This is a genomic window from Thermovenabulum sp. (genome assembly GCF_049701175.1).
In the GTDB taxonomy this organism is placed as follows: domain Bacteria; phylum Bacillota; class Thermosediminibacteria; order Thermosediminibacterales; family Thermosediminibacteraceae; genus Thermovenabulum.
The window spans coordinates 1-57671 of record NZ_JBNATW010000012.1 but is presented as its reverse complement, the minus strand read 5'-3'; the positions used below and the strand labels follow the sequence as shown (position 1 = coordinate 57671).

Below are 57671 nucleotides of genomic sequence, written 5' to 3'. Positions count from 1 at the left end.
AATAGTTATGGTATTTAGCTCGAGCAGTGCATGGGCTTATTATGTTTATAAAGATAGCATGTATTTCTTAAAAAAACAGCTTCTTTGGTCTTTGTTTGGAATAATAGCCTTGGTTTACTTTTTGAATTTTGATTATAGAAGAATTAAAAAAATTGCTTTTCCTTTGCTTATAATAAGCTATGTTTTGTTAGTTTTAGTTTTGGTTCCAGGTATCGGAGTAAAAATAAATGATGCAAGAAGGTGGATTGGGGTAGGTTTTTTTTCAGTCCAGCCTTCAGAAGTATCTAAGTTAGCGTTAATTATATATTTTTCATATTTTTTGGAAAAACGGATAGACTCTATTGATAATTTTTTTAAAGGTATTCTGCCGGTTTTATTAATTATGGCTTCTACATGTGCACTGGTTCTTATTGAACCTCATCTTTCTGCAACGGTTGTCATAGCTATTTTAACATTAATGTTACTCTTTGTTGCCGGTATGAGATTTACACACATATTAGTTTTAATAGCAGGCGGTGCTGTATTGGCTGTTAAGTTGGCTTTAGGAAAAGAATATAGGGTAAGGAGGCTGACATCCTTCCTAAACCCGTGGGAAGATATAAGGGGAAAGGGTTATCATATAATACAATCCCTTTTTGCATTAAGTTCGGGAGGACTTTTAGGAGTAGGATTGGGTCATAGCAAGCAAAAATTTTTCTATCTTCCAGAACCGCAAACAGATTTTATTTTTGCTATAATAGGAGAGGAATTAGGTTTTATTGGTGCAGTTTTTGTTATAGTTGTTTTTGCGATTTTAATTTGGAGGGGTTTTAAAATTGCTATAAATTCGCCCGATGCTTTTGGAAAATTTTTAGCTACAGGTATTACCTGTCAGATTGCAATTCAATTTTTGATTCATGTGGCTGTAGTAACGGCATCATTGCCGGTTACTGGTATGCCACTGCCCTTTATAAGCTATGGTGGTTCTTCCCTTGTTATGACCCTTGCTGAGGCAGGAATTCTTTTAAATATCTCGAGGTTTACGGAGGCATAGTTATCATGAGCAAAAAGGTACTGTTTGCAGGAGGCGGAACAGGAGGACATATATATCCTGCTATTGCAATTGCAAAAGGTTTGAAAGAAAAGATGAGAGATGTTGAAATAGTTTTTGTAGGTACCGAAAGAGGAATGGAGATGGACCTTGTACCTAAAGCGGGATTTAGATTAGAAAAAATAAAGGTAAGAGGGTTCAAAAGAAAACTTTCTTTTGATACTTTTTTATCTTTTAAAGAAATGTTTGTTGGAGGTATTGACTCTATTAGAATTTTAAAGAAAGAAAAACCCCAACTGGTGATTGGTACGGGCGGTTATGTTGCTGGTCCCGTTGTTTTTTTTGCAACCCTTATGGGTATACCCACATTAATTCATGAACAAAATGTTAAACCAGGTATTACAAATAGAATTCTCGGAAGGTTTGTGGACAAGATAGCTATAAGTTTTATAGAATCGGTAAAATATTTTCCTTCAAGCAAATGTATTTTAACGGGTAATCCAGTCAGGCCTGAAATAATTTCTGCGGATAAAAAGGTGGCTTTAAAAAATTTAAATTTAAAACACGGCATCCCTGTGGTGCTTTCTTTTGGAGGAAGCCAGGGCGCAAAAAAACTCAATGAAGCGGTAATAGAACTTATAGAATTAATAAAAGACAGAGAAGATTTTCAACTACTTCATATCACTGGTCAGAAAAATTACGAAAGATTTTTAAAGGACATGGAATTAAGAGGAATAAATTGGGAGAGGTTAGGGTACATTAAAATAAAGCCATACCTTTATAACATGCATGATGCATTGGCATGTGCTGATTTGGTTGTATCTCGGGCAGGAGCCATAACAATTTCAGAAATAACTGCATGTGGCAAGCCTGCAATTTTAATTCCTTTGCCTACTGCTGCAGATAACCATCAAGATTTTAACGCAAGATATTTAGAAAAAAATAATGCAGCATTAGTGATAGAAGAAAGGCTTTTAAGCGGTAATATATTGTACGAATATATAATGCAAATTCTTAACGACAAAGAAAAATACAGGATTATGTCAGAGGCCAGCAAAAAATTAGGTAAACCCGATGCCTTAAACAAAATTGTTGATATTGCTGTAGGACTTTTGTCCTAAAAAAAGGTATTTTATTTCCTATACTTAAAAATGCTCTGTTATGGTAGTATAAATTAAAAAAATGTGCATTTTGGCAAGGTTTTTTAATGGTAACAAGAATAAAATTTGAAGCATATTATATTAAATATAAAGTTTATCAACTGAACAGCGGAAGGAGAGAAGGGTTTTGCTCGGCAATTATAAACGTATTCATTTTATAGGAATTGGCGGTTCTGGCATGAGTGCTATAGCAAAAATACTTCTAGAAATGGGGTATGAAGTATCAGGTTCTGACATTAAATATTCTGAAATCTTAAATAAACTTCAGAATCAAGGGGCAAAGGTTTTTATAGGGCATAATTCGGAAAATGTCATTGGCGCAGAATTAGTGGTAGTATCTTCTGCAATTCCTACCAATAATCCTGAATATATTGAAGCTATAAAACAAAATATTCCAATACTTCATAGAGCAGATATATTGAGTATACTTATGAATCATAAGAAAGGTATAGCCATTTCTGGAGCACATGGAAAGACAACTACAACATCAATGATTTCTTTAATGCTTGATAAAAATGGGTATCAACCAACTGTGCTCATCGGCGGTGAATTGAATGACATAGGCGGGAATGCTGTTTTAGGAAGCGGCGAGTATCTTGTCGCTGAAGCTGATGAAAGTGACGGTTCTTTCTTAAAGCTAAATCCTTTTATAGCCGTAGTTACAAATATCGAGAACGACCACTTAGACTATTATAAAAACATGGATAATATGAAAAAGGCTTTTGTAAAATTTATAGAGAATATTAAGGATGATGGTTTCGCTTTTTTGTGCGTCGACAATGAAAATGTAAGGGATATTATACCCAACATAAAAAAGAAAATTTTCACTTACGGAATAAAATACAATGCCGATTATATGCCGAAAGATATTGTACTTAAAGGCATTTCTTCAATATTTGCAGTTTATTATAAAGAAAAGTTTTTAGGAGATATAGAACTAAATGTTCCTGGGATTCATAATGTATATAATGCAACGGCAGCTGTTGGAATTGGCCATCAGCTTGGAATAGATATTAAAGATATTGCATCTGCTTTGAAAAATTTTAGAGGAGCTCAGAGAAGGTTCCAAAATATTGGGGAGGTTAATGGAGTAAAAATTTTTGATGATTATGCCCACCATCCTACAGAGATCAAAGTTGTGTTAAAAACTGCAAGGCTTTTAAACCCTAGAAAGATATATGCAATTTTTCAGCCTCATAGGTATACAAGGACTAAGTTATTAGCAGAAGAATTTGGCACTGCGTTTTTTGATGCTGATGAAGTTATCGTTACAAAACTTTATAGTGCAGGAGAAGAACCGATTCCCAATGTATCTTCCGAGCTGATTGTAAGTGCGTTAAATAAAAATAATGTAAATGTAAAGTATATTGAAAAAAAAGAAGAAGTGGTTGATTATTTGTTATATAAATTAGTTCCTGGCGACTTAGTTATAACGATTGGTGCAGGAGATATTAACAAGGTTTCTCATGAACTTTACAAAGCCATGAAAATGACCATACGGGATGTAAGTTAATTTTGGTTTCCGCTTATATGCGGAGGTGAAAATAAATGGGGGCCTTTTTGATAAACGGGGGCAACAGATTGGAAGGAAAACTAAAAGTTCAGGGTTCAAAAAATGCAAGTCTTCCTATTTTAGCTGCAACAATATTGAATTCTAATAAGAATGTTATAAAAAACGTACCTGATATAATAGATATTTCGGTAATGATGAGTATTTTGAGGATACTCGGTGCAAAGGTTTTAAGAATAAACGAAGGAGTGTTTGTAGATACATCGGGTGTAAACAACTGGGAAGTTCCGGAAGTCCTAATGAGGAAAATGCGTTCTTCTATTGTATTGATGGGTCCTCTTCTTGCAAAATTTGGCAAAGTAAAAGTATCCTATCCGGGAGGATGCGAAATAGGGCCAAGGCCTATAGATCTTCACTTAAAGGGTCTTGCTGCCCTGGGTGTTGAAATTCAAGAAGGTTATGGTTTTATTACCGCTGAAGCTAAAAAACTTAAGGGAAGCGATATTCATCTTGATTTTCCAAGTGTAGGAGCTACAGAAAATTTAATGATAGCAGCTGCTCTTGCTGAGGGTAGAACAGTTATTAGAAATGCAGCAAAAGAACCGGAAATTGTCGAATTACAGAATTTTCTAAATAGAATGGGTTGCCAGATAAGAGGGGCTGGAACAGATACGATAAAGATAGAAGGTTGTAAAATAGAAGATTTGAAACCTGTTGATGACTACACAGTCATACCTGATAGGATTGCTGCTGGGACATATCTTATAGCCTGCGCAGCTACAAAGGGGCATATACTATTAGAAAACGTTATTGTTGAACACATCGAACCCCTTTTGGCAAAAATGAAGGAGATGGGATGCAATATTAATGCTTATGAAGATAAGGTTGAAATTTTTATCGAAGGACCTCTTAAAGCTTTGGAAAATCTGCGGACCCTTCCTTATCCCGGATTTCCTACTGACTTGCAAGCTCCTATGATGGCTCTTTTGTCAATAGCTGAAGGCACTTCAGTAATTATTGAAACTATTTTTGAGAACAGGTTTAAGCATGCAGAGGAGTTAAGGAGAATGGGCGCTAATATAAAAATAAATGGAAATACAGCGATAATTACGGGGGTAAAAAAACTAACGGGGGCAGTGGTGGAAGCAAAAGATTTAAGGGCTGGAGCTGCTTTAGTAATCGCAGGCCTTTGTGCTGAGGGGAATACAATTGTGGAAGGCGTGAGCCATATTGAGAGGGGTTATGAAGCTTTTGACAGAAATTTGCAAAACTTAGGCGCAAAAATTACACGGATTGATTAAAATTTCACCCCTTTTTTGTAAAAGGAGGAAGGACAAGCCTTTTTATGGAAAGGATAGTTTACAATCTCAAAGGCAAAAAAAAGAAGAATAACCTTAAAAATCTATTGAGACTGATGGCCTTTTTTTGTATAATTACATTAATTTACTGGGTCTCTAATCTGTATTTGAAGGTAGAACAAATAGAAATTACAGGAAATCATAATATAAAAACCGAATTCATTGAAGAAAAGTTATCTTATCTCAAAGACAAAAATATTTTAACCATCAGGCCTAAATTAATTGAAAAATCGTTAATAAATTCCCTGCCTTTTAAAGAGGTAAAGGTTTCATTAAAACTTCCAAATACGGTTATTGTAAAAGTTACTGAAAGGGATGTAAAAGCAGCAATACCCTTTAACACTGATTTTTTGCTTTTGGATGCTTATGGCAATGTAATAAAAATAGACTCTGATATCAAAAACTATTCAGTACCCATCATAACAGGTATTGCAATAAAGCAAGCAGAAATTGGGAAGATGCCCATAATTCAAGATGAACAAACTGTGTATACTAATACCCTTTATGTATTAAACGAAATTTTACCTATATTGAATCAGATTGCCGAAATTCATGTTGAAAAAGGTAATGATGGCACTGATTTTTATATTTATACAATAGATGGTATAAAAATTTGTTTTAATCAAAATAGGTTAAAGCCCGAAAATTTAACAATGATTGCAAATATATTAGAAGACATTAGAAAAAACAATAGGGGGAAGGGAGAAATCGATTTAAACCAGGATATACCTGTTTTTAGACCCTATTAATTTCTTTTTTTTAAATCTTAAGGAGGAAGTAAAATGAGAGAAAAGTTAAAGGCAAATATTATGATTGCAATTATTTGTTTTATATTGGGTTTTATGCTGGTAACTCAGTTTAGAAGTACAGAAAAAAGCGGGAGTGCTATTACATCTCTTCAAAGAGTTCAGGAATTAACTGCCCAGCTGAAAACTTTAATGGACGAGAAAGAAAAATTACAAGGGGAAGTTCAAGAGTTAAGGAATCGTCTTGCAGAATATGAAAATTCTGCATCAAAAATTAGTGGTGTTACTGAAGCAATGAAAAAAGAACTTTTGAGAGCAAGAATGGTGGCAGGTCTTGTTGGAGGGTATGGACCGGGTATTAGTATAATTTTAGATGATAGCAATGTACCAAGACAGCCTGGAGAAGATCCAAATTTGTTTCTAATTCACGATGAGGATATTTTAAAGGTTGTAAATGAATTATTTGCAGCAGGGGCAGAAGCAGTATCAGTGAACGGACAGAGGATAATTGCTACAACTGAAATAAGATGTGTAGGGCCGACAATTATAATAAATTCAATAAGAATGGCACCTCCTTTTACAATAAATGCAATTGGCGATCCTGAATATCTCGAAAGTTCAATGAAAATGAGGGGAGGAATAATTGAATCCCTCCAAGTTTTTGGAATTCAGGTTACAATAAAAAAGCAGGAAAAGATCTATATGCCTGCTTATACCGGTCCTATTCAATTCAAGTATTTTGTACCTGAGAAAGCGGGTGAGTAAAAAATGTTATTGCCTCTAATTGGATTGATATTAGGAATTATAATAGGCCTTATATATCCCATTTATATCCCTGTGTATTATGCACCTTATGTTTCAATTGCGGTCCTTGCAGCGTTGGATTCGGTGTTTGGTGGCATAAAAGCTGTAGGGGAAAATAATTTTGATATTTATATTTTTATAACTGGATTTTTTACAAATGCTTTACTTGCCGGTTTTTTAGCTTATTTGGGAGATAGATTAGGTATTCCGATATATTTAGCTGCTATTTTTGTTTTTGGTGTTAGGATATTTCAAAATTTGGCAATTATTCGCAGGGAATTTTTAGATAAATTTTTTAAAAATCAAAAATAATTATTTTAAAAAAAGGAAAATACGTTTAAATGTGGAATTAATTTAATATGCCTACCCAAGAAGGGGAGGTGAAGGTTTGGCAAGAAATGAGATAATAACTGGGATTGATTTAGGAAGCTCAAAGGTTTGCTGTTTGGTTACAGAAATTACGGAGTCCGGTAATATAGATATTTTAGGTTATGGAATATCTCCATCTTCATACTTAAAAAAAGGCAATGTAATCAATATTGAAGGCTTAACCAGGTCAATTTCCGATGCGGTAAATCAAGCTGAAGTCATGTCGAATGTTAAAATAGAGGAAGTAATAGTAGGACTTTCCTTGATAAATGTGGATATTTTAAGAAATAAAGGTGTAGTTGCGATACCCAAAAGCACGAGAGAAATTACCGGGCAGGATGTGGATAGGGTTATACAAGCAGCTAAAATTCTTGCAATTTCCCCTGATAGAGATGTTGTTCAAGTGATTCCTCGTGAATTTATTGTCGATGGCTGTGAAGGTATAAATGATCCAATAGGAATGATTGGGACAAGACTTGAAGTGGATTCGTATATAGTAACTGCCCCTATAACTGTGCTGCAAAATATTCAAAGGTGTTTTCAAAGAGCAGACCTATCTATTCAAAGCATAATATTAAAACCTTTTGCACTTAAGAAAATTCTTTTATCACGGGATGAAATTGAAATGGGTGTTGCTTTGATAGATGTTGGTGCAACAATTACAGAAGTCACTGTTTTTAAGGGGAATGATATTTTAAAATACGCAACTATACCTATAGGAGGAGACTATATTACAAATGATATTGCTGTAGGTTTAAGGCTTCCCTTTAATTTAGCGGAGATGATAAAACGAAGGTATGCTTGCTCTCAGGAGAACTTAGCTTCTGAAAAACAAGATATAGAAATACAAAGTATCGGAGAAAGCACAACAAAAAAGATTAATCAGAAGGAGTTAGCCTCAATAGTAGAACCAAGGGTACATGAAATAATTAGCTTAATAAAAAAGGAATTGGATTTTGAAGATCAGAAAATAAAATTGGCTGCAGGCGGAGTAATATCAGGAAGTGGCTTGCTGCATATTAAAGGAGCAATCGACCTTGCCCAAAAGATTTTAGGAATACCGCTGAGAGGTGGTAAAACTGAAATGTACGGTTATGACCAAACCTTTAATGTTTGTCTCGGTTTAGTCAATAGTGTAGCTTCACAGAGACATTATGAAGGTAGAAATATAGAAAAAGCTAAGACAGGTATTTCTCTAATTGAAAGAGCAAAGAGGTTTTTAAGAGAATATTTTTAGCAACACAAGGGGGTAATAAAGTGCTAGAGTTTGATGTTCCTTTACACCAATTTGCAAATATTAAGGTTATCGGGATAGGTGGTGGAGGGAATAATGCGGTAAATAGAATGATTGATGCGGGCCTTAAGGGTGTAGAATTTATTGCAATTAATACGGACGCTCAAGCTCTTTATTTGTCTAAGGCTGATAAAAAAATACAAATAGGCGAAAAATTGACCAAAGGACTTGGTGCTGGTGCAAATCCCGATATTGGTAGAAAAGCGGCAGAAGAAAGTAAAGCCGAGATTGAAGAAGCAATTAAAGGAGCGGACATGATATTTATTACTGCAGGAATGGGTGGAGGTACCGGTACCGGAGCTGCACCTGTTGTTGCAGAAATTTCAAAAAACTTAGGAATATTGACAGTAGGTGTTGTGACAAAACCTTTTACTTTTGAAGGTAGACGTCGTATGGCCCATGCCGAGATGGGGATAAATAACTTAAAAGCGTGTGTAGATACACTCATCACAATACCGAACGATAGGCTTTTGTCCATTGCGGAGAAAAAGACATCTATATTAGAAGCCTTTCGAATTGCAGATGATGTTTTAAGACAAGGTGTACAGGGCATATCCGATCTTATTGCAGTTCCCGGCTTAATTAATCTGGATTTTGCTGATGTTAGAACTATAATGATGGATACGGGTCTTGCTCATATGGGAATAGGTAGAGGAACGGGAGAAAATAGGGCGATAGAAGCTGCAAAACAGGCTGTATCGAGCCCCTTACTTGAAACGTCAATTGAAGGAGCGAAGGGAGTATTATTAAATATTACAGGCAGTAGCAACTTGGGTATTTTAGAAGTAAATGAGGCAGCAGAATTTATATCGGCAGCTGCTGACCCTGATGCAAATATAATTTTCGGTGCAGTAATCGACGAAAAATTACAGGATGAGATAAGAATAACGGTTATTGCAACGGGTTTTGAACAAAAAGAAAAATTACAAAAATCAGAGGAAGTAGAAAATATTACTTTTGATGAGGGTGATCTTGAGATACCCGCTTTTTTGAGGCGGGGGAGAAAAAGATAAAAAAAGAGCGCTTTATGCGCTCTTTTTTGTTTTGGACAAAATTAAAACCGACAATTTTTTTTAAAGAATGTTGATAGAATTTATCATAAATTAAACCCACAGTGAATATAAATTTTTTATAGCCGGGTATGGTGAAAAAAATGATTGTTTACTTAGATATCATTTTTTTAATAAATTTATTTATGAATTTTATAATTTTATGGTCAACAGCAGTTCTTGTTCAAAAAAAAGTTGTTTTTTGGAAACTATTTTTTGGAGCTTTACTGGGAAACTTAGCTTTGATTGATATTTTTTTATCTACTAAATTCAAGTTTTTAAGTTTGATATTAAAAGTAATTTTACCTGTGGTTTTAATAATTGTTTGTTTTAATCCCGCAAGTTTTTCAGAGTATTTAAAATTTGTTTCAATTTTCCTTTTTATGTCCTTTTTAGCAGGAGCCATAACCTTAGCTTTTTACTATTTAATTAATGTCAAATTTTTATTAGATTACTCTCTAATAAATAATATTTCAATAAAATGGTGGTTATTACTGCTATCTTCGATTTTTCTCATCTTTTTTTTAAAAGAAGTTTGGCCAAAGTTTTTAAGAAAAGTAAACAGGGAAGAAATAATTGTAGATATAGAGTTTTGGGTGGACCAAAAAAGTATGAGGACAAAAGCTTTAATTGATACAGGCCATGAATTAACGGACCCTATTAATGGGTTTCCGGTAGTTATAGTTGAACTGCTGGTATTGAGAGAATTATTGGCTTATCAAGACTATATGTTGATAAAAAAAATTTATGACGATCGTGATAATAATAGTTTAATAAGCAAGTTAAGTGAAGATATTAAAAAAAGGATAAGAATAATCCCTTATAAAACCATAGGGAATTTAAATGGCATTATGTTAGGTATTAGAATAGATTTTTTAAAAGTTTATAAAGACGAAAAAACATCAATGTTAGATAATGCCATACTCGGTTTATTTGAAGGACGCCTTTCATCGGATGGGAGTTACCGGGCTTTAATAAATAGTGAATTTATATAAATAAAAAATAAAAGCTATGGGGGGTAGTTTATGTTTAAATACATAATAGATTTTTACAAAGGATTAGTGTATAGAATTAAAAAATTTATTAAAATGAAATTTAATAAATTTTATAAAAAACCGGTTTATTATATTACTGGTGCTGAAACTTTGCCTCCGCCTTTAACAGTAGAGGAGGAAGCTCAACTTTTAAAAAAATTAGAAGATGGCGACAATTCAGTAAGGAATGTGCTTATTGAAAGGAATTTAAGATTGGTGGTATATATTGCCAGAAAGTTTGAAAATACCTATTGTCCAATAGAAGATCTCATTTCCATAGGTACCATAGGGCTTATAAAAGCTATAAATACCTATGATCCTAAAAAAAGGATAAAACTTGCAACTTATGCTTCAAAATGCATAGAAAATGAAATATTAATGTATTTGAGGAGAAATAATAAAAATACGATTGAAGTTTCTATTGATGAACCGCTAAATACGGACTGGGATGGCAATGAGCTATTGTTATCAGACATTCTTGGCACTGATGGAGAACTAATATATAAAAGTATAGAAGAAGGTGTGGAAAGGGAATTGTTATGTATAGCTTTAAATAAACTTCCTAAAAGAGAGCGTTCGATTATGGAACTTCGCTATGGGCTAAACGGGGGTAAAGAAAAAACACAAAAGGAAGTGGCAGAGATCCTTGGAATTTCTCAATCTTACATTTCCAGGTTGGAAAAAAGGATTATAAAAAGGTTAAAAAGAGAGATTGTCAGGATGATGTAAATTTTTAAAATGTGCATAAAAACTTCCCCCTCTGGCAAGAATTAAAATAAGAGAGTAGAAAGATAGGGGGAAGTTTTATGAGTTTAAATAAAGTGGAAATATGCGGGGTGAATACTTCCAAACTGCCTGTTCTTTCAAACAGTAAGATGAAAGAACTTTTTATAAAGGCCAAGAATGGAGACAAGGAAGCACGCGAAAAATTAATATATGGCAATTTAAGATTGGTTTTAAGCGTTATACAGCGCTTTACCAATAGAGGAGAATATGTGGATGATTTATTCCAAGTTGGATGTATTGGCCTCATGAAGGCTATTGATAATTTTGACCTAAATCAAAATGTAAAATTTTCAACTTATGCTGTGCCTATGATTATCGGAGAAATTAGGAGGTACCTGAGGGACAATAATCCCATTAGAGTAAGCCGTTCATTAAGAGACGTAGCTTATAAAGCTTTACAGATAAGGGATAACCTTGTAAACAAAAATTCAAGGGAACCTTCAATTAATGAAATAGCAGAAGAAATGGAAATACCAAGGGAAGAAATAGTTTTGGCTTTGGATGCAATACAGGAGCCCGTTTCGTTATTTGAACCAATATATCATGATGGTGGAGATCCCATCTTTGTTATGGACCAAATAAGTGATGATAAGAATACGGATGAAAACTGGTTAAAAAGTATAGCCATTAGAGAAGCAATGCAAAAGTTAAATGAGAGGGAAAAGATGATTTTGATGATGCGCTTTTTTGAAGGCAAAACTCAAATGGAAGTTGCTCACGAAATAGGTATTTCTCAGGCACAGGTTTCAAGGCTTGAAAAATCTGCGCTTAAGCATATGAAAAAATATATTTAATCGGGAGTGATCAGAAATGGTAAAAAAATTAATAGCATTGTGCTTGATAATATTTATAATGGCAATATATTTTCTAACACCAAAAACTATGGTTGCGTATAATACTAAGAATTTAACGATTGATAACAATAGAACGAATACAAAAGTCGTAATGCAAACAAATTCAGAATAATAAGCCCTGAAATTAGGGGCTTTTTATTTTTTGCTCATTTTATGATGATAAGTTTAATAAATTATATATAGAATATTCAAGTGGGGTGAAATTATATGTTAAAAGCAACCGATTTAAGGCAAAAGGAAGTTATTAATGTTTGTGATGGTAAAAAAATGGGCTTTATAGTCGATATTGATATTGATACCGATGTAGGAAAAATCAAATCCTTGATTTTACCTGCAATTTCTAAAGGGTTTAATATTTTTCTGAGGAGTGATGACATTGAAATTCCTTGGGAAAAAGTAAAAAAAATAGGGCAGGATGTAATACTTGTGGAATATCAGGAAACATTAAAAAAAGGATATTAAAAGGCTCTAAAAGCCTTTTTATTTTTTTTGCTAAGGTTTATAATTTAAATGGAAACTAAAAGGGGGAATAATTTTGCGCTGGGAATTTAAAAAAAAGCTGCAGCAATTAAAAGATGAAGAAATACCTTTGATTCCAGTTAAGGAATTCGGGTCGACTGTAGTTAATGTAGCTTTGGTTTTTCCAAATAATTATAGTGTCGGGATGACAAATTTGGGTTTTCATTCTATTTACCGCGAAATAAATAAAAGAAGGGATTCTTTATGCCATAGAGCTTTTTATTACGGTAAAGGTATTGAGCCATTTACAATCGAAGCGCAAAAAGAGCTTTCTTCTTATGATTTAATAGGATTTTCGATTTCTTATGAGTTGGATTATTTAAATATTCTTGAGGTATTAAGTGCTGCTAAAATACCCCTTTTGGCAGAAAATAGAGATTTTCCTTTGATAATGGCAGGTGGGCCTGCTGTAACATTTAATCCCGAACCCCTATCTTTGTTTTTTGATTTTTTTGTGATAGGGGAAGGGGAGGAAGTTATTCATGAAATAATGGAAGTAATGGAACAGAATGTAGGAAAAAATAAGCAGGAAATATTAAAATTATTATCAGAGATAGAAGGGGTTTATGTTCCTTTACTTTACAAAAAGGAACAAGGCAAAATAAAGAAGCGCTATATTAAAAACCTGAATGATTTTTTAACCGAAACAGCGGTATTTACAAAAAATAACGAATTTAAAGACATGTTTTTGATAGAAATTTCCCGCGGATGCGGGAGAAATTGCAGATTCTGCATGGCGGGTTACTGCTATAGGGTCCCACGTGTTAGAAGTTTGGAAGTGGTTTTAGAAAGGGCAGAATTTGCAAAGAAAATTACGAACAAGATAGGCCTTGTAGGTGCTGCGGTGTCGGATTACCCCGATATTGAAAGGCTGTCAACGGAGTTAATAAGAAGAAATATAAAATTTTCGGTTTCTTCTTTGAGGGCAGATTCCTTGGTTTATCCTCTTCTCGAAGGGCTTTACTTCAGCAACCACAAAACCCTTACCATTGCCCCAGAAGCTGGTTCGGAAAGGCTTAGGAAAATTATCAATAAAGGAATCAGCGAAGAACATGTTTACAAAGCAGCGGAGGATGCCTTTAAATTCGGTATTCAAAACTTGAAACTCTATTATATGCTGGGTATGCCTACTGAAGAGGATTCCGATATAGATGAAATGATTAATTTTTTAATTAACCTAAAATCATTTATGGTGAAAATAGGCAATAAAATGGGAGACCTCACCATAAGTTTAAGTCCTTTTATACCAAAACCCTTTACACCCTTCCAATGGTTCGGCATGGAAAAGGAAGATATTGTAGGGGGAAGAATAAAAAAACTGAAAAGCGCTTTGAAACAATGGGGTATAAATGTATTGAATGAAAGCCCTCGATTATCAATATTGCAAGCAGCTCTTGCAAGAGGCGATAGAGAAAGTGCATTTTTAATATTAAAAGCTTATGAAAAAGGAGGAAAAACTTCGGATTTTAAAAACATCAGCATTAACGGGAAGGACATATATTGCTACGCATACAAAGTTTTCGATTTGGACGAAGAACTTCCATGGGATTTTATTAATATGGGTTTTGAAAAGGATTTGCTCAAAAGAGAATATAAAAAAGCATCGAAAATGGAAAGTACATTACCCTGTACCCCTAATAAATGTGCTGTATGTAAAATATGTGAAAAATAAATTCAACCGGGTGATGCAAAAATGCCTTTTGAATTAAAAGAAAAAAAGGGAATAAATTACTTTATTATACCTTCTTTTGAAGAAACAGGAATTGTAAGACACGGTTTTTCAACAAAGCCGTTAAACTTTGCTGTTAAAAAACTGGAGAAAAGAAATGAAGCTGTTTTAAGTTTTAAAATCTTTTGCGAAATTTTAGGAATAGATCCCGAAAACCTTGTGCTTTCTGACCAGATACATGGCGATGAAGTATATTTTGCAACTGAAGAAGACAGAGGCAAAGGAATTTTTAAAGAGTCGGATATTAAAGGGAAAGATGCCCTTATTACTGACAGAAAAAATGTTGCTCTTGTTACTTTTTATGCCGACTGTGTTCCTTTGTTTTTTCTTGACAAAGAAAGACCTGCTATAGGCCTTGCCCATTCGGGTTGGCGTGGAACAGTTAAGAGAATTGGGAAGAAAACGGTTCTAAAAATGATGGAGCATTTTAGAACAAAACCTCAAAACCTTCTTGTGGGAATAGGCCCCTGTATTGGGAAATGCTGTTTTGAAGTGGATGAGCCCGTTATAAAAGCTTTTGAAAGGGAAAGTTTCAACTGGGGTGATTTTTCTTATTATAAAGGCAAAGACAGGTGGATGATGGATCTTGTTTTAGCTAACAAAATCATCCTCTTTGAAGCAGGTGTAAAAGAAGAAAACATTGTGGGAAGCGGTTACTGTACTTATTGTGAAGAAAATCTTTTATTTTCTTATAGAAGGGAAAAAGAAAAGGCTGGGAGCCTCGTAGCTGTGCTTGAATTGCGATGATAGGGGGATTAATATGGCTAATGAAAAGATTTTAGTTGTCGATGATGAGCCTAATATATTGGAACTTATAAAATTTAATTTAGAAAATAACGGATTTAAAGTAATCACAGCTTGCAATGGGGAAAGAGTCCTTGAAATGATAAAAGCGGAAAATCTGGATCTAATTCTTTTGGATGTTATGCTGCCGGGAGTTGATGGATTTGAATTGTGTAAAATTATTAGGAGAAAAAACGAAACTTCTGATATACCAATAATTTTAATCACTGCAAAAAGCGAAGAGATAGATAAAATTCTTGGCTTAGAAATAGGTGCCGATGATTATATAACAAAGCCTTTTAGTGTTAGAGAATTGATTGCAAGGGTAAAAGCTGTGCTTCGTAGGGCTGACAAAAAGGATAAAAACGAAAAAATAATCAAAATCTCAGACATTATTATAGATGTGGATAAACATGAGGTAACCGTAAAAGGGAAGAAGATAGAACTTACACCAAAGGAATTTGAACTTTTAAAACTTTTTGCGTTAAATCCCGGCAGGGTTTTTTCGCGGGATTATCTCTTAGAAAAAATTTGGGGATATGATTACCTCGGAGATACGCGAACGGTAGATGTTCACATCAGGCATTTAAGGCAGAAAATTGAAGAAAATTCGGATGAGACAAATTATATTGAAACGGTTAGGGGGGTAGGATATAAATTTAAAGAAGAATAATATTTTAAGGAAGGGGCATTAAATGCTTTTAAAGGGGTCAAAATTGTTTTTTATAATAGAAGGTATAATTACGGTTGTCTTATTCTTAGGATTTATTTTCTTTGAATACCCTTTAATCAGAAATTTTTTAAAAAGTTACTATATCAGTAATAATAGATTATTTTTGCTCATTATTTTGCATTTTAGCTTGGTAATAATAAATATTTATTATTTAATTCGGATGTATTCTCAGTTTAAAGAAAAAGTTATATTTCCCATCAACAAGATTACAAATATTTTGCAAAAGTTTTCTTTGGGAAATTTTGAAAGGACTGTGCATTACCCATGGTCAAACGAGGTGGGAGATTTAAGTAATGCTGTCAATTTAATAGGAAAGAGATTTCGAGAACTTTTTGAAGAGCATTCTTTTCTCAAAGAAAATTTTTATGAGGTTATAAATTCCATTGATGAAGGGATTTTACTGCTATATAACGGTACAAAGATTTTTTATGTTAATAAAAAGGCATCAGAATTTTTAAGTGTTTCACAAGAAAATATTAAAGGGAAAAACCTTTTAAGTATCTTAAGAAATTATGAGCTTATAAAAGAAGTAGAATGCGCACTAAATTCGGGAGAAATAAAAGAGGTAAATTTAAATTTTATTCGAAAAGAAGGGTCATATAAGGTAATTATTATTCCGGTTAAAGAAAACCAAAGGGTTTTAAGCTGCATATTGTTGATTAAAGATTTGACTTTTATAAAGGGTTTGGAAAAAATAAAAACTGATTTAATCGCAAATATTTCCCATGAGCTAAAAACACCCATTACTTCTATTAAGGGTTTTACGGAGACTTTGCTAGAAGGCGCTTATAAAAATGAAGAACTTGCATTAAAGTTTTTAAATATCATAGATTTTGAAGTAGGGAGGCTTTACAGGCTAATCATTGACTTATTAAATCTTGCAGAAATAGAAGCAGGTAAATTGAAAATAAAAAAAGAAAAAGTAAGTTTAAAAGATGTTTTTGAAGAATTAGGTTTTCTCTTTAAAAAGCGCTTTGAAGAAAAAAAGCTAAAATTTTATTATAAAAGCTCTGTAGAAGAAATTTTTACTGATAAGGATAAATTTATGCAGATTCTCTTAAATCTAATAGATAACGCTGTTAAATACACTCCCGAAGGGGGAAGTGTCTGGATAGAAGCTGAAAATAAAGAAGGAGAAGTGTTAATAAAAGTCTGCGATACAGGGATAGGAATACCTGAGGAGGATATACCGAGGATTTTTGAAAGGTTTTACAGAGTAGATAAAGCCCGAACAAGAGAAAGCGGCGGGACGGGAATAGGCCTTGCCATTGTAAAGCACCTTTTGGAAGCTCTTGGCGCTGAAATAAAGGTCGAAAGCGAATTAAACAGGGGCAGCAAATTTATAATTTCATTTAAAAACTCATCACAAATAATTAACAATCAGTAAAATCTCAATTAACATACTTCAATTAAAATGTAATATATACTATTTAAAGGGAGGAGATTAAAATAGAAGACAAAATCAAGGTAGAAAATCTAAATTTTTATTATGGGAAGTTTCACGCCTTAAGAAATATCAATTTAACTATTAAACATAAAAAAGTAACTGCTTTTATAGGGCCGTCAGGATGCGGGAAATCAACTTTTTTGAGGACTTTAAATAGAATGAATGATTTAATAGAGGGGGCCAAGGTAGAGGGCAAGGTCTTACTGGATGATACAGATATTTATAATCCTAATGTGGATGTGATGGAGTTGAGAAAAAAGGTGGGCATGGTATTTCAAAAGCCCAATCCCTTTCCAATGTCTATATACGATAATGTAGCCTATGGACCTCGAGTTCACGGTATACGAGATAAAGCAAGACTTGATGAGATAGTAGAAAAAAGCCTGAAAGCAGCTGCTCTCTGGGATGAGGTGAAAGATAGACTTAAAATTTCAGCTTTAGGCCTTTCGGGCGGCCAGCAGCAGAGGCTTTGTATTGCTCGGGTTTTGGCCGTTGAACCTGAGGTACTTTTAATGGATGAACCCTGTTCGGCACTTGACCCTATTTCTACAATGAAAATTGAAGAATTGATAGAGGAATTAAAAGAAAATTATACTATTGTTATTGTAACCCATAATATGCAGCAAGCAGGAAGAGTTTCCGATTATACAGCTTTCTTTTTAAGTGGCGAACTTGTTGAATTCGGGCGAACAGAAGAGATTTTTTATAATCCAAAAAATAAAAAGACTGAGGACTACATTACGGGTCGTTTCGGATAAATACGATGGGAGGGAAATTATATGACGAATTTGAGGTCGGGATTTGATAAGGAATTGGAAGCCCTGCAACAGGATATTTTGAAAATGGGTAGCATGGTGGAGCAGCAAATTTATAATGCAGTAGAATCATTGGTTAGAAAGGACGAAAAATTGGCAAGAAAAGTAATTGAGGATGACGATATTGTTGATAACATGCAGCATTCAATAGAGGACAAATGTATCAAGTTAATTGCAAGGCAGCATCCGCTGGCAAAGGATTTGAGGGTTATTTTCACAGGGGTAAAAATAGTGACGGATTTAGAAAGAATGTCGGACAATGCTGTAGATATTGCAAGAACCACTATCAGATTATTAGCTGAAGAATATATAAAACCTTTAATAGATATTCCGCGTATGGCTCAACTTGCTAAGGATATGGTAAAAGATGCTTTAGATGCATATGTAAATGAAGATGTTGAGGCTGCAAAGAAGGTATGCGAAGCGGATGATGTAATTGATCATTTATATTCCCAAATATTCAGAGAATTATTATTAATAATGATGCAGGATCCAAAGACGATTTCCCAAGCTACATCCCTGCTTTTTGTAGGGAGATATTTAGAAAGAATTGCGGATCATGCGACTAATCTTGGAGAGTGGATAATTTTTATGGTTACAGGGGAAAAAAAGAGTTAAATAATTGATGCGCCGAAAAGGCGCTTTTTTTATTTGTATAAATTATTTTCCCTGTGGAAAGCTAAAAAAGAAAAATTTTTGTATATAGAGGTGATAAAATGCCTTTTGGAATTATTTTACTTGTTGCAATTGGGGTGCTAATTTACTTTGGAGTGCTTCACAGGGTCCTTGACAGAATGAAGTTGAACGACAAAACTGCATTACTGTTTTTAGCAATGATGGTTGTTGGTTTTTTCCTTCCAGCAATTCCTTTAAGCAGAAGTTTATCAATTAATATCGGCGGAGGAATAGTACCTATCGTATTAGCAGTGTATTTAATAGTAACTGCGGATGAAGCTGCGGAAAAAATAAGGTCGATTATTGCATCTATTATAAGCGGGATTGCGGTGTTCTTCACAGGTAGATTATTACCTGCAGAACCAGAAGTTATGATAATCGATCCCCTTTTTGCTTTTGCAATTATAGCTGGGGTAGTTGCCTATATTTTTGGCAGATCAAGGCGTGGAGCTTTTATTGCAGGTATTTTGGGAATATTAATAGGAGACCTTTTATATGCTTTTGGTGTTGCTGGTAGGCCTATTGGGACGGTAATAGGAGGAGCTGGTGTGTTTGATGCCACAGTAATTTCCGGTGTAATTGCGGTTTTGCTGTGTGAAATAGTTGGTGAAACCAGGGAAAGACTGCAAGGGGGAACGGCCAAAGCTGATTTAAGTGCCCGGAAGGAAAATAAAGTTTCCAATATAGAGGTAAAAGAAAATAATTCGTTAAGAGGGGATGAAAAGGATGAAACGTAAAATTACGAAGATATTTTTGATAAACTTTTTGATAATTTTTTTGGTTTTTTCATTTTTTTCAACAGTTTATGCTGAAGAAGAAAAAAAGGACGGATATTTTACGGTTTATGAGGAGGGTACCAACCATATAATTTTCAGAACAAGCATGTTTGTTTCAGTAGGAGATCAGTATTTGGATGAAGAAAACAGATTATATGAGGTTTCTGAAGTAAAAGGAGATATGGCTTATGCAAAATTTAAAGAAAAAGTAGATATTGAAAAGGCTTTGCAAGCAAATGAGAATGACAATATCCAAGAAGCATTCAAAGAAGCAGGACAGAGGGTTATAGCTATATACCACACCCATAGTGATGAATCTTACGTTCCAACAGATGGTAAACCCAGCATACCCTATAGAGGTGGAATATTTAAAGTGGGTGAAGCTTTAAAAAGGGCTTTAGAGCAAAAAGGGGTAAAAGTTATACAGTCAGAAAAGCCTCATGATCCCCATGATGCAGGTGCTTATCATCGATCAAGACGAACAGCAATGGAGCTTTTGAAACAGAGGCCAGATGTGCTTTTAGATATTCATAGGGATGCTGTACCTGCTGAAGAATATACTAGCAGTGTAAACGGAAGACCTATAGCTCAGGTTAGGCTTGTTGTAGGAAGGCAAAACCCACAAATCAAAATGATAAATAATTTTGCATGGCAGATAAAGGCAATGGCTGATAAAAAGTATCCCGGCCTTTTAAAAGGGATTTTTTACGGGAAGGGAAGTTATAATCAGGATTTGTATCCAAGAACTATATTAATCGAAGCAGGTACTTATACTAATCACAGAGAAAAAGCTGAAGAAGGAATTCAACATTTGGCAGATGTCATAATGGCTACTGTCTATGGAGCTGATTATCAAAAAGAACCTACGCCTATGGGCAGGGTAACACAAATACCTGGAGAAAAAAGGAGTTCAGGAGGAACTATATTTTGGATAATATTTATTGCCGTGTTAGGGATAATAGGGTATATGATAATAAGCACAGGAGGGTGGAATGAGTTTAAAAGTAAAATTAAAAAATTTGGAAGCTCCGAGTTTTCCAATTTCCTGGGAAATATTTCGATTTCAAAAAACAAGAAATCTACTTTCGAAGAGAAATCAGAAGATGGTAACGATGAAAATTTCGATGAAGGGTCAGGATGTACAGGGGAATCAGAAGAAAATAAAAAAGAGATTAGGTGAGATATATGAAAGTAATATATGCTGATTACTGGGGCAGCTACATTTCGGTAGTAGCTGCTTCCATTCATTTAGGGATTTTAGAGGAATATGATGAGGAGAAAATAAGGAGTATAAAAGGATTTGGAGAAAATAACTTTTCAAAATTAGGAGAGCTCATCTTTTTTGCGGAAGATCAAAAAAGGAGAAGAATATATATTTTAGGAGTCAAAAAATCAGGAAGAATAGCTGAAAGGGCATTAAATGGAATTTCTAAAATCTTTGGGCTTGGGAAAAATGATGTAGACTTTGTTGATTTATATATTTATGAAAACGTCTTTACAAAAATGGGAGGCTTTCTTTCGCAAAAATTATGTTTTAAAAGTGCAGGAGAAAAATTAGTTCTCATAGGTATTAAAAAGAATTTTAATAAATTAAAAAATCTTGTTCATAAAATGAAAGAGAAGCCTTTAAGATAAATTGGGGGATTAATATGAAAATTTTTTATTATTGTTATGGCAGTGCACATTCTTCTGTAATTGCTGCTGCTATTCATGTAGGGTATTTGCCGAAGGATAGAATTCCTAAGGATGAAGAGTTTTTAAAAATCCCATATTTCGACAAAACTGATAATTATGAAATAGGCACTCCTTTTTTAATGGGTAAGGATGAATACGGTAATGAGGTTTATATAATAGGCATGACTAATGAAAGGGAAATGATAAAAAAGACGATTATTTCTTTTTTAAAGGAGAGCGGAATAGATTTAAACCAGATACACATGGTAGATACTTTACATCTTGTGAACCTCAAAACAAAAATAGGGGGGTTACTTTCGAGAAGGTTTAAGCTGGTTAATGTAGGGAGGCCCCTTACAATAAGAGGTATTCAAGAAAAATATTTTGATTTTGTAAATCTTGTTATGAAAGTTAAAAGAAGAATGAGTGAAAATTAATTTTCTTGACTTGTTTTATATTTTGTTTAATAATAAAGTTTGTAAAGTTTTAAGATGGTATAAAGGAGTAAATAAATTGGGGAAGGCAAAGGTAATTTTCGTAAAGGAAAATAGTTTAGCTCAAAAGGCAGGTATAAAAAAAGGTGATGAAATTATTTCGATAAACGGGAAACCCATAGAAGATATTTTAGATTATAAATTTTATACTACTGATGAAAAATTAGAAATATTAATAAAAACAAAAGAAGGAGAAAAAAAAGTATACATTGAAAAGGATTTCGATGAGGATTTAGGATTGGAATTTAAAAGTCCTATTATCGATAGCATAAAGGTTTGCAAAAATAAATGTGTCTTTTGTTTTGTAGATCAAATGCCGAGGGGATTGCGCCCTTCATTATACGTCAAAGATGATGATTATCGTTTATCCTTCCTTAAAGGCACCTATATTACTCTCACAAACCTTACCGTAGAGGATAAGAAAAAAATATTTGAAATGCACTTAAGCCCTCTTTACATTTCAGTTCATGCTACTGATTTAAACATTAGAAATTTCATGTTAGGTGTTAACAATAGCCAAAATGTGCTTGATTGTTTAAAAGAATTTAAAGAAAAAGGTATTTCCTTTCACACCCAAATCGTACTTTGCCCTGGGATAAATGATGGTGAAGTGCTTAAAAAAACTATTTTAGATTTATTAGAGCTTTTTCCCTCTGTGCTATCTATAGCGGTCGTCCCTGTGGGACTTACCCGCTTCAGGGAAAATTTATTCCCACTAAGGGATTTTACAAAGGAAGAAGCCGTAAGTGTAATTGAATTAATTAAGTATTTCCAAGAAAACAATTTAAAGAAATTTGGTAAAAGGCTTGTTTTTGCAGCCGATGAGTTTTACGAAAAGGCGGGGATGAATTTTCCTTCTTATAAAACCTATGAAGATTTTGCCCAATGGGAAAATGGAGTGGGAATGGCTGCGCTTTTGAGCCATGAGATTCGTTTATATAAAAATAAGATACCTAAAAAATTGGATAAAAAAAGGCATATTGCTATTATAACGGGTTTATCTGCATTTAGATTGCTAAAAAAAGAACTTAATTTCTTAAAGGACGTAGAAAATTTAAAATTAGAAATTAAAGCAATAAAAAATGAATTTTTTGGTGAATCGGTTACGGTTGCAGGGCTCATAGTTGGTAGGGATATTATTTCTCAATTAAAAGGAAAGGTATTAGGGGATGTAGCACTAATTCCTTCTGTAATGGTAAATGAAGGAAAGCTTCTTGATGATATTACAGTTAAACAGCTTTCTGAAGAATTAAATACAGAGGTAAAGGTTGTCCCTGTAAACGGGAAAGCCCTCCTTCAAAGCATATTAAATATAAAATTGGGGGGAAGAAGATGGGATTTACAGTAGCGATAATTGGCAGACCAAATGTAGGAAAATCTACCCTTTTTAACAGAATAATTGGGAAACGAGTTTCAATTGTAGATGATAAGCCGGGGGTTACGAGGGATAGAATTTATGCTCAGGTTGAATGGAGAAACAAAAAATTCACTTTAGTAGATACAGGTGGAATTGAACCCGAAAGCGAGGATATTATTTTTTCGAAAGTTTTACGACAGGTAGAGGTAGCTATAGAAAATTCTGATGTCATTATATTCCTTTTAGATGCTAAAGAGGGTTTAACTCCTACTGATGAAGATGTTGCTCAAATTTTAAGGAAGAGCAAAAAACCTGTAATATTGGCAGTAAATAAAGTTGACAATTTTGAAGCTCAGTCGGAAGCGGCTTTTGAGTTTTTTAAATTGGGTTTCGGGGAGCCTGTATTGATATCAGCGGCTCACGGAATAAACATAGGTGACTTGCTTGACAGAATAGTTGATTTTATCCCCGAAGAAACAGAGCCTGAATACGACGAGGATGTAATCAAAGTAGCAGTTGTAGGTAGGCCTAATGTAGGAAAATCTTCCCTTGTAAATGCTATTTTAGGAGAGGAGAGAGTAATTGTCAGCGATATTCCTGGTACCACAAGGGATGCAATAGATACTTTATTTGAGTATCAGGGGAAAAAAATGGTGCTAATAGATACAGCCGGTTTAAGAAGAAAAAGCAGGGTAAAAGAGGATATAGAATTTTACAGCAATTTAAGGGCAATTGGCGCTATCGAAAGGTCAGATGTGGTATTAATGGTTATAGATGCCACTTCAAAAATAGCGGAACAGGATAAAAAAATTGCCGGACTTGCCCACGAAGAAGGCAAAGCAATGATTATAGTAGTTAACAAATGGGATGCGATAGAAAAGGATGATAAAACTATATATAAATTTACCGAAGAAATAAAAGAAGAGTTTAAATTTGCAGAGTATGCTCCTGTAGTTTTTGTCTCAGCGCTGACAAAAAAGAGAGTACCTAAAATTTTGGAACTTATAGAATTTGTTATGAATTATTACACCTTCAGGGTAGAAAAAAAGATGTTAAGGGACCTTTTGGAAGAAGCGACAACAATTGTACCGCCACCGGTTATTAAGGGAAAAAGGTTAAAAATATACGAAGCCGAGCAGGTTGCAGTAAAACCGCCAACTTTTAGTTTTGTTGTTAACGAACCGGAACTTTTACATTTTTCTTATCAAAGGTATTTAGAAAATAAGTTAAGGGAAAAGTTTGGTTTTGAAGGTACGCCTATATTTTTCAAAATAAAAAAGAAGGAAAAGAAGAAAGATTAGTGAAGGAGAATTTTTATGAAAATTGCTGTTTTAGGTGCGGGAAGTTGGGGAACGGCACTTTCCAATGTTATTTCTGACAATAATCACAGGGTTTTTTTATGGGCAAGAAGAAAAGAACTTGCTGAGGAAATTAATCAAATTAAGGAAAATAGAGAATACCTGCCGGGAGTTAAAATAAATCCGAGCATTTTTGTTACTCATGATATGGAATATGCGGTGAAAGATTCGGACATTATTATCCTTGCTACACCTTCACAGGCGCTTCGCTTTATTGTGAAAGATGCAAAAAAATATATTTTAAAAAAGGATGCAATAATAGTCAGTGCTTCTAAAGGAATTGAAAATGACAGTCTACTGAGAATGTCTGAGGTTATAAAGGAAGAAGTGCCCCATATATCACAAATTGCAGTTATATCCGGACCAAGCCATGCTGAAGAGGTTGTTAGGCGTTTTCCCACCGCTGTTGTTGTTGCCTCAAAAGATAAAAAAGTTTTAAAAATTCTACAAGATGTTTTTATTAACAATTATTTTAGAGTATATAGAAACAGTGATATAATAGGAGTTGAGTTGGGTGGAGCTTTAAAAAATGTAATAGCTATTTGCTCAGGAGTTTCGGAAGGATTGGGATATGGAGATAACACTAGGGCTGCTTTGATAACAAGGGGCATTATTGAGATAATGAGATTGGGGAAAAAACTTGGTGCAAAATCTTCAACTTTTTCAGGCCTTTCAGGGGTTGGAGATGTTATTGTTACATGCAACAGCATGCACAGCAGGAACAGAAGAGCAGGAATTGACATTGGCAAAGGTAAGAAAGTTGAAGATGTGATAAAATCAACAAATATGGTTATTGAAGGGATATATACAACCAAAGCCGCGAAAAGGCTTTCGGACCTTTATGAGGTGGAAATGCCAATAACTCAGGAAGCATATAAAGTCTTATTTGAAGGGAAGGATCCGAAGAAAGCCGTTGAGGATTTAATGTCAAGAAGCGGAAAAATAGAAATATATTAATTTTAAAAACGGTAGAGACATTCTCTACCGTTTTTTTTAAAACAAGTAATAATATTATTGACATAAGTTCATAATAATATTATAATAGAAGATGATGATAATGAACATATGTCAAAAATAATAAAGGAGAGATAAGAGTTGCCAAGGCCACCTAAATGGCGGAGAGTGCAGTTTTTGCCGGAGATAACGTATTTTAAACCTGCAGGAGTTCCTCTAAAGCAGCTTGATGAAGTAAAACTTACCGTAGAAGAATTGGAAGCCATTCGATTAAAAGACTTAGAAGGGTTGGAGCAGGAAGAATGCGCTGAAAAGATGGGAATTTCAAGGCCTACTTTCTTCAGGATTATAAATTCAGCGCGCAGTAAAATAGCGGACGCTCTGGTTAATGGAAAAGCCATACGCATTGAAGGAGGAAATTTTAAAATTTCACAGCTTGTAAGATGTTTAAAATGCGGCAATGTCTGGCAGGAAATCAGTATCGATGATAAAAAGGAAGATATTAAATGCCCAAGCTGTAATAATAAAGAGCTGATTTTAGATGACAATTACGGAAGATGGTGTCACAGACATAGGAGAAGAGGAGATTTTGACAAATCAGATTAATTTTTTTAGAGTGGAGAAGAGTAAATATGAAATCGGCAGCTGTTAAGAAACAAGAAAATCAAGATTTTAAGTGGACTCCTCAGCGAAAGGCTATTATTACAGCTATTAAAAACAGTAATAAAAAGCATCTTTCAGCTGAAGAAATATATCTAATTGCAAAAAAAATTTTACCTAAAATAGGTTTAGCAACAGTATACCGAGCATTAGAGCTTTTTTGCGAAAAAGGGATACTTCAGAAATTGAATCTGCCAAATCAACCAATAAAATATGAGATTTTAAAAGATGATAGTAACAGTCATTGTCATTACGTTTGTTTGGGATGCGGGAAGATTTATGAGGTCCCTATACAAAAAGAATTAACTTTATCTGAAAATGAAAATCTTAAAGATTTCGAAGTAGTTAACAGCTCATGCTGGTATTTTGGGTATTGTAAAAATTGTAAGGATAAGGTTAATAAAAAATATAAAGGAAAGGGTGTAACTAATGAAACAAAATGAATCGGATATCGAAAAAAACAATTCAGAAACTTTTACAGAAAAGGGTGTAGAAAAAATTCCAACCTATGAGTTAAACCGCATAAAAAACGTTGTAGCTGTCATGAGTGGAAAGGGCGGAGTAGGCAAATCCACTGTTACCGGACTTTTGGCAGTTAGTTTGCAAAGGGAAGGATATAAAGTAGGTATCCTCGATGCTGATATTACTGGCCCTAGTATACCTAAGATGTTTGGTGTAAAAAAACGTCCCGAAGATATAGGTTTTGGACTTATGCCACCGGAAAGCTCCTCAGGGATCCGTATCATGTCTTTAAATCTTCTGCTTGAAAATGAGGATGACCCTGTTATATGGAGGGGACCTCTTATTGCCAATGCTATAAAACAGTTCTGGACCGATGTGGTATGGGGAGATCTTGACTACCTTTTAATTGACCTTCCACCGGGTACCAGCGATGAGCCTCTTACAGTAATGCAGTCTTTACCAATAAACGGACTCATTATAGTTTCGTCGCCACAGGATCTTGTTCTAATGGTTGTAAAAAAGGCCATAAAAATGGCGGAGATGATGAATATCCCGGTATTGGGTATTGTGGAAAATTATAGTTACTTAGTTTGCCCCAAATGCGGAGAGAGGATAGAAGTCTTTGGTGAAAGCCGTGGAGCAGAAGTAGCAAGGCAAGCAGGGATTCCCTTTCTTGGGTCGTTGCCGGTAGATTATAAACTTGCACAGCTATGCGACAGAGGCGAGATAGAATCATATAAAAGTGATGAAATAAAAGGTATTAGTGAGTGGTTAAAACACACGGAAAGGAGGTGAAAAGTATGCCGAGAGGAGATGGAACGGGTCCCAACGGGCGCGGCCCCATGACCGGCAGAGCTGCGGGCTTTTGCGCAGGATTTCCCGTACCGGGCTTTATGAATCCCGTGGGAAGGAGGCACTTGCGCAGGGCTTTCGGTTCTGGTTTTGGGATTGGTAGTTTTGGATTTGGCAGGGGTTGGAGGCACTGGTACTATGCCACAGGTTTGCCCTTCTGGGCAAGGAAATTTTATCCTTTTGACTATAATGCAGTATATACTGCTGAAAATGAACAGAAGTATGAAGAAGAAATCCTTTCCCAGGAGGCCAAATATTTAAAAGAGCAGCTAAAAGCGATAGAAGAAAGGCTGGAAGAGCTTAAAAAGGCAAAAAAAGAAGGCCTTGATGAAGGAAAAGGCCAAGAATAATAAAAGGGATTGGGAAGCAGGGGCGGTTCTTTGTCCGTCCCTGCATAAAAAATGCTAACATTTACATTATATTTTATATTATACTATTAAATTCATATTTTAAAAGGTTAACTCTAATTAAAAACTAAGTGAGGGATGTATAATGAAGGTTGCGGTCACATCTACAGGCAATAATTTAGATTCCATGCTGGATGAGAGATTTGGGCGCTGCAGATATTTTATTTTTATCGATCCCAAAACTAAGGAATTCGAAGCCGTAGAAAATGAATATGCAAATAGCACCCACGGCACGGGTGTTCAAGTGGCCCAGTTTATAGTAGATAAGGGAGTTTCAGCCCTTATAACGGGAAATGTAGGTCCCAATGCAATGAGCGTATTAAAAGAATCAGGAATAGAGGTGTATTCTGTAAGTTCAATCAGCGTTAAAGAAGCGTTGGAAAATTACATTCAGGGGAAATTGACTAAGGTTTTTGGCCCAACAACAAAACCTAATCATATTTAAAAGGAGGGATTTTTTTATGAAGGTAGCTATAGCCACTGATGGAAATTTAGTTTCGGCTCATTTCGGGCATTGTCAGACTTATACTATATATGAAGTAGATGAAAGTAAAAAGAAGGTAATAAATAAAGAGGTAATTGAAAATCCTGGTCATCAGCCGGGATTCCTTCCTGGGTACCTTGCAAAATTAGGGGTAAATTGCATAATAGCTGGGGGAATGGGGCCAAGAGCTCAAGAACTGTTCGCCCAGAATAACATAATAACCATAACCGGCGTATCTGGCCGTGTGGACGATGTAATCCAGGAATATCTTAATGGGAATATTGCCGACAGAGGTAACCTTTGTGATCACGGTGAAGGAGAACACGGTGGACATTGCTCCCATTAAAGCTCAGAATATTATTTTCTTAATGGCGGTGAAAACATGATAATTGCCATTGCCAGCGGAAAAGGTGGGACCGGAAAAACCACGGTGGCGGTAAATCTTGCCCTTACACTAAAAGATAAGATGCCGATTACGTTATTGGACTGTGACGTGGAAGAGCCCAATGCCCACCTTTTTCTTATGCCTGAATTTACGGAAAAGGAATCGGTTACCCTACCGGTGCCTTCCATAGATTCTGATAAATGTACCCATTGTGGGATTTGCACCAAAATATGTGCATATCATGCCTTAGCCGACTTAGGCAAAAGGATACTGGTGTTTGAGGAACTATGTCACGGCTGTGGAGGGTGCAGTTTGCTATGCCCTGAAAAAGCCATAACGGAAATACATAGAGAAATAGGAATTGTAGAACAAGGCACAGCAGAGGGTATAGAATTTGTCCAAGGAACCTTAACCATCGGCTCAGTTCTTGCCCCAACCGTGATCAAAAGGGTGAAAAGCAAGATTAAAAGTGGTCTTGTGGTTATTATTGATTCGCCACCGGGCACATCATGTCCAATGGTTAATGCCGTAGCTGGGGCAGATTACTGCGTGTTGGTAACCGAACCTACACCCTTTGGTCTTAGCGATCTCAAACTGGCTGTAGAAGTGGTCAGAGAGCTTAAGATTCCCTTTGGTGTTGTAATAAATAGGGCAGGTATTGGTAATGATGAGGTTGAACAATATCTCAAAGAAGAAGGGATTTCCCTGCTTTTAAAAATACCTTTTGACCGAAGGTATGCATTCTGTTACGCTGATGGGCACCTGTTGATCGAAAAATTTCCTGAACTTAGGCAGTCTTTTATGAATTTATGGAAGGCTATAGAAAGGCGTGTCAAAGCATGAAAGAAATAGTTGTACTAAGCGGGAAAGGCGGGACAGGAAAAACCACAGTTACAGCTTCCCTTGCAGTTCTTGCAAAAAAAGCGGTCCTGGCTGACTGTGATGTGGATGCTGCTAATCTACACATTCTTTTAAAACCTGAGATAAAAGAAACCTTTGAATTTTGGGGGAGCCAAAAGGCGAAAATAAATGGCTATAAATGTAGAAGGTGCGGTCAATGCGAAAAAGTTTGCCGCTTCAATGCTATCAAAGATTTTAAAGTGAATTCTATTTTTTGTGAGGGATGCAGGGTTTGTTATAATATTTGTCCTGAAAAAGCTATTGAGATGATAGATACTCTTGCGGGCCACTGGTATATTTCTGATACAAAGTACGGGCCTATGGTTCATGCCAAGCTTGGAGCTGCAGAGGAAAATTCGGGCAAACTGGTTTCATTAGTTAAAAAAACTGCAAGAGAAATAGCAGAAAAAGAAGGATATAAATGTATAATAACAGATGGTCCACCGGGCATAGGGTGTCCAGTGATTTCTTCACTTTCTGGGGCTGATTCAGTATTGATTGTAACTGAACCTACTGCGTCAGGGTTTCATGATTTTGAAAGGTTATTAAATTTGGCAAATAATTTTAATGTAACTATCAAGGTAGTGATTAATAAGTTTGACATAGCGGAAAAAAAGGCTCGAGAAATAGAAAAATACTGTATTAATAAAGGAATTGAGGTCATAGGGAAAATTCCCTTTGACGAAGAAATAATAAAATCGATATCAGAAGGTATTCCACCTGTTCTATATTCTTCTGGACCTGCTGTCCAAGCTTTAAAAAATATAGCATTATCATTATTTAATGATTTTGAGAAATAGCGTTAAGGCCTTCTGCCAATTTTGACGGCAGAAGGCCTGTTTTATATTATTAATTATTTAATTATCTTTACGATTCTCTAAGTAATCTTCTATTGCAAGGTGCAGGGCACCTGCACCTAAATTGGAACAGTGAGTTTTTTCTTCCGGAAGCACTCCTATAGCCTCAAGAATATCATCATCGGTTATTTTTAGTGCTTCATCTATGGTTTTGCCTATGGCTAATTCTGTCATGATACTGCTGGTAGCAATAGCTGCGGGACAACCTTGAATGAGAAATTTAACATCTACTAAACGTCCATCTTTTACCTTTATATAAACCCTTAAAAAATCGCCACAAGAGGGGTCACCATATTGTCCTATACCATCAGCATCAGGGATTATACCTACATTTCTTGGATTTAAAAAATGGTCAATGACTTTTTCTGTATACATAATTTAACCTCCTGACTTTATTTCTAAAATATAAATGATTTCTATTTCAATGTTAATATTATAATGAACATATGTCAATAATATAGATTTTTTATTTAATAATTGCATACTAATTTGCTATAAATTCTCTGTTTTTTCAAGGAAAAGCTTTTTTCGGTAATATCCTTCTATCCTTAACCGCTAAGACTGTAACCGGTGCTTCGGAATACTTTATGAAAAGCGCATCATGTCCAACACATAGGCCTAAAATTATGTTTAAATCGGTTTTGGCTTTATTTAAAAAGAAGGTTTGACCAATAGGGTTGCACATTGGCTCATAAGTGTTCGGATGAACTTTTTCATTTTCTTTTATATTTATTTCTTCTTTAGGAATACTACAGTTTTTGCATATAACCGAATTAACCTCTTTAATATTTCGTCCTTATCATTTTCGAGGCATGGACAGTTTTTTGGTACTTTTGACATATCACCAGTCTTACATGAATGAATAACGCATTGTGCACAAAAATACATTTTTTCACTCCTTTAATGTTATATTTAGATTTATAAAAATTGAATCTGTAGAAATATGCAGAATTATTTTTGTATGGCGATTATTACGAAAAAATCTGTGAATAGTATTCAGAATAACCCCAACAAAATTTTTTTATAAACATGTATAACAAAAAAGATTCCCCATCTGCCAATTTTCTTTAAAAATTTCTCCGAACTGTGAAAGAAATTATTCTTAAACGAGGTAAAAACCTCCTAATTTTTTCAATAACTTTGAAGTTTTGCAATAATCTTTTGTAATATTCCCAAAAAGGTGTCCATATATATATTAGTGATAAATTAAAGGGAATTATTTACGGAAAGGAAATAAGGGCAAGGAGGGGAGATGATGGAAAATTTTGATCTTTTTAGGGATATTGCCGAACGAACAAAGGGAGATATTTACATCGGGGTAGTAGGACCGGTGAGGGCAGGAAAATCGACTTTTGTTAAAAAATTTATGGAGCTTATGGTATTACCCAATATTGACGACCCAAATGCAAGGCTCAGGGCAAAGGACGAACTGCCTCAGAGCGGTGCGGGAAGGACAATAACGACAGCAGAGCCGAAGTTTATTCCAAGTCAGGCAGTAGAAATCACGGTAAAGGATAACATCAAGTTAAGAGTAAGGCTTGTAGATAATGTTGGGTTTACTGTAAGAGGGGCCTTAGGTTATGAGGATGAAAACGGTCCAAGGATGGTAAGTACTCCATGGTATAAAAAGGAAATACCCTTTCAGGAGGCAGCAGAAATTGGAACCCGTAAGGTAATTGAAGAGCATTCTACAATAGGCATTGTGGTGACAACTGATGGTTCCATTACGGATATTCCAAGGGATAATTATGTTCAAGCAGAAGAAAGGGTTATAAAAGAATTGAAAAACATCGGCAAGCCTTTTGTTGTTGTATTAAATTCTTCTAAACCGGAAGACGAATTGACAAAGGAATTAAGGGAGATTCTGGAGGAAAAATACGATGTACCGGTGCTTTTGTACGACTGTCAAAATTTAAGACAGGAAGATGTATACGAAATCCTTGAAAGGACGCTGTATGAATTTCCTGTTATGGAAATCAACATTAAGATGCCGAGATGGGTGGATGCCCTCGAAAAAGAGCATTGGGTGAAAAAGAAGATTGAAGAAACAGTGAAAGAAAATGTTAAAAATGTCTACCGTTTGAGAGACGTGGGTAAAATGATAGAAACTTTTAAAACCTGCGACCTTATAGATAGTGTCAAGATAAAAGAACTCAATCCTGGAACAGGAAAAGCTGATATTGAAATGTCTACACCCGATAAACTTTTCTATAAGGTATTAAGCGAAATTTCTGGTGTAGAGATAGCGAGCGATGATAGTTTAATTAGTATAGTGCGAGAGTTTTCAAGGGCAAAAAAAGAGTACGACAAGGTTGCAAAGGCTTTAGAAGATGTAAAGAGGGTTGGATACGGCATAGTTCCACCTCAGCTCGATGAGTTGACTTTAGAAGAACCTGAAATAATTAGACAGGGATTCAGATTTGGAGTAAGATTAAGGGCGGTAGCACCATCAATTCATATGATAAGAGCAGATATCCAGACGGAAGTATCACCTTTAATCGGCACAGAAAAACAGAGTGAAGAACTGTTGAACTATTTAATGAGTGAATTTGAAAGAAACCCTGAAAAGATATGGCAAACCAATATTTTCGGTAAATCATTGCAGGAGCTTGTTCGGGAAGGTATACAAAATAAATTACAGCATATGCCCGAAGCAGCTCAGGTAAAGCTTCAAGAAACATTGCAGCGAATTGTCAATGAAGGAAGTGGGAGCCTCATATGTATAATTTTATAATTAAGACCCGGGGGATTATGATAGGTTGGTTGTAAGCCAACCTTATATTTTTATAGAGTTGTTTTATAAGGATTGACAAAAGATTTATTTGTATATTATATTAAAATAAAAAAAATATAAATAGTCATACATAAATTGCTTTTCTGTTTATATAAAAAATTAAATTCATGTATACAATATACTATATTCAATAATGCTACAGGAACTATAGTATAAACTGCAAAAGCGAACGAAATTTAAACAATTTAAAAGATGAATTAATAAAAACTATTTATAAGCAGAAAGGAGGCAATTATATGCAAAAAACTGTTGTTTTAGGTGTTATTGGAGCTGACTGCCATGCTGTAGGGAATAAGATTCTTGAAAGAGCACTTTCAGAAGCAGGATTTAATGTTGTAAACATAGGAGTTATGTGTTCACAAGAGGAATTTATTAATGCTGCTATTGAAACAAACGCGGATGCAATATTGGTTTCGTCCCTCTACGGCCATGGGGAAATAGACTGTAGAGGTTTAAGGGAAAAGTGCGATGAAGCAGGGCTTAAAAATATTTTACTTTATATAGGTGGCAATCTTGTGGTTGGAAAACAAGATTGGAGTGATGTTGAAAAAAGGTTTAAAGGGATGGGCTTTAACAGGGTTTATCCACCCGGAACATCTCCGGAGATAGGTATAAGAGATCTCAAAAGAGATTTAGGGATAGAGGATTAGGTGGTATCATGGATGCAGCACTTTTGATAGATTTTGGAAGCACGTACACAAAACTTACTGCAGTTGATTTAGAAAATGAGGAAATACTTGCAACGGCAAAGGACTTAACAACAGTTCAAACAGATATAATGATAGGATTTAAAAATGCCTTTGAAAAGTTAAAGGAAAAGATAAATTTAAATAAGGTAAACTTTGTGGAAAAATTGGCCTGTTCTTCTGCTGCAGGTGGACTAAAGATGGTAGCTATTGGATTAGTGCCTGAATTAACAGCTGAGGCTGCAAAAAGGGCTGCCCTTGGTGCCGGTGCGAGAATTCTTGGCGTATATAGCTTCGAACTTACAAAGTTTGAGATTGAGGAGATTATAGATAAAAAGCCAGATATAATTCTTCTCGCAGGTGGGACGGATGGTGGAAACAAGGACTGTATAATCCATAATGCAAAACTTATAGCAAAATATATAAAAAATGTTCCAATAGTTGTTGCTGGGAATAAAAATGCACAGGATGAGATAAGTGATATATTCAATAAATACAATATTTATTATAAGATTACCGAGAACGTTATGCCAAAGCTTAACCAAATAAACGTAGAACCTGCGAGGAAAGTTATAAGAGAAATTTTCATGGAAAAAATAGTCGAAGCCAAAGGGATGAAAAGGGCAGAAAAGTTTATTAACGGCATATTGATGCCAACTCCTGCAGCAGTATTAAAGGCTGCAAAGATACTCGCCGATGGAACAGATAAAGAAGAAGGGATAGGAGAGCTTATTGTTGTTGACATTGGAGGGGCAACTACAGACGTTCATTCTATAGCAAGTGGAGAGCCTTCAAAGGTCGGAGTAACTTTAAAAGGACTTCCAGAACCCTACGCAAAAAGAACGGTTGAAGGAGACCTTGGTATGAGGGTTAGCGCAGTATCCCTTTTGGAGACTGCAGGAATTAAAAGAATTAGTAAGTTCATACCTAATAGCAAATACGATATTGAAGAAAGATGTAAATTTCTTCAATCCAATATAAGTTTTGTCCCTAAGAATGAGGAAGATTTGGAATTTGATGAAAGTCTTGGAATGGTAGCAACAGAAATTGCTATGGAAAGGCATGTGGGAACAATCGAGTGCTTATATACTCCTTTGGGGACAATTTACTCTCAGGTAGGGAAGGATCTATTAAATGTGAAATATTTGATTGGAACAGGAGGAGTTATAGTCCATAGTAAGAACCCTAAAAAAATACTTTCAACAGGCAAATTTGACCCTGCAGCTCCAAATTATTTAAAACCGGTAAATCCTGAAATATTAGTAGATAAAGAGTATATATTGTCTGCCATGGGATTATTAGCTGAAAAGTATCCGGACAAAGCTTTAAGGATTATTAAAAAGTATATAGTAAAGGTTTAAGGGGGGAATAATGTGGAACTTAAAAATAAGAAGTGGACTGAAGATGAATTTTTTAGAGTAAGAGAAGAGGTATTAAACCAGTGGCCAACGGGAAAAGGAGTGAATTTAGAGGAGGCTGCAGAATATTTAAGGAAAGTGCCAGAACATAAAAGTTTTCCTTTTAAGCTAAAAAAGGCTAAGGAACAAGGAATAACTTTAGCACAGCCAAGGGCAGGTGTTGCATTGATAGAGGATCATATAAACCTCTTAAAATATCTTCAAGATGAAGGGGAAGCAGACCTATTGCCGACAACTATTGACAGCTACACGAGACAAAATAGATATAAAGAATGTGAAATAGGGCTTGAAGAGAGTAGAAAGGCCGGCCGTTCGATGCTAAATGGATTTCCTGCGGTAAACCACGGTGTTGAAGGATGTAGAAAGGTCTTTGAGGCGATTGACCTTCCACTTCAAGCAAGGCATGGAACACCGGACGCAAGGCTTTTATCTGAAATAATACATGCAGCAGGGTGGACTTCAAACGAAGGCGGTGCAATTTCATACAATATTCCTTATGCAAAGAACGTGAGCCTCGAAAAGTCAATACTTGATTGGCAGTACTGCGATAGATTAGTTGGACTTTATGAAGAGATGGGAATTTCTTTAAACAGAGAACCATTTGGTCCATTAACAGGAACTTTAGTTCCACCCAGTATATCAAATGCAGTTGCTATAATAGAAGGATTACTTGCTGCAGAACAGGGTGTTAAGAATATCACCTTAGGATATGGACAGTGTGGAAATTTAATTCAGGATGTCGCAGCAATGAAGGCTTTAGAGGAGCAGGCTAATGAATACTTTAAAGAATACGGATATGATGTAGAGCTTACAACTGTATTCCATCAATGGATGGGAGGATTCCCACAGGATGAGGCAAAGGCCTTTGGAGTTATTTCATGGGGTTCAGCAACAGCAGCCCTCGCAGGAGCTACAAAGGTTATAGTAAAGACTCCTCATGAAGCTGTTGGAATTCCAACCAAAGAAGCTAATGCAGCTGGAATTAAGGCAACAAAGCAGACGTTAAACTTATTAAGAGGTCAGAGGCTTCCTATGTCAAAGGAATTAGAGGAAGAAATCAAACTTATTAAAATGGAAACAAAGTGCATACTTGATAAGGTGTTTGAGGTTGGGAAAGGCGATCTTGCTGTAGGGGTTGTAAAGGCCTTTGAAATGGGAATTTTAGACATTCCCTTTGCGCCAAGCAAGTTCAATGCAGGTAAAGTACTTCCTGCAAGGGACAACAATGGTGCAGTTAGAATACTTGAATTTGGAAACCTCCCATTTACAAAGGAAATCAAGGATTTTCATAGAAGCCTTTTAGAGGAAAGGGCAAGGTATGAAAAGAGGAAAATAGGATTCCAAATGGTGGTGGATGATATTAATGCTGTCGGGAAGGGATTCTTAGTAGGAAGGCCAAATTATTAATTAAACATTGTAGGAGAGGTTGGGGATTTTTATGAAAATTGTAGATGTGTTAATATCAGCAGGAAGGACGGGATTTTTCTTTGATGACCAAAGGGCTATAAAAAAGGGTGCTCCACATGATGGATTTGTTTACATAGGAGAGCCTGTAACTGAAGGATTTAAGACCATAAGAATGGCTGGAGAGTCTATTTCTGTTATGCTTATATTAGAAGATGGTCAAATTGCCTTTGGTGATTGTGCAGCTGTTCAATACTCAGGTGCAGGTGGAAGAGACCCTCTGTTTTTAGCTGAAGAGTTTATTCCAGTTATTGAAAAATACATTTCACCAAAGCTTACAGGAAGGGAAATAACAACCTTTAAAGAAATGGCCCAAGAAATAGACAATATGGAAATAGCGGGGAAAAGGCTCCATACTGCAATAAGATACGGAGTAACTCAGGCTATATTAGATGCAGTTGCAAAGGCAAGAAAGGTTACTATGGCGGAAGTAATAAGAGATGAATATAATACAGGCGTTGAATTTAAAAAGATTCCTATTTTTACACAATCCGGCGATGATAGATACATTAATGTTGATAAGATGATTCTAAAGGGTGCAGATGTATTGCCGCATGGCCTTATAAACAACGTAAAGGAAAAGCTTGGGGAAAAGGGAGAGCTTTTAAAAGGATATGTAGCTTGGCTTAAAGATAGGATTCTAAAATTAAGAACTTCAGAGGATTATAATCCAATTCTTCATATAGATGTTTACGGAACCATTGGAATAGCTTTTAACATGGACTATGAAAAAATGGCAAATTATTTGGGCGAACTTGAGGAAATAGCAAAGCCATTTAAATTAAGGATAGAAGGGCCTGTGGATGTTGAAAATAGGGAAGGGCAGCTTGAAGCACTTAAAAAACTTAGAAACCTTTTAAAGCAAAAGGGAATTCGAGTTGAAATCGTTGCGGATGAATGGTGCAATACCTTGGAAGATATTAAACTATTTGTTGATGAAGGTGCTGCTGATATGATTCAGATAAAGACTCCAGATCTTGGGGGAATAAACAATGTTGCGGAGGCAATACTTTACTGCAAAAAGCATGGAATAGGAGCGTACTGCGGAGGAACTTGCAATGAAACCGATAGATCAGCACAGGTTTTAACAAATATAGCTATAGCATGTGATGCAGACCAGTGCCTTGCAAAACCAGGAATGGGTGTTGATGAAGGATTTATGATAGTCTACAATGAAATGCAAAGGGTATTAACATTATCAAAAAATAGGGAAAGAATAAACAAAAAAACGGGAGGGGTGCTATGAAAATAACTAAGCCTGCTAAGGCAGGTACGATGGAATCAAACGATATCTACATCATGGTATATCCAAACGAAAAAGGAAATGAAATTCAGCTTGATAGCATAGTTTTAAAGCAGTTTGGAAAGCAGATTGAAAAGGTTATTATGGATACTTTAAAAGAGCTTGAGGTTGAAAACGCCCTTGTGGTGGCAAAGGATAGGGGTGCTCTTGATTATACAATAAGAGCGAGGGTAGAAACAGCGATAAAAAGAGCAATAAAATAGCGTCAAAAAGTCAAAGTGGATGGCACTTGTGGAGGTGGTACCTTATGAGAAGGAGTATGCTTTTTATTCCTGGGAATAATCCGTCTATGATTCAAAATGCGCCTATACTTGGTGCGGATAGTATAATCTTAGACCTTGAGGATGCGGTTAGCATAGATGAAAAGGATTCGGCAAGGTTTTTGGTCAGAAATGCCCTTTTAGAGCTTGACTTTAATGGGTGTGAAAAAGTTGTGAGAATAAATTTTATAAATACTGAGCTTGGATATGAGGATATCGATGTTATTGCAAGGGTAAAGCCCGATGCCCTTTTGGTTCCAAAGGCAACGGAAGATGCAATCAAGGAGATAGATGAGCTTATTTCGACTATTGAAAGGGAAGAAGGCTTTAAATTAGGAAGTATAAAGCTTATTCCCCTTATAGAAACTGCCTTTGGGGTTGAGGATGTATTCAACATTGTTAAATCCTCTAAAAGGGTAGCTGCGGTTTTGCTTGGTGCTGAGGATTTAACAGCTGATATGGAAATAAAAAGGACAAAGGAAGGAGAGGAAATTTTTTATGCAAGAAGCAGGATCGTTTCTGCATGTAAAGCTCTAAAAGTTGATGCAATAGATACTCCCTTTACGGATATAAATGACTTTGAAGGATTAAAAAGGGATTGCCAAAGAGCAAAACTTATAGGCATGACCGGAAAGGCTGCTGTAAATCCAAGGCAGATAGATATAATAAACGAAGTTTTCTCACCAAGCATGGAGGATATAGAGTGGGCAAAAAGGGTTATTGCAGCCTATGATGAGGCACAAAGGGAAGGAAAGGGAGTATTTTCCCTTGATGGTAAAATGGTAGATGCTCCTGTACTTGCAAGGGCTAAGAATGTCTTAGAGAAGGCAAAGGCCATTGGCCTTATAAAGGAGTGATATCATGATAAATGCAGTAAAGAGGGAACTTCCTGAATACATAGAAGGCTACGGAAAGGTTAAACCCTTTATAGGAGCTTATGAAAATATTGGTGAAGTTAAAAAAACTTCAGTAAAAATAAAAAGCGTAAAGCCTGGTGGAAATAAAGTTCTACCTTCATTAAGGGATGCACTTTTAAAGTGCGGCATAGAGGATGGAAAGACTTTATCCTTTCATCATCATTTAAGAAACGGGGATTATGTTTTAAACATGGTTTTAGAGGAAGTTGCAAAGCTGGGGATAAAAGATATAAAGGTTGCGGCAAGCTCAATATTCCCATGCCACGCCCCGTTAGTTGAACATATTAAAAATGGAGTTGTAACTCAAATTTATACAAATTATATGTCGGGACCTGTCGCTGAGGCTGTATCTTGTGGACTCTTAAAATATCCTGCTATTATGCACACCCACGGAGGAAGGGCAAGAGCTATAGAAAGCGGAGACCTACGTATAGATATTGCATTTATTGCAGCGCCAACCTGTGATACTTACGGAAACATAAACGGAGTTGAAGGAAAGTCAGCCTGCGGAAGTTTAGGCTATGCTATTCCCGATGCGATGTATGCTGAAAGGGTTGTTGCTATAACAGATAATCTTGTTGATTATCCAGCATGCCCTATTGAAATAAGTCAGGAATATGTTGATTATATTGTGAAGGTTGATGCAATTGGGGATCCTAAGGGTATTGTTTCTGGAACTACGAGGATAACAAAGGATCCTGTAGGACTTAAAATTGCAAAACTTGCTGCACAGCTTATTGATGAATCAGGTTTGTTAAAAGATGGTTTTTCCTTCCAAACAGGTGCGGGAGGAACTTCCCTTGCTGTTGCAGCCTATGTAAAGGACATTATGAAAAGAAAAAATATTAAGGGGAGTTTTGCAGCAGGTGGAATTACGGGATATATAGTGGAGATGTTTGAGGAAGGATTGTTTAAAACCTTATTTGATGTTCAGTGCTTTGACCTTAAAGCAGTAGAGTCTTACAAAAACAACAAGGCCCATCAGGGAATGTCAGCATCAATGTATGGCAATCCCCACAATAAAGGTGCAGTTGTAAATAACCTCGACGTTATGATACTCGGTGCAACGGAAATAGATACCGATTTTAACGTTAATGTTACAACAGGATCAAATGGAATTATAATGGGAGGATCTGGAGGTCATTCGGATACTGCAGCAGGAGCTAAGCTTGCAATTGTTGTAACTCAGCTTACAAAGGCAAGGCTTCCTATAATCGTGGATAGGGTAACTACAGTTACAACCCCAGGTGAAACCATTGATGCCGTTGTTACCGAAAGGGGAATTGCAATAAACCCAAAACGAAAGGACCTTTTAGAAAGACTAAAGGATTCAAATCTTCCGATATTCACAATAGAAGAGCTTAAAAACATGGCAGAAAGATTAACAGGTGTTCCTGAAAAGGTAGAGTTTGATGAAAGAATAGTTGCAGTTGTTGAGTATAGGGATGGGACTGTTATTGATGTTGTAAGGCAGGTTAGGTGATTTTATGGAAATTTTTGAAACAAAGGATTTAGAAGAGGTAAGAAGCTTTTTAAAGGAGTTTGACCTCACGTTAGAGGAAGATGTTGAAATAACCTTAGTTGCGAAGGAAGATAGTAAAGTAGTTGGAACTTGTTCTGCAGCAGGGGATATAATAAAGGATTTTGCTGTTTCAAAAGAATTCCAAAACGAAGGAATTGCAGCAAAGCTTTTAACAAGTATTCAAAATAAGCTTTTTGACAAGGGTATATATGAAACTTTTATTTTTACAAAACCTGAAAATAAAGCTATCTTTGAAGGATTGGGCTATAGGTTTGTTGAAGGAAATGAAGATGTTGTTCTTCTTGAGGGAGGGGCTGCAAATATACAAAAATATGTAAAGAATAGTTTTTTAAAAAGTGGATTAAGTTCAAATGAAAAGGCAGCCCTTGTTGTGAACTGCAATCCCTTTACATTAGGCCATAGATACCTTATAGAAACCGCATCGAGGGAAAATTATGAGGTTGTAGTTTTCGTAGTTGAAGAAAATAAATCCTTATTCCCTTTTGAGGTTAGATTAAAACTTGTAAAGGAAGGGGTTAAGGATTTAAAGAATGTAAAGGTTTTGCCTGGAGGAAAATATATAATCTCTTCAGCCACCTTCCCAAGCTATTTTTTAAGGAGGGAAGATGAAAGATTAACAGCTTTTGCAAGGCTTGATGCAGCAATATTTGGAAGGTATATAGCAAAGGAATTTAATATAAAAAGAAGATATGTAGGAACAGAACCTTACTGCAAGGTAACAAATGCATACAATAATGCCCTTAAGGAGATTTTACCCTCCTTTGGAGTTGAGGTAAAATTAATTGAAAGATTGAAAATAAAAGATGCTCCTGTTAGCGCATCCTTTGTAAGAAGTCTTATAAAGCAGGGAAGAATTGAAGAAACAAAAATTTATCTTCCTGAGACAACATATAGTTTTTTAGTGTCAGAAGAAGCAAAAGGAATAATAGAAAAAATAAAAAGGAGCGATAGTCCCCATTGATAAGAATACTTGAAGATAGGGAAAAAAGGTTTTTAAAAATATTAAAGCTTTATGAAGAATATAACCTTCCTGTTCTTTGCGGAAAGATAAATTACCCTGGGAATAACAAAAACACATTAGAGGCAAACCTTGCCTTTAATGTGTTGTATTCTCTACTCATTAAAGAATTTAAAAAGTTTATAATCCATAGGGAGACAGATGAAGGTTATGATGGAAAAAGCTTATTGCTCGTATTAAATATGGACAAGTTTGAGGCAAAAAAGTTAGCTGTTGAAATAGAAGAAAGTCACCCGTTAGGAAGGATTTTTGATATAGACATATACGAAGGGGAAGTTCCTGTGTCAAGGAGAGAACTTGGATTTGACGAGAGAAAATGCGTCTTTTGCGGCAAAAACGTTAGGGAATGTTCAAGGGAAAAGAGGCACAAAGTAGAAGAAGTTGTCAGGGCTATTAATTTAAAAATACAAAATTTTGTAAGTAAAGAATAATAATTTCAATAAAATAGCATTAATTTAAAATTAGTAAAGGAAGATGCGGTTTGTTACAAAGTCTTTTAACAGATGAGTTTTCAAAAAATGTTGGCAGGATTTTGACCGAAGGGATGCTTGTTGAAGTTAATTCCCATCCATCCCCGGGATTAGTTTCACCCTTTTCAAAGGGAAGCCATAGGGATATGGATTACAATACCTTTTTAAGAAGTACAGCTGCCCTTTCTAAATATATGCCCTATTTTGTTCAGATAGGGCTTGAATACGATGATGATATTTTAAAAAGAATAAGAAAAATAGGCTTATTAGCTGAAAAGGATATGTTTAGTGTGACCTCTGGAGTGAATACGCAAAAGGGACTTATTTTCCTTTGTGGGCTTATAGGGGCAAGTGTGGGAAGGTGCAGAAAATTAAATCTTTCTATTGATAGAAAAAATATATCAAATATTATCAAAGATATAACAAAAGGAATAGTTGAAAGGGAGCTAAAGAATATTGATGTGAATAAATACCTTACAAATGGAGAAAGGCTTTATTTAAGGTATGGGATTGAGGGTATAAGAGGAGAGGTGGAAAGGGGTCTTCCCACGGTTCTTGAATATGGACTTCCTGCTTTTGAGGAAGGATTAAAAATTGGACTTAATTTAAACGATTCGTCAGTCCACTCTTTAATTCATATAATGGCTGAGGTCGAAGATACAACTGTGATAAACAGAAAAGGCCTTAAAGGCTTATATCTTATGAAAGACCATGCAAAAAATGCAATTTACTTAGGTGGAATGTCAACCAAACAGGGACGATTATATATAGAGAAAATGGATAAGTATTTTATAAGGGAAAATATAAGTCCGGGCGGAGCTGCGGACCTTTTGGCAGTTACTTATATTATTTACAAACTTGAAAAAATGGAAAATAATGATGAAATTTAACTTCTTTTTTACGCCTATTATTAGAAAAATTAGGCGTTTTTTTATTTTAATTGAGAAAAATTGCTGTAATTTGTCTTTTGTTAAAATTTAGTATAAAAATTATAAATTGATAAAAGAAACATTATGTGATATAATGTCTATCAATTATAGATAAATGTATATATACTGTAGACAGGGGGTGTAGCTTTGACCGATACTAAAGGCCTTTACATTATAAAAGAAGAAATCCTACCGGAAGTGTTAAAAAAAACTGTTAAAGCAAAGGAACTATTAAAAACAAAAGCAGTTAAAACTGTAAACGAAGCCTGTGAAAGGGTGGGGATTAGCAGGAGCGCTTTTTATAAATATAAAGATTATATTTTCCCTTTTTACGAAGCAAGCTTAGGCAAGATTATTACCCTTTCTTTTATTTTGGAGCATAAGCCAGGTGTTCTATCAGGTATTTTGGAAGAAATAGCTAAAGCAAGAGGGAATGTTCTTACAATAAACCAAAATATTCCCATCCAGGGTTCTGCGAGTGTTACAATTTCCTTCGACACAAAGGAACTATCAAAAAATATTGAGGAACTTCTTGAAATATTGGAACAAAAGCCTGGAGTTCAAAAGATCGAAATATTAGCCCAGGAATAAAAATAAGGAGAAGGGGGATAAAATTGGCTAAAATAGGAATTTTAGGCCTCGGAACAGTTGGAAGCGGAGTAGTAGAATTAATTTTAAAAAACAGAGACATTATTGAAAGAAAGTGCGGCTTTCCGATAAATATCAAAAAAATATTGGTAAGGGACGAATCAAAAAAGCGCCCTGATTATTTGAAAGAAATAATAACTTATAAACCTGAAGAAATTATTAACGAACCCGAAATCGACCTTGTGGTGGAAGTAATGGGAGGAGAAGAACCAGCTTTAACTTATATAAAACAGGCTTTAAATAATAAAAAGCATGTAGTTACAGCAAATAAAGAGGTGATATCAAAATACGGCAAGGAATTACTGGAACTTGCTCAACAAAACAAGGTAAACCTGCTGTTTGAAGCAAGTGTTGCAGGCGGAATTCCAATAATTATACCCTTAAAAGAAAGCCTTATTGCAAATGAAATCAATAATATTATGGGGATTTTAAACGGCACCACAAATTTTATTTTAACCCAAATGGAAGAAAATAAAATGGAGTTTTCAGAAGCTTTAGATTTAGCTAAAAAGCTGGGTTATGCTGAAAGCGATCCTTCTGCTGATATTAAAGGCTTTGACGCTGCAAGAAAAATAGCAATATTATCATCGATTGCATTTAATGTGAGGGTGACACCGGATAAGGTGTATACTGAAGGGATAGATGGGATTTCCTACACGGATATAAAGTATGCCCAAGAAATGGGCTTTACCATAAAACTTGTTGCAGAAGGACAGAGGACTGATGATGGAATTTTTGTGCTTGTTGCACCAGTTCTTTTAAGGAAAGAGCATCCTTTAAGTTCGGTAAAAGATGTCTACAATGCCGTAATAGTTGAAGGCGATGCAGTAGGAAGGCTTATGTTTTATGGAAGAGGTGCAGGGAAAATGCCAACAGCCAGTGCGGTGGTTTCCGATATAATAAAGGCATTAAAAACTGATGAAAAAAACAGGTTAAATTGTACCTGCTTTAGAGAAGAGGAAGTTTTGCCCATAAAACTTTTCCGCTCAGCATATTATTTTAGAATCAAAGCGTTGGATAAGCCTGGCGTTCTTTCTAAGATTTCGGGAGTATTTGGACAAAATAATATAAACCTCTATATGGTAATACAGAAAAATTCTGTAGACAATATCGCGGAAATAGTGATTATAACTTATGAAACCTCGTTTAAAAATATTCAAAGAGCTGTAGATGAAATAAAATCCTTAGATGAGGTGTCGGAGGTATCAAGTGTAATTAGAGTGAAGGAGGAGGTATAAATCTTATGGCAGGGATAATTGAAAGGTATTTTGATTACCTACCGGTAAAGGATAAAAAAAATATTGTTACTTTAAATGAAGGCAACACTCCACTTATAAGGGCGTATAATTTAGAAGAGCATTTAAAAACCCAATGCGAGATTTACCTAAAATACGAAGGTTTAAATCCTACAGGCTCTTTCAAAGACAGGGGAATGACGGTTGCCATATCAAAAGCTAAAGAAAATGGCAAAAAAGCAGTTATATGCGCATCTACAGGGAATACTTCTGCTTCAGCAGCTGCTTATTCTGCAAAGGCAAAAATAAGCTGCACTGTTTTGGTGCCTCATAATGCGGTAGCCTTGGGGAAATTGTCTCAGGCGGTAGCTTACGGTGCAAAGATAATAGCTGTTGAAGGCAATTTCGATATGGCATTGAAGATGGTAAGAGAAATTTCTGAGAAGTATCCTATTACATTGGTTAATTCAGTAAATCCGGACAGGATTGAAGGGCAAAAAACAGCAGCCTTTGAAATATGTGATGAATTAAAAGATGCACCCGATTACTTGGCAATTCCTGTAGGTAATGCAGGGAATATAACAGCTTATTGGAAGGGCTTTAAGGAATATTATTCTTTTAAAAAAGTAGAAAAACTTCCTAAATTGCTTGGATTTCAAGCAGCAGGAGCAGCACCTATTGTTGAGGGGCGAGTAATAGAAAATCCCACAACAATTGCTACAGCCATAAGGATTGGGAATCCAGCGAGCTGGGAAAAAGCAGTTAAAGCAAAGGAAGAATCGAAGGGCATTATTGATAAGGTTACCGATGAAGAAATCCTGGAAGCTTATTCGATTTTAGCCAAAGAAGAAGGCATTTTTGCAGAACCAGCATCCTGTGCATCTGTTGCAGGAGTTATGAAGCTATGTAAAGAGGGTTATTTCAAACCAAAAGAAAAAGTAGTTTGTGTGTTGACAGGTAATGGTTTAAAGGATCCGGAGACAGCTTTGAAATTAGGCAAGGATATCACTGTATCACCTCCTGAAATAGAAAGATTAGTGAAAATTATATTTGAATAAACGATTTTTGAATAATTTTGTCTGCTTTTAAATTATTCAACTTGATTTAAATGAATTTTGTTTAAAGGATGGGTGATGATGGTAAAAGTTAAAGTTCCTGCGACAATAGCAAATGTTGGGCCTGGTTTTGATACCTTAGGCGTTGCGGTTTCGTTACATAATATTATAGAAATAGATTTTTCGGAGGAATTAAATATAGAAATATTTAATGAAGGACAAGGTTTTTTACCAAATAATGAAACAAATTTGGTTTACCAATCAGCTAAAAAGGTTTTAGAGCGTTTTGATGTTAAGAAGCAATTACACATCAAACTAATAAACAACATACCGCTTGCAAGAGGGCTTGGAAGCAGTGCAGCAGCAATTGTTGGAGGTATTGTTGGAGCAAATGCACTTTTAGACAACCCTCTTTCAGAAGAAGAAATAATATCTTTGGCTACAAAAATTGAAGGTCATCCCGATAATGTGGTTCCTGCATTTTCTGGAGGTTTCACTGTTTCCCTTCAGGAAGGTGGGAAAATATATTATAAAAAATTTGATTTACCTGAAGAAATTTGTTTTGTAATTGCCGTCCCGGAATTTCACCTTAAAACTTCGGAAGCAAGAAAAGTGCTACCAGAAAAAATATCCTTAAAAGATGCAGTTTATAACCTCAGCAGGGCGGCACTTCTAGTTGCATGTATTGCCCAAAAGGATTTTTCCTTTTTGAATGAGCTTTGCAAAGATAAGATGCATCAGCCTTATAGGAGTAATCTTATTCCAGGGATGGAGGAAATCCTTGAAAAAGGCGTAGAAAATGGACTTATGAGTGTATTTTTAAGCGGTTCGGGGCCTTCTATAGCTGGGATTTGTGATGAAAAAGATGCAGAAGAAGCTGGAGATTTTATGGTAAAAACCTTTGAGAAATATAAAATTAAAGCCCATTTCAAAGTGTTATCGCCTTGCAACGAAGGGGTAAAAGTGGAGTAAAGAATAATTTTTAATAAAAAATTAAAGGCAGGTTTTAAAACCTGCCTTTAAATATATCTAAAAATTTCTTCCAAAAAAAATGGTCGGGCTGGCGGGACTTGAACCCACGACCCCTACCACCCCAAGGTAGTGCGCTCCCAAGCTGCGCCACAGCCCGTTTCAACCACAGGTATTATTATAATAGATAACTTAAATTTTTGCAAGGGAAAAACAAAACTTTTTTTATAAATTTGTTCCTTTTCTGAACTTATACTTAGGTCATTTCAAGTTAAATTAAAGACTTATGAAAACGAGTTTATAATTGTTTTTTTAAAAAGGAGTTTTATTTGTTTTGTAGAAATTAAATATTGTATTTTTGCAAAAAAACAAGAAGTTATAATCTTTTTTGTTGGGAGGAAATACCTTTGCAAGGGTTGTCGCTTAGAAAGTCTTTGAAGGATTTCTTAAAAATCGTTTTTAAATTGGATGAATCTACTTACCCCATTTTAAAATCGATTTGGAATCTTGCATGGCCTGTCGTTTTGGAACAGACCCTTGCAATGGTTTCACAGGTTGTTGATATGGCAATGGTGGGGCGTTTGGGCGCTGCTGCGGTTACTTCTGTTGGACTTTCAATGCAGCCATTTATGCTAATTATTTCTATTATAATGGGCCTTTCGGTAGGTACCACCACCTTTTGTGCACGAGCTAAAGGTGCAAAAAATGAGGATGAAGTTGGTTTGGTATTAGTTGAATCTATTATTTTTTCATTGGCTATTGGATTGTTGTTAGTTATTTTTGGATTTATTTATGCAGATAAAATTTTGGATTTCATGAAAGCTGAAAAGGATGTAAAAAAAATTGGAGTAGTATATGTAAGGGCAATGATGCCGGGCATGTTATTTTTCTTTTTTTTCACCATTGTTACTGCGGCATTAAGAGGAGTAGGGGATACGAAAACCCCTATGGTGGTAAACCTTGAGTTAAATATTATTCATATAGTGTTAAACTATGCTTTGATATTTGGGAAATTTGGTTTTCCTGCTTTAGGGGTTTTAGGAGCGGGCATTTCTACTTCAATCTCAAGGTTTTTAGGTGCATTTATAATTTTTAATAAAATTGTAAAACCCGGTGGTTCTATTTTTGTCGATTTTAGGAAAGTAATAAAAAGGTTAAATTTTAATTTGTTTAAAAGAATTATTAATATCAGCATCCCTGCAGCTATGGAAAGGATTATAAGTTCTGCCGGGCAGATGCAGTATGCAAGGCAGGTAGCTTCCTTAGGTACTGTTTTATATGCAGCTCATTCAATAAGTATAAATGTTGAATCTCTTTCATATATGCCGGGAATTGGTTTTGCAACAGCGGCCACAGCCCTGACAGGGTTAAAACTTGGAGCAAATGATTTAGAAGGGGCAAAGGTCAGTATCTCAATCTCAAATAGAATGGCAGTTTTTACAATGGGAGCAATGGGGCTGTTGTTTTTTCTTTTCCCGAAGTTATTTTTAGCAATATTTACTAATGATCGGCAAATTATAGATAATGCGGTCATACTTTTACGCATTGTAGCTTTTACCCAACTGCCCGAGGCTATAAGTTTTGTTGTTTCAGGTGCTTTAAGGGGTGCAGGAGATACCCGATTTGTGCTTTATGTAAATATAGTGGGTATGTGGATTGTAAGGTTAGGTTTTACCTTTATATTGATGAAGTATTTTAATTTAGGGATAATAGGTGCATGGATTGCAATGTTTTTAGATTGGTTTACAAGAGCTATATTTTACATTTATAGGATAAGAAGTGGAAAATGGCAATTTGTAAAAATATAGATTCAGGGTGAGTTAAAATGGTCGCAAATAAAAAAGGTAAAGTAATATTACTTACAAAAAGAAAAAAGTCAAAAAATAAATTTTTGGTAGTTTTTTTCGTGTCCGTGTTGCTGTTATTTTCTCTTATTTCTGTGATATATTCCAATAGATATGTTATTGCGGGAGTAAATAAAATCAATGATTTTATTGAAACGGAAGGTATTATTGTGAGAAATGAACAGGTAATAACTTCTCCATATAAGGGTAAAATTGAATACCTTGTGAAGTCAGGCGAACGCGTGAGGGTAGGTACTCCACTTTTTAAAGTTATAACTGATTTTGAGGCAAAAAAGAAAATTGAAGAAGATATCCTTCTTTTAAAAAAACAATTGGAAGATGAAAAAAACTCTTCAATTCCTGTAATCGAAGCAATAAATAAATCCATTATTGAATTAGAAAAAAATCTTTATAACAATAATGGAAAAGCAGAGAGTAAGTCGAAACTGAAGACAAAATTAAAGGCCTTGTATGATGAAAAAGAAAAAATGTTAAAGGAAAGGCAAAAAAATATCGAAATTATAGAGGGAAAAATTCTTGAATTAGAGAAGAAATTAAATGTTATAGAACCATTAATAACCTCGCCTGTTGCGGGTACTGTAAGTTTTTCTATCGATGGTTTGGAAGAAATATTGAGGATTGAGAATAAAAAAGCCATAGAAAATTTTGATATTTTTTCATTAAACATAAATAATAACCCAGAGCAAAAGGGATTCGTTGAAGAAAATGACAAGGTATTAAAAATAATAGATAATTTTAATATGTATATATTAGCTGATTGTAAAGGCGCAAAATTAAAAATAGGGAAGTTATATAAAATAGAACTTTCTTCGGGTAAAAATTTTGAAGCAAGATTAGAGAGCGTTTTTGATAATGGAAGGGCTATTTTTTACATAAACCAAGATTTACCGGAACTTTACGATCAAAGGAAGGAAAAAATAAAAATAATTTTAAAAAATTATGAGGGGATAACCTTGCCAAAATCTGCTATAATAAGATTGGGGGATAAAGATGGAGTATATGTTAAAGAAAAAAATAGGATTAATTTTAAGCCGGTGGATGTAATATGTGAAGAAGGCGGAAATGTTATTGTAGACGGTTTAAAACCGGGTGATATAATACTTGTTAAGAGGGGATTTTTATGGAATTTCAGGCAGCTTTTGATGAACTTGTTATGATAGAGGAAAATATAAAAAAGATCAGGTATAAAATAGAAGAGGCTGCAGTTAAATCAAACAGAAATCCTGAAGATATAATTTTGATTGCAGTGACTAAGACTGTTCCTCCAGAGAAAATAGATAAAGCTATAGAATGTGGTGTAAAGATAATTGGAGAAAACAGGGTGCAAGAAGCAAGAGAAAAAAAAGACAAAGTGAAAAATCAAGCTTTGTGGCATATGATAGGACACTTGCAAAAAAACAAGGTAAAATACGCGGTGGATTTATTTGCGATGATACAGTCTGTGGATGATTTAGAACTTGCACAGGAAATCGATAAAAGAGCAAGGGCAAAAAATAAAATAATGGATGTATTGATTCAGGTAAACATAGGGGATGAGAAAACAAAATCAGGAGTAACATACGAAAAGGCAGAGCAACTGATCGAAAACATTTCTACCTTAAACAACGTTGAAGTAAAGGGATTAATGGCAATACCGCCTTTTTTTGAGAATACTGAAAAGGTAAGGCCATATTTCAAAAAAATGTACGAGCTTTTTTTAAAATTAAAAGAAAAAAACATACCTAAGGTAGAAATGAAATATCTTTCAATGGGCATGACCCATGATTTTGATGTTGCTATTGAAGAAGGTGCAAATATGGTGAGGATAGGCACTGGAATTTTCGGGGAAAGGATGAGGTGAAAAAAATGGGGAATACAGGGTTTTTCAAAAAAATCCTCTATTTTTTGGGTTTTGATGATGAATCAACTGAAGAAAAAGTTGAAGAATTAGTTTCGCCTAACACAAGATTAGAAAAAAATAAGATAATTAATATTCATCAGATTCCCAAAAATAAAATGATGGTTTTTAAACCGTCAAGTTTTGAAGATGTGGAAGAAATTGCCGATGAACTTAAAAGCAAAAGGGCAGCAATAGTAAATTTAGAAGGTATAGATAAAGAGAATGCGAAAAGGATAATTGATTTTTTGAGCGGATGTGTGTATGCATTAGATGGTACTGTTAAAAAAGTTGGAAGTGGGACTTTTGTTTTTACCCCTAATAATATTGATATTTCTGGTATTGATATCGATAATATTGTAAAAGAAGAAGAAAAGGAATTTTTGCCTTTTAATAAAAAAAATGATTTTAAGGAGAGCTGATTTATGAATCTTACACCTCTTGATATACAAAAAAAGGAGTTTAAGAGATCTTTTAGGGGATTTGATGAAGCGGAAGTGAAGGATTTTTTAGAAAAGGTTTCTGAGGTTTATGAAAAAATTTATAAAGAAAATCAACAATTAAAAGAAGAAATAAAGGCTTTGTACGAGAAGTTAAAAGGTTATGAAGAATTGGAAGCAACTTTGAAGAAAGCTATAGTTTTAGCGGAAAAGACTGCTGAAGAAGTTAGAATGAATGCAGAAAAGGAAAGGGAATTATTAATAAAAGAAGCTAATAATAAAGCGAAGGAGATTATTGCAGAAGCAGAGCAAAAGAAAAGACATATTATAATGCAGCAGGAGGAATTGGAAAGACAGTTTATAATTTTTAAAACTCGTTTTGTAAATTTTTTGAAAGCTCAATTAGAAATGGTTGAATCTATAGAAATCCACGGAATGTTTAAAAACTCAAATGAGCCTGAGTTTATTGGGGAAAATAATCAATTAAAAGAAGCCGCTGTTTCCTTTGATGGGGAAAAGGAAAATAATGAAGAATCACTGTAATCTTTTATGGTTTTGAGGTGGGTATATGGAGAGCGAAAAAAGAATATCCGTGATAGGAGTTGTAGTGTTTGATAGGGAAAAAGCTGCAGAAAAAGTAAATTCTATACTTTCACAATATGCCCATCTAATAGTTGGAAGGATGGGTATCCCCTATAGGGAAAGGGGAATTTCGGTAATTGCCCTTATAGTTGATGCTACCACCGATGAGTTAGGCGCTTTGACGGGGAAATTAGGCAAGATCACAGGTGTGAAGGTAAAGTCTGCTGTTACAGTGTAGATTTAAATTTTAAAGGAAAGGATGAGGGATTATTGTTGGAATTATAGGAGCAATGGATAGAGAAATAAAGTTATTATGCGATAGGATGAGTGATGTTTCTAAAATTAGTAAATTACATTTGGATTTTTACATAGGGAAAATTAAAGGCAAAAGGGCGGTAGTTGTAAAAAGCGGTGTTGGGAAGGTTAATGCTGCTGTTTGCACCCAATTGTTAATAGATCACTTTTCGCCCAAATATATAATATGTACTGGTGTTGCGGGTGGACTTTTGGATTCTTTAAAAACCGGTGATGTGGTTGTATCCAAGGATTTGATACAGTATGATGTGGATGCCTCACCTTTTGGACATGAAATAGGTGAAATCCCCAATATGGGGGTAAAAATATTTAATGCAGATGAAGAACTTGTTGAAAAAGCGTTTTATATAGGTAAAAAAATTCTAAAAGAAAATAAAATAATTAAAGGAAGGGTTTTAACGGGAGATAAATTTGTTAACAGCGAAGAAATGGTTAAATATCTAAGAAATTATTTTGACGGCGCATGTGTAGAGATGGAAGGTGGAGCTATTGCTCATGTTTGCTTTCTAAATAAAATGCCCTTTGTGGTAATTAGGTCTATTTCTGATAAAGCGGACGGCAAAGCCTTAACTGATTATAAAAATTTTGTAGAACTTGCTTCTAAAACCTCTGCAGAGATTGTAGAAGGTATAATTAGTTGAAGTTTTGTAAATCCTAATAAGGAGAATTATCATGTCAAAGGAAAATAAAGATGATCTAATATTTGATAAAGTTTCCAAGAAAATGGAAGAATTGAGTGAGAGGATTGAAAAATTAAATTTAGCCGAGTATTTAGAGCTTTATCGAAAACCTATGAGGCTAATATACCTTAATTTTTTAGCTGGTGTGGCAAGAGGGTTTGGAATGGCAATTGGTTTTACACTTTTAGGTGCCTTTGTGATTTATATTTTACAGAAAATGGTTATATTAAAACTTCCCGTTATTGGCGACTTTATTGCAGATATTATTAGGATTGTTCAGAATGAACTATCTGCTAAATAAGGTGGTAGCATGAAAGATAAAAACTATTATAAGAAAAAGCTTTTAGATTTAAAAAAAGAATTGGAATCACAAATAGATACTTTACAAAAAAGGGGATCTAATGCTTTAAAAGAATCTGTAGGTGAGTTGTCCGCTTACGACAATCATCCTTCAGATTTAGGAAATGAAACTTTTGAAAGGGAAAAGGATTTAGGGTTAAGGGATAATGCAAGGATAATGCTTATAAAAGTAGACAAGGCTTTAGAGTATTTAGAAGAAGGGAAATACGGTATATGTGAAAGATGTGGTAAAGAAATAGAGAAAGAAAGGTTGGAAGTAATCCCTTATACCAGCTTGTGTGCCGAATGCAATAAAAAGGAAGAAAAAGCTTTATCAAGAAGGTCGAGGCCAATAGAGGAAGAAGTTTTAAATTTCCCTTTTGGGAGGAGCTTTCTTGACGATTCGGAATATGCTGCCTATGATGGCGAGGATGCTTGGCAGGATGTAGCGCGATACGGGACAGCAAATACACCGCAAGATGAACCGGGAAGTAAAGATTATACTGATGTGTATATCGATAGCAATGAAAAAAGAGGCATTGTTGAAATGAGTGATGAAATATTAAAAAGTGACGATATGGATGAGGATGAAAAAAATGAGCTTGGAAGATAAAATCCCGCAATGATGCGGGATTTTTTAATACAATAGGGTATGTAAAAAAGGGTTAATTCTATAGTATAATAAAAATTAGTTCATATTTGATAAAAAAGCTGTAATTTAAAGATATTGGAGGAGTTTCGTGTGATTTTTATATTTCTTTCTTTTTTAGTAATTCTTTTGGATCAGCTGACAAAATACATTGTCAAAACCCAAATGAAACCTTACGAATCTTTTCCTGTATTAAAGCCAATACTTTATATAACCTATGTTAAAAATCGTGGAGCAGCATTCAGTCTTTTTGAGGGGAAGATAATTTTTTTTACAGTAATATCCCTTCTAGTTATATCAATTATTTTATTTTACCTAATAAAAGGGCCGAAGGATTTATATATAACAAAATTTTCCTTAGCTTTAATACTTGGAGGCACTGTAGGGAATTTATTAGATCGTATAAGATTAGGTTATGTAATTGATTTTATTGATTTAAGGATATGGCCTGTTTTCAATATGGCTGATACTTTTATTGTCGTGGGGGTTCTGTTGCTTTCCTATATTTTAATTTTTGAAAAGGAAAATGTAAAAATTTTTTGAGTCCTTTGGGAGGGTTTTTTTTGAATAAATACTATGAATTTGTTGTTGAAGAACTGGACGCAAAAAAAAGACTTGATGTATATCTAACTGAAAAACTAAAGGAAACTTCAAGGAGTTACATTCAAAAAGGCATAGAAGAGGGATGGATTAAGGTAAATGGAAAACAGTCTAAACCAAATTACAAGGTAAAGAAAGGCGATATGGTCATTGCAGAAATCCCCGAACCTAAAAAGTACAGCATTGAGCCCGAACCTATTCCCCTTGATATAATTTATGAAGATAAGGATATTATCATTATAAATAAACCCAGGGGAATGGTAGTATATCCGGCTCCGGGAAACTATTCTGGGACGCTGGTAAACGCCCTCTTATACCATACAAAAGATTTGTCCGGAATAAATGGCATTTTAAGGCCAGGAATTGTCCATAGGCTTGATAAGGATACTTCTGGGGTAATGGTTGTTGCTAAAAATGATAGGGCTCATAGGAATTTAGTTGTGCAGTTTAAAGAAAAGAAAGTGAAAAAAACTTACCTTGCGTTGGTTTTTGGAGTAATCGTTGAAGAAAAGGCTACTATTGATGCCCCTATAGGGAGACACCCAATTAAGAGAACGGAAATGGCCGTTATCGAAGATGGGAAAAAAGCAGTCACTCATTTTAAAGTGCTGGAAAGATTTAAAGATTACACCTTTTTAGAACTTAATTTGGAAACGGGAAGGACCCATCAAATTAGGGTGCATATGAGCTTTATAGGTCATCCAATAGTAGGGGACCCTATATATTCTAAAAAGAAGAATCCCTTCAATATAAAAGGCCAAGCTCTCCATTCTTTTAGGCTGGGGCTTTGGCATCCATCAACAGAAAAATTTATGGTATTCGAAGCACCACTCCCTGAGGATTTAAAACAAATTTTAGAATTTTTAAGAAAGGGGTAGTAGAATGCAGGAAAAAGCGAAGATAATGGATCAAAAATTGATGGATAGGGCGATCACCAGGATAAGCCACGAAATCTTAGAGAAAAATAAAGGGGCTGTAGACATCGCTTTAATTGGGATAAAAAGAAGAGGAGTTCCCCTTGCAGAAAGGATTGCAAATAAAATATACCAAATCGAAGGTATAAAGGTTCCAGTAGGTGTTTTAGATATTACTCTTTACAGGGATGATCTTTCAGAACTTTCCGAAAGGCCTTTTGTTAATACTACTAATGTGCCTTTTGATGTTAAAGGGAAAATAATTATATTGGTGGATGATGTAATTTATACGGGGAGGACAGTAAGGGCAGCCCTTGATGCTGTTATAGACCTCGGCAGGCCCAAGGCAATTCAGCTTGCAGTATTAATTGATAGAGGGCACAGAGAGCTGCCCATTAGGCCCGATTATGTGGGGAAAAATGTACCTACTTCTAAAGAAGAAATAATAAAGGTAAAACTTGAAGAAATTGATGGCGAAGATTGTGTATTAATCCTTCAAAAATAATTTATTAATTTTTTCGGGGTCGGGTGTAACAAATAAGGTTTTGAAGTTGTCGTATATTACATACCCGGGTTTTGCTCCCTGAGGTTTTCTTACAAATTTTTTAAGTGTATAATCAACGGCGACCTTGCTTCCATATCTTGCTTTGCTGAAATAAGCAGCCAACATGCATGCTTCTAAAAGGGTGCTGTCTTTAACATTTTTGCCTTCAGTCAAAACTACCACATGGGAACCGGGAAAATTCTTAACGTGTGCCCAAATGTCTTCAGGATTTGCTTTCTTAAAGGTTATATAATCATTTTGTCTGTTATTTTTGCCAACAAGAATGGTAAAACCTTCGGAAGATATAAACTTCATTGGTTCCGAGGGTTTTATTTTTTCCTTATTGTTTTGAGATGTTTTTATAATCCCTTCTTTTTCCAATTCGCTTTCAATTTCCAAAAGTTCCAAAAGATTTTCAGCGTTTTCAACTGAGAAAATTGTATTTTCAATGTAGTCAATTTCCTGTTTTATTTTCTCTATTTGTTCCATGAGGACTTTTTCTTTGGTGGAAAGTTTTTTATAAAGGTTAAAGTATTTTTGCGCATTTTGTGATGGGTTTAATTTTTCATCAAGAGGGATTATCATTTCATTGCCATCATAAAAATTTAATAATTTTACTTCTCTTTCTCCCTGTTTTATTCTATAAGAATTTGCTAAAATAAGCTCTCCGTATATTTTGTATTTATCTTTGTTTTTAGTGTCGGCAAGGTTTTCTTGTTTTTGAGATAGTATTTTGCTTTGCTTTTTTAAATATTCTTGGAGCTGTTTTATTAAATTATTTTTAATTGAAGTGAATTTTTCAAAGGCTTCTTTTTCGTTATAGAAAATTTCTATCACATCATTTGCAGTCTCAACTTTTTTTTCTGAGTAATTGCTTTTAAAGCGAGAAAGGGGGAAGATCCAAAAATCTAAAGGTTTTTTACTTTGTTTTTCGTAATAAATAACAGGAGAAATATGGTGGTTGATTAAATTATTTTTTAGTTCTATAAGTGTTTGTGAAATTTCTTTACCTTCAGTTTTAGATCTGAATATTATTTCTGAAGCTGCTAACTTGCTGAAACCAGAAAAATTTTCAACTATCCATTTTTCCCAATCGAAATTAGGGTCAATTTCATTCCTTTTTAAATTCATTAGCAATGATAGGTTTTCTTCACTATCTTCAATAAAATTAACCCTTTCTGTCAATGGCGGATAAATATACTTTTCACCGGGCACGATTTCTCTTACCCTATTTACATCAGAACCGATTTTTTTTATTGAATCCAATATTGTTCCTTCTTCATCGAGAAGGATGATGTTGCTGTGTTTACCCATGAGCTCAACAATTAAATAATAATTTTTAATCTTGCCGTATTCATTCAAGTTTTCGATTTTAATCGTAACAATCCTTTCTAAACTTAATTGAGATATTTTAACTATCCTGCCCCCATTAAGCAATTTTCTGAGGAGCATACAAAAAGGTGGAGGGACAGCGGGGTTTTCTTTAACCTCCTTTTTAAGGAGGGATATTCTGAAATTAAGAGGGTGACAAGATAATAAAAGCCTGACCTCATGACGCCCTCTTCTTAAAAAAAACAATATTTCATAGAAAGTAGGTTGGTATATTTTATCTATTTTTGCTTCGATAACTTGGTTTTGCATTTCGGAAACTAAAGCGTAAAGGGTTATTCCATCAACGGGCATAATCTTTCACCTCGATAAGTTTTGATAAAAAATCTCACATAAGTGTTTATCTTTATTTATTATAATACAGTAAACCCATATTTTTTATATCCTCTTTTTTTAAATAAATGATAGTGTAAAATATTTTTAGGTCAAAAAGGAGGAAAAAGCAGAAAAAATG

At 34.9% G+C, this 57671-nt stretch carries 63 protein-coding genes, 1 tRNA gene and 1 pseudogene (1 of these 65 running past the window's edge); 61 read left to right on the top strand and 4 right to left on the bottom strand.

Features of this window, described 5'->3' with window-relative positions:
• The 34 genes from spoVE to ACPLVF_RS05735 all read left to right on the top strand — a co-directional run.
• A protein-coding gene (spoVE, locus tag ACPLVF_RS05900) for a stage V sporulation protein E (RefSeq protein ID WP_424906903.1) crosses the window boundary here: on the top strand, positions 1 to 1033 show its 3' portion. The gene continues 65 nt to the left of window position 1, outside the view; only the last 1033 of its 1098 coding nucleotides appear in the window; the start codon falls outside the window, past its left edge; its stop codon occupies positions 1031 to 1033.
• Positions 1034 to 1038: 5 nt separating this feature from the next.
• A complete protein-coding gene (gene murG / locus ACPLVF_RS05895; RefSeq protein WP_424906902.1) occupies positions 1039 to 2151 on the top strand; it encodes an undecaprenyldiphospho-muramoylpentapeptide beta-N-acetylglucosaminyltransferase in 1113 nt (370 codons plus the stop codon).
• Positions 2152 to 2317: 166 nt separating this feature from the next.
• Positions 2318 to 3703 (top strand): UDP-N-acetylmuramate--L-alanine ligase, encoded by a 1386-nt coding sequence (murC, locus tag ACPLVF_RS05890; RefSeq protein ID WP_424906901.1) that lies wholly within the window; start codon positions 2318 to 2320, stop codon positions 3701 to 3703.
• Positions 3704 to 3738: 35 nt separating this feature from the next.
• Positions 3739 to 5001 carry a UDP-N-acetylglucosamine 1-carboxyvinyltransferase gene (gene murA, locus ACPLVF_RS05885; RefSeq protein WP_424906900.1) on the top strand — a complete coding sequence of 421 codons (1263 nt, stop codon included), beginning with the start codon at positions 3739 to 3741 and terminating at the stop codon, positions 4999 to 5001.
• A 44-nt stretch (positions 5002 to 5045) separates the two neighbouring features.
• Positions 5046 to 5807: a cell division protein FtsQ/DivIB gene (locus ACPLVF_RS05880; protein WP_424906899.1), complete on the top strand. Its 762-nt coding sequence runs from the start codon at positions 5046 to 5048 to the stop codon at positions 5805 to 5807.
• 33 nt (positions 5808 to 5840) lie between these two features.
• Positions 5841 to 6569, top strand: coding sequence for a DUF881 domain-containing protein (locus tag ACPLVF_RS05875; protein ID WP_424906898.1), 729 nt, complete (start codon positions 5841 to 5843; stop codon positions 6567 to 6569).
• 3 nt (positions 6570 to 6572) lie between these two features.
• Complete coding sequence (locus ACPLVF_RS05870; RefSeq protein ID WP_424906897.1) at positions 6573 to 6920, top strand: small basic family protein; 348 nt, start codon at positions 6573 to 6575, stop codon at positions 6918 to 6920.
• A gap of 76 nt (positions 6921 to 6996) precedes the next feature.
• The gene (ftsA, locus tag ACPLVF_RS05865) at positions 6997 to 8214 is read left to right on the top strand and encodes a cell division protein FtsA (protein WP_424906896.1); all 1218 of its coding nucleotides are present in this window, start codon (positions 6997 to 6999) and stop codon (positions 8212 to 8214) included.
• A gap of 20 nt (positions 8215 to 8234) precedes the next feature.
• Positions 8235 to 9284 (top strand): cell division protein FtsZ, encoded by a 1050-nt coding sequence (ftsZ, locus tag ACPLVF_RS05860; RefSeq protein ID WP_424906895.1) that lies wholly within the window; start codon positions 8235 to 8237, stop codon positions 9282 to 9284.
• A 128-nt stretch (positions 9285 to 9412) separates the two neighbouring features.
• Positions 9413 to 10315: a sigma-E processing peptidase SpoIIGA gene (locus ACPLVF_RS05855; protein WP_424906894.1), complete on the top strand. Its 903-nt coding sequence runs from the start codon at positions 9413 to 9415 to the stop codon at positions 10313 to 10315.
• A gap of 93 nt (positions 10316 to 10408) precedes the next feature.
• Positions 10409 to 11083, top strand: coding sequence for an RNA polymerase sporulation sigma factor SigE (gene sigE, locus ACPLVF_RS05850; protein ID WP_424906907.1), 675 nt, complete (start codon positions 10409 to 10411; stop codon positions 11081 to 11083).
• A gap of 77 nt (positions 11084 to 11160) precedes the next feature.
• The gene (gene sigG, locus ACPLVF_RS05845; protein WP_424906893.1) at positions 11161 to 11934 is read left to right on the top strand and encodes an RNA polymerase sporulation sigma factor SigG; all 774 of its coding nucleotides are present in this window, start codon (positions 11161 to 11163) and stop codon (positions 11932 to 11934) included.
• 267 nt (positions 11935 to 12201) lie between these two features.
• On the top strand, positions 12202 to 12456 hold the full coding sequence (locus tag ACPLVF_RS05840) for a YlmC/YmxH family sporulation protein (RefSeq protein WP_424906892.1): 255 nt from the start codon (positions 12202 to 12204) through the stop codon (positions 12454 to 12456).
• Positions 12457 to 12529: 73 nt separating this feature from the next.
• Positions 12530 to 14185 (top strand): radical SAM protein, encoded by a 1656-nt coding sequence (locus tag ACPLVF_RS05835; protein ID WP_424906891.1) that lies wholly within the window; start codon positions 12530 to 12532, stop codon positions 14183 to 14185.
• A 21-nt stretch (positions 14186 to 14206) separates the two neighbouring features.
• Positions 14207 to 14989 (top strand): peptidoglycan editing factor PgeF, encoded by a 783-nt coding sequence (gene pgeF, locus ACPLVF_RS05830; protein ID WP_424906890.1) that lies wholly within the window; start codon positions 14207 to 14209, stop codon positions 14987 to 14989.
• 13 nt (positions 14990 to 15002) lie between these two features.
• The gene (locus ACPLVF_RS05825; RefSeq protein WP_424906889.1) at positions 15003 to 15698 is read left to right on the top strand and encodes a response regulator transcription factor; all 696 of its coding nucleotides are present in this window, start codon (positions 15003 to 15005) and stop codon (positions 15696 to 15698) included.
• 22 nt (positions 15699 to 15720) lie between these two features.
• The gene (locus ACPLVF_RS05820) at positions 15721 to 17145 is read left to right on the top strand and encodes an ATP-binding protein (RefSeq protein WP_424906888.1); all 1425 of its coding nucleotides are present in this window, start codon (positions 15721 to 15723) and stop codon (positions 17143 to 17145) included.
• 62 nt (positions 17146 to 17207) lie between these two features.
• On the top strand, positions 17208 to 17963 hold the full coding sequence (pstB, locus tag ACPLVF_RS05815) for a phosphate ABC transporter ATP-binding protein PstB (protein ID WP_424906906.1): 756 nt from the start codon (positions 17208 to 17210) through the stop codon (positions 17961 to 17963).
• Positions 17964 to 17984: 21 nt separating this feature from the next.
• Entirely contained in the window at positions 17985 to 18638 is a 654-nt protein-coding gene (gene phoU / locus ACPLVF_RS05810) for a phosphate signaling complex protein PhoU (protein ID WP_424906887.1), read from the top strand.
• 98 nt (positions 18639 to 18736) lie between these two features.
• Complete coding sequence (locus ACPLVF_RS05805; protein ID WP_424906886.1) at positions 18737 to 19432, top strand: DUF1614 domain-containing protein; 696 nt, start codon at positions 18737 to 18739, stop codon at positions 19430 to 19432.
• Complete coding sequence (gene spoIIP, locus ACPLVF_RS05800) at positions 19422 to 20651, top strand: stage II sporulation protein P (RefSeq protein WP_424906885.1); 1230 nt, start codon at positions 19422 to 19424, stop codon at positions 20649 to 20651. Before ACPLVF_RS05805 ends, spoIIP begins: the two co-directional genes overlap by 11 nt.
• 5 nt (positions 20652 to 20656) lie before the next feature.
• Positions 20657 to 21106: a DUF3189 family protein gene (locus ACPLVF_RS05795; RefSeq protein WP_424906884.1), complete on the top strand. Its 450-nt coding sequence runs from the start codon at positions 20657 to 20659 to the stop codon at positions 21104 to 21106.
• A gap of 14 nt (positions 21107 to 21120) precedes the next feature.
• Positions 21121 to 21582 carry a DUF3189 family protein gene (locus ACPLVF_RS05790; protein ID WP_424906883.1) on the top strand — a complete coding sequence of 154 codons (462 nt, stop codon included), beginning with the start codon at positions 21121 to 21123 and terminating at the stop codon, positions 21580 to 21582.
• 76 nt (positions 21583 to 21658) lie between these two features.
• Positions 21659 to 22987 carry a DUF512 domain-containing protein gene (locus ACPLVF_RS05785; RefSeq protein ID WP_424906882.1) on the top strand — a complete coding sequence of 443 codons (1329 nt, stop codon included), beginning with the start codon at positions 21659 to 21661 and terminating at the stop codon, positions 22985 to 22987.
• Positions 22972 to 24297 carry a ribosome biogenesis GTPase Der gene (der, locus tag ACPLVF_RS05780; RefSeq protein WP_424906881.1) on the top strand — a complete coding sequence of 442 codons (1326 nt, stop codon included), beginning with the start codon at positions 22972 to 22974 and terminating at the stop codon, positions 24295 to 24297. The genes ACPLVF_RS05785 and der overlap by 16 nt, the downstream gene beginning before the upstream one ends.
• A 15-nt stretch (positions 24298 to 24312) precedes the next feature.
• Complete coding sequence (locus tag ACPLVF_RS05775; protein WP_424906880.1) at positions 24313 to 25311, top strand: NAD(P)H-dependent glycerol-3-phosphate dehydrogenase; 999 nt, start codon at positions 24313 to 24315, stop codon at positions 25309 to 25311.
• 138 nt (positions 25312 to 25449) lie between these two features.
• The gene (locus ACPLVF_RS05770) at positions 25450 to 25914 is read left to right on the top strand and encodes a DUF134 domain-containing protein (RefSeq protein ID WP_424906879.1); all 465 of its coding nucleotides are present in this window, start codon (positions 25450 to 25452) and stop codon (positions 25912 to 25914) included.
• Between the two features lie 26 nt (positions 25915 to 25940).
• Positions 25941 to 26411, top strand: a complete 471-nt coding sequence (locus ACPLVF_RS05765; protein ID WP_424906878.1) for a Fur family transcriptional regulator — start codon at positions 25941 to 25943, stop codon at positions 26409 to 26411.
• Positions 26398 to 27225: a P-loop NTPase gene (locus ACPLVF_RS05760; RefSeq protein ID WP_424906877.1), complete on the top strand. Its 828-nt coding sequence runs from the start codon at positions 26398 to 26400 to the stop codon at positions 27223 to 27225. The genes ACPLVF_RS05765 and ACPLVF_RS05760 overlap by 14 nt, the downstream gene beginning before the upstream one ends.
• Before the next feature lie 5 nt (positions 27226 to 27230).
• A complete protein-coding gene (locus ACPLVF_RS05755; protein WP_424906876.1) occupies positions 27231 to 27632 on the top strand; it encodes a DUF5320 domain-containing protein in 402 nt (133 codons plus the stop codon).
• Positions 27633 to 27774: 142 nt separating this feature from the next.
• On the top strand, positions 27775 to 28134 hold the full coding sequence (locus ACPLVF_RS05750; RefSeq protein ID WP_424906875.1) for a NifB/NifX family molybdenum-iron cluster-binding protein: 360 nt from the start codon (positions 27775 to 27777) through the stop codon (positions 28132 to 28134).
• A 16-nt stretch (positions 28135 to 28150) separates the two neighbouring features.
• On the top strand, positions 28151 to 28519 hold the full coding sequence (locus ACPLVF_RS05745; RefSeq protein WP_424906874.1) for a NifB/NifX family molybdenum-iron cluster-binding protein: 369 nt from the start codon (positions 28151 to 28153) through the stop codon (positions 28517 to 28519).
• 36 nt (positions 28520 to 28555) lie between these two features.
• On the top strand, positions 28556 to 29401 hold the full coding sequence (locus tag ACPLVF_RS05740; protein WP_424906873.1) for an ATP-binding protein: 846 nt from the start codon (positions 28556 to 28558) through the stop codon (positions 29399 to 29401).
• Positions 29398 to 30258: an ATP-binding protein gene (locus tag ACPLVF_RS05735; protein WP_424906872.1), complete on the top strand. Its 861-nt coding sequence runs from the start codon at positions 29398 to 29400 to the stop codon at positions 30256 to 30258. Before ACPLVF_RS05740 ends, ACPLVF_RS05735 begins: the two co-directional genes overlap by 4 nt.
• Before the next feature lie 57 nt (positions 30259 to 30315).
• Here ACPLVF_RS05735 and ACPLVF_RS05730 read toward each other — a convergent pair whose 3' ends face one another.
• Positions 30316 to 30690, bottom strand: a complete 375-nt coding sequence (locus ACPLVF_RS05730) for an iron-sulfur cluster assembly scaffold protein (protein WP_424906871.1) — start codon at positions 30688 to 30690, stop codon at positions 30316 to 30318.
• A 166-nt stretch (positions 30691 to 30856) separates the two neighbouring features.
• Positions 30857 to 31203, bottom strand: a pseudogene (locus ACPLVF_RS05725) (DUF1847 domain-containing protein); the annotation flags it as partial.
• Between the two features lie 367 nt (positions 31204 to 31570).
• On the opposite strand from ACPLVF_RS05725, the gene spoIVA reads away from it, so the two are divergent.
• From spoIVA to thrB, 15 genes are all read left to right on the top strand, one after another.
• Positions 31571 to 33049 (top strand): stage IV sporulation protein A, encoded by a 1479-nt coding sequence (gene spoIVA, locus ACPLVF_RS05720; protein WP_424906870.1) that lies wholly within the window; start codon positions 31571 to 31573, stop codon positions 33047 to 33049.
• Positions 33050 to 33345: 296 nt separating this feature from the next.
• Positions 33346 to 33759: a methylaspartate mutase subunit S gene (glmS, locus tag ACPLVF_RS05715; RefSeq protein WP_424906869.1), complete on the top strand. Its 414-nt coding sequence runs from the start codon at positions 33346 to 33348 to the stop codon at positions 33757 to 33759.
• Positions 33760 to 33767: 8 nt separating this feature from the next.
• Positions 33768 to 35156, top strand: coding sequence for a methylaspartate mutase accessory protein GlmL (gene glmL, locus ACPLVF_RS05710; protein WP_424906868.1), 1389 nt, complete (start codon positions 33768 to 33770; stop codon positions 35154 to 35156).
• Between the two features lie 12 nt (positions 35157 to 35168).
• Positions 35169 to 36620, top strand: a complete 1452-nt coding sequence (locus tag ACPLVF_RS05705) for a methylaspartate mutase subunit E (protein ID WP_424906867.1) — start codon at positions 35169 to 35171, stop codon at positions 36618 to 36620.
• Positions 36621 to 36651: 31 nt separating this feature from the next.
• Positions 36652 to 37923 carry a methylaspartate ammonia-lyase gene (locus ACPLVF_RS05700; protein WP_424906866.1) on the top strand — a complete coding sequence of 424 codons (1272 nt, stop codon included), beginning with the start codon at positions 36652 to 36654 and terminating at the stop codon, positions 37921 to 37923.
• Positions 37920 to 38183 (top strand): citrate lyase acyl carrier protein, encoded by a 264-nt coding sequence (citD, locus tag ACPLVF_RS05695; protein WP_068748104.1) that lies wholly within the window; start codon positions 37920 to 37922, stop codon positions 38181 to 38183. The genes ACPLVF_RS05700 and citD overlap by 4 nt, the downstream gene beginning before the upstream one ends.
• 44 nt (positions 38184 to 38227) lie before the next feature.
• Positions 38228 to 39097: an HpcH/HpaI aldolase/citrate lyase family protein gene (locus tag ACPLVF_RS05690; RefSeq protein WP_424906865.1), complete on the top strand. Its 870-nt coding sequence runs from the start codon at positions 38228 to 38230 to the stop codon at positions 39095 to 39097.
• A 4-nt stretch (positions 39098 to 39101) separates the two neighbouring features.
• Positions 39102 to 40640 carry a citrate lyase subunit alpha gene (gene citF / locus ACPLVF_RS05685; protein ID WP_424906864.1) on the top strand — a complete coding sequence of 513 codons (1539 nt, stop codon included), beginning with the start codon at positions 39102 to 39104 and terminating at the stop codon, positions 40638 to 40640.
• A gap of 4 nt (positions 40641 to 40644) precedes the next feature.
• The gene (citC, locus tag ACPLVF_RS05680; protein ID WP_424906863.1) at positions 40645 to 41661 is read left to right on the top strand and encodes a [citrate (pro-3S)-lyase] ligase; all 1017 of its coding nucleotides are present in this window, start codon (positions 40645 to 40647) and stop codon (positions 41659 to 41661) included.
• On the top strand, positions 41658 to 42149 hold the full coding sequence (gene citX / locus ACPLVF_RS05675) for a citrate lyase holo-[acyl-carrier protein] synthase (protein ID WP_424906862.1): 492 nt from the start codon (positions 41658 to 41660) through the stop codon (positions 42147 to 42149). The genes citC and citX overlap by 4 nt, the downstream gene beginning before the upstream one ends.
• Before the next feature lie 50 nt (positions 42150 to 42199).
• On the top strand, positions 42200 to 43078 hold the full coding sequence (gene citG, locus ACPLVF_RS05670; protein ID WP_424906861.1) for a triphosphoribosyl-dephospho-CoA synthase CitG: 879 nt from the start codon (positions 42200 to 42202) through the stop codon (positions 43076 to 43078).
• Between the two features lie 186 nt (positions 43079 to 43264).
• Entirely contained in the window at positions 43265 to 43708 is a 444-nt protein-coding gene (locus ACPLVF_RS05665) for an ACT domain-containing protein (RefSeq protein WP_424906860.1), read from the top strand.
• 23 nt (positions 43709 to 43731) lie between these two features.
• The gene (locus ACPLVF_RS05660; RefSeq protein WP_424906859.1) at positions 43732 to 45003 is read left to right on the top strand and encodes a homoserine dehydrogenase; all 1272 of its coding nucleotides are present in this window, start codon (positions 43732 to 43734) and stop codon (positions 45001 to 45003) included.
• 5 nt (positions 45004 to 45008) lie between these two features.
• Positions 45009 to 46058, top strand: coding sequence for a threonine synthase (gene thrC, locus ACPLVF_RS05655; protein WP_424906858.1), 1050 nt, complete (start codon positions 45009 to 45011; stop codon positions 46056 to 46058).
• Positions 46059 to 46133: 75 nt separating this feature from the next.
• Positions 46134 to 47027 carry a homoserine kinase gene (gene thrB, locus ACPLVF_RS05650; protein WP_424906857.1) on the top strand — a complete coding sequence of 298 codons (894 nt, stop codon included), beginning with the start codon at positions 46134 to 46136 and terminating at the stop codon, positions 47025 to 47027.
• An 80-nt stretch (positions 47028 to 47107) separates the two neighbouring features.
• On the opposite strand, the gene ACPLVF_RS05645 is transcribed toward thrB, so the two are convergent.
• Positions 47108 to 47184, bottom strand: a tRNA-Pro gene (locus ACPLVF_RS05645).
• A 247-nt stretch (positions 47185 to 47431) separates the two neighbouring features.
• Between ACPLVF_RS05645 and ACPLVF_RS05640 the strand changes: the two genes are divergently transcribed.
• From ACPLVF_RS05640 to pyrR, 12 genes are all read left to right on the top strand, one after another.
• Positions 47432 to 48832 (top strand): MATE family efflux transporter, encoded by a 1401-nt coding sequence (locus ACPLVF_RS05640; RefSeq protein WP_424906856.1) that lies wholly within the window; start codon positions 47432 to 47434, stop codon positions 48830 to 48832.
• A gap of 17 nt (positions 48833 to 48849) precedes the next feature.
• Entirely contained in the window at positions 48850 to 50046 is a 1197-nt protein-coding gene (locus tag ACPLVF_RS05635) for an HlyD family efflux transporter periplasmic adaptor subunit (RefSeq protein ID WP_424906855.1), read from the top strand.
• Positions 50010 to 50729: a YggS family pyridoxal phosphate-dependent enzyme gene (locus ACPLVF_RS05630; RefSeq protein WP_424906854.1), complete on the top strand. Its 720-nt coding sequence runs from the start codon at positions 50010 to 50012 to the stop codon at positions 50727 to 50729. Before ACPLVF_RS05635 ends, ACPLVF_RS05630 begins: the two co-directional genes overlap by 37 nt.
• A 5-nt stretch (positions 50730 to 50734) precedes the next feature.
• A complete protein-coding gene (locus ACPLVF_RS05625) occupies positions 50735 to 51187 on the top strand; it encodes a cell division protein SepF (RefSeq protein WP_424906853.1) in 453 nt (150 codons plus the stop codon).
• A 3-nt stretch (positions 51188 to 51190) separates the two neighbouring features.
• Complete coding sequence (locus ACPLVF_RS05620; RefSeq protein WP_424906852.1) at positions 51191 to 51748, top strand: DivIVA domain-containing protein; 558 nt, start codon at positions 51191 to 51193, stop codon at positions 51746 to 51748.
• A 25-nt stretch (positions 51749 to 51773) separates the two neighbouring features.
• Positions 51774 to 52025 carry a TM1266 family iron-only hydrogenase system putative regulator gene (locus ACPLVF_RS05615; RefSeq protein ID WP_424906851.1) on the top strand — a complete coding sequence of 84 codons (252 nt, stop codon included), beginning with the start codon at positions 51774 to 51776 and terminating at the stop codon, positions 52023 to 52025.
• A 28-nt stretch (positions 52026 to 52053) separates the two neighbouring features.
• Entirely contained in the window at positions 52054 to 52743 is a 690-nt protein-coding gene (locus ACPLVF_RS05610; protein WP_424906905.1) for a 5'-methylthioadenosine/adenosylhomocysteine nucleosidase, read from the top strand.
• Positions 52744 to 52774: 31 nt separating this feature from the next.
• Entirely contained in the window at positions 52775 to 53083 is a 309-nt protein-coding gene (locus ACPLVF_RS05605) for a DUF5665 domain-containing protein (RefSeq protein WP_424906850.1), read from the top strand.
• Between the two features lie 9 nt (positions 53084 to 53092).
• Positions 53093 to 53734: a TraR/DksA C4-type zinc finger protein gene (locus tag ACPLVF_RS05600; protein WP_424906849.1), complete on the top strand. Its 642-nt coding sequence runs from the start codon at positions 53093 to 53095 to the stop codon at positions 53732 to 53734.
• Positions 53735 to 53863: 129 nt separating this feature from the next.
• Positions 53864 to 54313 carry a signal peptidase II gene (gene lspA / locus ACPLVF_RS05595; RefSeq protein ID WP_424906848.1) on the top strand — a complete coding sequence of 150 codons (450 nt, stop codon included), beginning with the start codon at positions 53864 to 53866 and terminating at the stop codon, positions 54311 to 54313.
• A gap of 20 nt (positions 54314 to 54333) precedes the next feature.
• Positions 54334 to 55248, top strand: coding sequence for an RluA family pseudouridine synthase (locus tag ACPLVF_RS05590; RefSeq protein ID WP_424906847.1), 915 nt, complete (start codon positions 54334 to 54336; stop codon positions 55246 to 55248).
• A 4-nt stretch (positions 55249 to 55252) separates the two neighbouring features.
• Entirely contained in the window at positions 55253 to 55789 is a 537-nt protein-coding gene (gene pyrR / locus ACPLVF_RS05585) for a bifunctional pyr operon transcriptional regulator/uracil phosphoribosyltransferase PyrR (RefSeq protein WP_424906846.1), read from the top strand.
• Here pyrR and ACPLVF_RS05580 read toward each other — a convergent pair.
• Positions 55772 to 57511 carry an Rqc2 family fibronectin-binding protein gene (locus ACPLVF_RS05580; RefSeq protein WP_424906845.1) on the bottom strand — a complete coding sequence of 580 codons (1740 nt, stop codon included), beginning with the start codon at positions 57509 to 57511 and terminating at the stop codon, positions 55772 to 55774. The genes pyrR and ACPLVF_RS05580 overlap by 18 nt on opposite strands.
• Between the last annotated feature and the right edge of the window lie 160 nt (positions 57512 to 57671).

What these genes read in the sequence shown, in the direction of transcription:
- ACPLVF_RS05630 (WP_424906854.1), top strand. Translation starts at nt 50,010, where the DNA reads ATGGAATTTCAGGCAGCTTTTGATGAACTTGTTATGATAGAGGAAAAT.
- murG (WP_424906902.1), top strand. Translation starts at nt 1,039, where the DNA reads ATGAGCAAAAAGGTACTGTTTGCAGGAGGCGGAACAGGAGGACATATA.
- ACPLVF_RS05690 (WP_424906865.1), top strand. Translation starts at nt 38,228, where the DNA reads ATGAGAAGGAGTATGCTTTTTATTCCTGGGAATAATCCGTCTATGATT.
- ACPLVF_RS05635 (WP_424906855.1), top strand. Translation starts at nt 48,850, where the DNA reads ATGGTCGCAAATAAAAAAGGTAAAGTAATATTACTTACAAAAAGAAAA.
- ACPLVF_RS05805 (WP_424906886.1), top strand. Translation starts at nt 18,737, where the DNA reads ATGCCTTTTGGAATTATTTTACTTGTTGCAATTGGGGTGCTAATTTAC.
- glmS (WP_424906869.1), top strand. Translation starts at nt 33,346, where the DNA reads ATGCAAAAAACTGTTGTTTTAGGTGTTATTGGAGCTGACTGCCATGCT.
- citC (WP_424906863.1), top strand. Translation starts at nt 40,645, where the DNA reads ATGGAAATTTTTGAAACAAAGGATTTAGAAGAGGTAAGAAGCTTTTTA.
- ACPLVF_RS05620 (WP_424906852.1), top strand. Translation starts at nt 51,191, where the DNA reads ATGAATCTTACACCTCTTGATATACAAAAAAAGGAGTTTAAGAGATCT.
- murA (WP_424906900.1), top strand. Translation starts at nt 3,739, where the DNA reads ATGGGGGCCTTTTTGATAAACGGGGGCAACAGATTGGAAGGAAAACTA.
- pyrR (WP_424906846.1), top strand. Translation starts at nt 55,253, where the DNA reads ATGCAGGAAAAAGCGAAGATAATGGATCAAAAATTGATGGATAGGGCG.
- phoU (WP_424906887.1), top strand. Translation starts at nt 17,985, where the DNA reads ATGACGAATTTGAGGTCGGGATTTGATAAGGAATTGGAAGCCCTGCAA.
- ACPLVF_RS05790 (WP_424906883.1), top strand. Translation starts at nt 21,121, where the DNA reads ATGAAAATTTTTTATTATTGTTATGGCAGTGCACATTCTTCTGTAATT.
- ACPLVF_RS05795 (WP_424906884.1), top strand. Translation starts at nt 20,657, where the DNA reads ATGAAAGTAATATATGCTGATTACTGGGGCAGCTACATTTCGGTAGTA.
- ACPLVF_RS05615 (WP_424906851.1), top strand. Translation starts at nt 51,774, where the DNA reads ATGGAGAGCGAAAAAAGAATATCCGTGATAGGAGTTGTAGTGTTTGAT.
- ACPLVF_RS05755 (WP_424906876.1), top strand. Translation starts at nt 27,231, where the DNA reads ATGCCGAGAGGAGATGGAACGGGTCCCAACGGGCGCGGCCCCATGACC.
- ACPLVF_RS05740 (WP_424906873.1), top strand. Translation starts at nt 28,556, where the DNA reads ATGATAATTGCCATTGCCAGCGGAAAAGGTGGGACCGGAAAAACCACG.
- spoIVA (WP_424906870.1), top strand. Translation starts at nt 31,571, where the DNA reads ATGGAAAATTTTGATCTTTTTAGGGATATTGCCGAACGAACAAAGGGA.
- der (WP_424906881.1), top strand. Translation starts at nt 22,972, where the DNA reads ATGGGATTTACAGTAGCGATAATTGGCAGACCAAATGTAGGAAAATCT.
- ACPLVF_RS05820 (WP_424906888.1), top strand. Translation starts at nt 15,721, where the DNA reads ATGCTTTTAAAGGGGTCAAAATTGTTTTTTATAATAGAAGGTATAATT.
- ACPLVF_RS05765 (WP_424906878.1), top strand. Translation starts at nt 25,941, where the DNA reads ATGAAATCGGCAGCTGTTAAGAAACAAGAAAATCAAGATTTTAAGTGG.
- ACPLVF_RS05605 (WP_424906850.1), top strand. Translation starts at nt 52,775, where the DNA reads ATGTCAAAGGAAAATAAAGATGATCTAATATTTGATAAAGTTTCCAAG.
- ACPLVF_RS05600 (WP_424906849.1), top strand. Translation starts at nt 53,093, where the DNA reads ATGAAAGATAAAAACTATTATAAGAAAAAGCTTTTAGATTTAAAAAAA.
- ACPLVF_RS05735 (WP_424906872.1), top strand. Translation starts at nt 29,398, where the DNA reads ATGAAAGAAATAGTTGTACTAAGCGGGAAAGGCGGGACAGGAAAAACC.
- glmL (WP_424906868.1), top strand. Translation starts at nt 33,768, where the DNA reads ATGGATGCAGCACTTTTGATAGATTTTGGAAGCACGTACACAAAACTT.
- ACPLVF_RS05825 (WP_424906889.1), top strand. Translation starts at nt 15,003, where the DNA reads ATGGCTAATGAAAAGATTTTAGTTGTCGATGATGAGCCTAATATATTG.
- ACPLVF_RS05840 (WP_424906892.1), top strand. Translation starts at nt 12,202, where the DNA reads ATGTTAAAAGCAACCGATTTAAGGCAAAAGGAAGTTATTAATGTTTGT.
- ACPLVF_RS05760 (WP_424906877.1), top strand. Translation starts at nt 26,398, where the DNA reads ATGAAACAAAATGAATCGGATATCGAAAAAAACAATTCAGAAACTTTT.
- sigG (WP_424906893.1), top strand. Translation starts at nt 11,161, where the DNA reads ATGAGTTTAAATAAAGTGGAAATATGCGGGGTGAATACTTCCAAACTG.
- ACPLVF_RS05870 (WP_424906897.1), top strand. Translation starts at nt 6,573, where the DNA reads ATGTTATTGCCTCTAATTGGATTGATATTAGGAATTATAATAGGCCTT.
- thrB (WP_424906857.1), top strand. Translation starts at nt 46,134, where the DNA reads ATGATGGTAAAAGTTAAAGTTCCTGCGACAATAGCAAATGTTGGGCCT.
- ACPLVF_RS05625 (WP_424906853.1), top strand. Translation starts at nt 50,735, where the DNA reads ATGGGGAATACAGGGTTTTTCAAAAAAATCCTCTATTTTTTGGGTTTT.
- ACPLVF_RS05700 (WP_424906866.1), top strand. Translation starts at nt 36,652, where the DNA reads ATGAAAATTGTAGATGTGTTAATATCAGCAGGAAGGACGGGATTTTTC.
- spoIIP (WP_424906885.1), top strand. Translation starts at nt 19,422, where the DNA reads ATGAAACGTAAAATTACGAAGATATTTTTGATAAACTTTTTGATAATT.
- ACPLVF_RS05730 (WP_424906871.1), bottom strand. Translation starts at nt 30,690, where the DNA reads ATGTATACAGAAAAAGTCATTGACCATTTTTTAAATCCAAGAAATGTA.
- ACPLVF_RS05580 (WP_424906845.1), bottom strand. Translation starts at nt 57,511, where the DNA reads ATGCCCGTTGATGGAATAACCCTTTACGCTTTAGTTTCCGAAATGCAA.
- thrC (WP_424906858.1), top strand. Translation starts at nt 45,009, where the DNA reads ATGGCAGGGATAATTGAAAGGTATTTTGATTACCTACCGGTAAAGGAT.
- citF (WP_424906864.1), top strand. Translation starts at nt 39,102, where the DNA reads ATGATAAATGCAGTAAAGAGGGAACTTCCTGAATACATAGAAGGCTAC.
- ACPLVF_RS05750 (WP_424906875.1), top strand. Translation starts at nt 27,775, where the DNA reads ATGAAGGTTGCGGTCACATCTACAGGCAATAATTTAGATTCCATGCTG.
- sigE (WP_424906907.1), top strand. Translation starts at nt 10,409, where the DNA reads ATGAAATTTAATAAATTTTATAAAAAACCGGTTTATTATATTACTGGT.
- pgeF (WP_424906890.1), top strand. Translation starts at nt 14,207, where the DNA reads ATGCCTTTTGAATTAAAAGAAAAAAAGGGAATAAATTACTTTATTATA.
- ACPLVF_RS05855 (WP_424906894.1), top strand. Translation starts at nt 9,413, where the DNA reads ATGGTGAAAAAAATGATTGTTTACTTAGATATCATTTTTTTAATAAAT.
- ACPLVF_RS05875 (WP_424906898.1), top strand. Translation starts at nt 5,841, where the DNA reads ATGAGAGAAAAGTTAAAGGCAAATATTATGATTGCAATTATTTGTTTT.
- ACPLVF_RS05745 (WP_424906874.1), top strand. Translation starts at nt 28,151, where the DNA reads ATGAAGGTAGCTATAGCCACTGATGGAAATTTAGTTTCGGCTCATTTC.
- citD (WP_068748104.1), top strand. Translation starts at nt 37,920, where the DNA reads ATGAAAATAACTAAGCCTGCTAAGGCAGGTACGATGGAATCAAACGAT.
- ACPLVF_RS05775 (WP_424906880.1), top strand. Translation starts at nt 24,313, where the DNA reads ATGAAAATTGCTGTTTTAGGTGCGGGAAGTTGGGGAACGGCACTTTCC.
- ACPLVF_RS05880 (WP_424906899.1), top strand. Translation starts at nt 5,046, where the DNA reads ATGGAAAGGATAGTTTACAATCTCAAAGGCAAAAAAAAGAAGAATAAC.